This is a genomic window from Marinobacter sediminum, from assembly GCF_023657445.1.
Taxonomy (GTDB): domain Bacteria; phylum Pseudomonadota; class Gammaproteobacteria; order Pseudomonadales; family Oleiphilaceae; genus Marinobacter; species Marinobacter sediminum_A.
The window spans coordinates 3,493,123-3,550,793 of sequence record NZ_JAGTWY010000001.1 but is presented as its reverse complement, the minus strand read 5'-3'; the positions used below and the strand labels follow the sequence as shown (position 1 = coordinate 3,550,793).

Sequence of the window (57,671 nt, the reverse complement as noted above, 5' to 3'; positions counted from 1 at the left end):
TATTGTCAGCATGGGCCTGGTTCCGTTTTCCCTGACCGGCATACAACTGGGGGCGGCACGGCACTGGGTGGTTCGTCCGAAGCTGCCACTGCACCAGACCTCTATCGAGATCCATGGCATTACCCACGCAGATATTGAAAAGGCTCCGGACCTCGAGGAAATTCTTGATCAGGTTTTTGGCTTGCTGAAGGGTCGCGTCGCTGTGGTTCATTACCGAAGCATTGAACGCGGGTTTATGGACGTGGCCCTGAAATGGCGACTGGGCGAAGGCATCCAGTTTCCGGTTCTGGATACCATGGCCATTGAAGCCCACCTCCATCCCGATCGCCAGCCGTCCCAATGGCAGCGGTTACTGGGCAAGCAACCGGTGTCTATCCGCCTGGGTGACAGCCGAACCCGGTACGGTCTTCCCCACTACGCAGGCCACAATGCCCTGATCGACGCCATCGCGACGGCGGAACTGCTGCAGGCCCAGATTCATCATCATTTCAGCCCGCAGACGCCCATCAGGGATCTCTGGCTTTAACTGCCCTGGCCACCGGTTACGTCGTCCAGGTATTCACCGTAGCCACGGGCTTCCATGTCCTCCAGCGGAATGAATTCCATCGCAGCAGAATTCATGCAGTAACGCAGGCCTGCGGGGGCCGGACCATCATCAAACACATGGCCAATATGTGAGTCGGCATAGTGGCTACGAATCTCGGTGCGGCTGATGAAAAACGAACGATCTTTCCGTTCTACAACGGCATCCTCGGTAATGGGCCTGGTAAAGCTGGGCCAGCCGGTGCCGGACTTGTATTTGTCCCGGGAAGAAAACAGGGGTTCGCCGGACACGATATCCACATACAGTCCGGCTTTAGTGTTGTCCCAGTATCGGTTGTTGAACGCAGGCTCGGTTCCGTCTTCCTGGCTTACCTCATATTGCAGGTCGGTCAGGCGCTGTTTCAGGGTCTTTTGATCCGGCTTTACGAAACTCTCGGGATCAAAGCCCTTGCCCATGTTATCCATGGTGCCGTTTTTCATCGCCGCCGGCTGAAACTGGGAAAAGTCCAGCTCATAGTCTTCGCCATAAACCTTCTCAATGAACTGATAGCGCCCCGAATTGAAGGTGTAGAATTTGTAGCGAAGCGGATTCTTCTTGTAATAATCCTGATGGTACTCCTCCGCCGGGTAAAATTTCTTCAGCGGCACTATCTCGATCACCACCGGCTTCTCGTAAACGCCTGAAGCCTGCAATTCAGCCTTGGCTGCTTCCGCCAGACGCTTCTGCTCAGCATTTTGATAGAAGATCGCCGGACGGTACTGTTGGCCCCGGTCCACAAACTGACCGTTGGCGTCGGTCGGGTCCATGATTCGCCACAGGCCCTGTAGCAACCCCTCATAGGTCATCTGGTCCGGATCATAGTAAACCTGCACCGCCTCGGTATGGCCCGTCCTGCCGGACGAGACTTGCTTGTAGCTGGGATTCGGCTCGTCTCCTCCGGCATAGCCGGACACGGCCTCGACCACACCCGGAATCTTTTCGTAACCGGACTCCACGCACCAGAAGCAGCCACCGGCAAAAGTGGCGACCGCCAGGTCGGGATTATCGGGAGCGAATTCGGTGTCCTGTGCACCGTGCTTGTCTGCTCCGGCATAAGCCGCATAAAAGGCACCAGCGGATCCCAGCACCAGCGCAGTAATCATACCCATCATTTTGCGTTTCATGAGACATCTCCTGTGAATGATTTCATGCTTCCAGCGTAACGCCGCGGTTTCACGAAAACGTTCACGGATTATTACGAATCTATAACGGAGAAGATTTATTTCCCAGGCAGCCAGACCTGGAATTCGGCACCCACCGATATTCGATTCAGGACGGAAATGTGTCCCCTTTGCAGTTCCGCCATTCGCTGGGCGATGGCCAGCCCCAGGCCAGCATGGCCTGTGCGGGCAGAATCGGAGGCCTGATAAAAGGGTTCAAACAAATGCTCAATGTCATCCGTATCGATACCTGAACCCGAATCGGCCACGACAATCCGGGCGCCACCCTCACTGCGCTGCACCGCCAGGGTCACCTTGCTGTCCGCCGGTGAGTGGCCAATGGCATTGCTGATCAGGTTATCGAGAATCCTTTCAGTCATGGCGATATCGGCCTTCACCATAACCGCGTCGGCACTGAGGATGTCCAGATTAACGGCTGCCCGTTCCGCCTCGGGCTGATGCTTCTGCACCACGTCGTGGACCAGTTCGGCAATCAGGAACGGCTCCAGGTCCGGCTGCTTCTCCCGCGCTTCCAGCGCCGCCAGCTCAAACAGCTCATCTAACAGCTGTCCCAGGCGATGAGTCTCCGCCAACGCAACCTCCAGGAATCGGGCGCGCTCAGCCGGGTTCAGTTCAGCCTGCTTCAGCTGCAGCGCTTCCAGATAGCCCTGAATCGAAGCCAGGGGCGTTCTTAAATCATGGGAGACCTGCGCCACCAACTGGCGACGCTGATGGTCCTTGTCCTTCAGCAGGTCTAGCTGGGCGGCAATGCGTCGGGCCATCTGGTCAAAGCGCGCAGTCAGGTAATCGATATCGTCGCCCTGGGCCGGAACCCGCTCATTTTCCTCAGAGGCAACCGGGCCGGCATCGCCCGCCTCGAAGCTTTCAACCCGCTCGGTCAGCCGTGAGAGCCGCCGGGTCAGCAACCGGAAGAACACCAGCCCCGCCAGCAGGCCGACAAAGAGACTCACCGCCAGGGCGCCGGCACCCATTTGCAGCAGCCGGTTGCTGTGTACCATGCTCTCCGCCATATCGTATTCCTCCCCGCGCAGTACCACGTAGAGGTAACCGGTAGGGTTCTTTTCGGACGGCACCGGCGTCACCGAGAAGACCTTGCGCCGGTCATGGCTGCGTGGATCATCTCCCGGCAGCGGGTAGGTTTCAGGGTTGGAAAGCAGGGTCTGGATTGGCGCCAGAGAGACACGATTGCGTTTGATCTTGTCCGGATCGGCGGAATAGGAAAGGATGCGCCCCTCCCGGTCGAGCAGGTAAATCTCGATACTGGGATTGATGGCCATATAGAGCTCGAACAGCTCCTTGAGCGCATTACTGTTGAGCCGTCCATCGGTCACCAGGTTGCGGTCAGATACCAGGTGGCTGGCCAGATCCCGGTTGAGTTCCTGGTTGACCGCGGCGGTGTATTCCCGCACCGAATACAGACTGAGCACGGTAAACAGCCCGCCCACGATCACCAGCAGCAGGAACAGGCCCAGCGCCAGCCGGGCATAGAGGGTTCGGAACAGCGACAGTGCCATGGCTCAGTCCATAAACCGGTAGCCCACGCCCCAGACAGTCTGGACATAGCGAGGGTTGGCCGGATCCACCTCGATCTTGTTACGGAGCCGGTTGATGTGGGTGTTGACGGTATGTTCGTAGCCTTCATGATTGTAGCCCCAGACCGAATCCAGTAGCTGGGCCCGGCTAAAGACACGGCCGCGGTGACAGGCAAAGTGCCAGAGCAGGTCGAACTCCCGGGCAGTCAGTTCCACTTCGCGGTCATCCACAAAAACCCGGCGACGAACCGGATCAATCCGCAAACCGTCCACTTCCACCTCGTCGGCCTCGGGCCCCTCTGCCTGACGGGCAGAGAGGGCATCCACCCGGCGAAACAGAGCCTTGATGCGCGCAGCCAGTTCGGCCACGCTGAAGGGTTTGGTCAGGTAATCGTCGGCGCCCATCTCCAGGCCCAGGACCCGGTCCAGCTCGCTACTCTTGGCGGTAAGCATGAGCACGGGGACGTAGCCAGGAACCGACCGGATTTCACGACAAACCGCCAGACCGTCCATACCCGGCAGCATAAGATCCAGGATCACCAGATCAACGCCGCCCTGGCGAAAACGCTCCAGGCCGTCGTCTCCGCGATCAACCAGAACCGCCTGCATACCCAGATCAGCTACCTGCATGCGCACCAGTTCGCCGATGCCGGGGTTGTCTTCAATGATCAGTATGGTTCGCGTCATGAGTTCCTGGCTCTGATCCCCTCTGCGGGCACCATCGACTACATGGTGTCCTTGTCATCCATGGTCTTATCGTCCATCGGCTGGCCTTTCATGTCATCATCTTTCATGTGGTCCATGTCGTCGGACTGCATGGTCTGGTCTTTCATACCGTGCCCCATGTCATCGGCCATGTCATCCTTTTCCATGCCATCATTTGCCATGCTCTGCGCCATGGGCTCATCATCCATCATGCCAGCGTCGTTCTTCATTTCTTCAGCCACCGCCAACGGCGCCATCAGCGCCAGGCCGGCTATTACAAGCATTCGGGTCATGTGTCGCATTGTGATTTCTCCGTCTGATTTTTGGTCTGAGCCGACAGCATGCCGGCCACACCAACAGTCTTGCAGCGGCCACTCACGGTGGAATCACAACACGATAAAGAGTGTATAGCGGAAATATCACAAAACCATCACGCCCAGCCAGGTAATGGCGGGCGTGACTTGAACAGGCGGGGCTGCCGGAGGTTTAACGGTTCTGCGTCAGGAAGCCTGTGAGGCGCTCCCGAACGATGGCTTCAGCATCGGCCATGATGCGGCTGACCAGCTCATCACAGGTCGGGATGTCGTGAATTAATCCGGCGACCATGCCGCAGCTCCAGGCAGCTTCATCCATCTTGCCTTCCTGAAGAACCAGCCGACCCTTCGCACCGGTTACCAGATGCCGGATATCGTCGATGGTTTCCGCCTCGCCCTTTTCTGCTTCAATCCGGATGATTTCCTCCACCGCGGCGTTCTTCATGACCCGCTCAGTATTCCGCAGGTTACGCATGATGAGCCGGGTCTGAAGTTCATCGGCTTCGAGGATTGCCTGTTTCACATTGTCATGAATGGGCGCGTCTTTCGTAGCCAGGAAGCGCGTACCCATGTTCATGCCCTCGGCACCGAGGGCCATGGCAGCTACCAGACTCCGGCCATCGGCCATGCCACCGGAGGCAACAAACGGAATAGTGAGCTCCTCCGCCGCCCGGGGCAGCAGGATGAAATTGGGGATGTCATCTTCACCCGGATGACCACCGCACTCGAAACCGTCCACACTGGCGGCATCGCAGCCAATCTTTTCAGCTTTCAGGGCATGACGAACCGAGGTGCATTTGTGAATCACCTTGATCCCCGCCGCCTTGAGCTGGGGCATATACTGCTCCGGGCTCCGACCTGCGGTTTCCACGGCTTTCACCCCGCCCTCTATAATGGCGTCGATATACTCCGGATAAGGCGGCGTCTGGAACGAGGGCAGGAAGGTGAGATTGACGCCGAAAGGCTGATCAGTCATCTCATGACAGCGGGCAATTTCCCGCGCCAAATCTTCCGGTGTAGGCTGGGTCAGACCGGTAATAATCCCAAGCCCCCCTGCATTGGAAACAGCAGAAGCCAGCTCGGCAAAGCCCACATGGTGCATGCCGCCCTGAATGATCGGGTACCGGATGCCAAATAATTCAGTAATTCTGGTCTTCATAGCGGCTTTCCTTTTTTGTCGTTAGAATGAAATCAAACTCCGGGATGAGGTTTCAGTGACAGCGAAAGCAACAACCAGAGCGACGCCGGCCGATGCGTTCAGACGGGCCAGGCGTATGTGGCTCAAGGGCGAACGCATTCACCTGGCGTCCCTTTCTGATGAACTCAATATCGGTCGTGCAACGCTGTTCCGCTGGGTAGGCAACAAAGACCTCCTGTTGGGCGAGGTGCTCTGGTCACTTTACGAGCCAGTGCGGCTGGAAGCTCTGTCGACCGTGCCGGGGCACGGAGTGGACTTCATTGTTGGCGTCTACCGTCAGATCAACTCCAACATCCTGCACTTTGCCCCCCTGCGCAGGTTCATTCATGAGGATCCCGAATACGCCCTGAAAATCCTGACGTCGTCCCAGTCCACCCTGCACAGTCGCACCGTGGAAGCCAACACCCGCACCCTCCGGGATCAGGCGGCCTCCGGCTACATCAACCCGCCCATGAACATTGATAGCCTGTCCTACTTCATGGTCCGGCTGGCAGAATCCTGTCTGTACAGTGACATTATCGGTGGTCGCGAACCTCGTGAAGAGGAGCTGGAAGATGCCTGCACCGCCGTGCGGATTCTGCTCGGCGGCAAGGCCTGAGTCCGGAGTCTGGCCCCTGCGGCGCGGCACCTTTTCTTCTGGGAAAAATAACTCGCTGCGCTCAGACATCTTTTCCCCGGCAGAAAAGGCACCCCACCCCAGTGGCCGGTCCAACCTGGTTCATCAGAGCTGCAGCGAGCGGACCTCCAGAAACTCTTCCAGACCCCACTTGCCGAATTCCCGTCCGATGCCCGAATAACCGAATCCTCCAAACGGCGCCAGCGGGTTAAACGCCCCGCCATTGACGAATACCTGACCGGTACGCAGTTTACCGGCGACCTTCTTCGCCCTGTCCTGGTCGGCAGACCACACAGCCCCTGAAAGGCCATACGGGGTGCCATTGGCGATCCGGATGGCTTCTTTCTCGTCACTGTAGGGAATGACACTCAGCACCGGCCCGAAGATTTCTTCCTGGGCAATACGGCTGTCCGGCTTGACGTTGCCAAACACGGTCGCTTTGACGAAATAGCCTTTTTCGCAACCCTCGGGTGCGTCCGGACCACCCGCAACCAGGGTGGCGCCCTCTTCGATACCCAGCTTGATGTAATCGACCACCCGGTCACGCTGTTGGGCCGAAGCCAGCGGTCCCAGACGGGTGGTTTCTTCCAGCGGATTGCCCGGTGTCATTTTCGCGACCGCAGCCGCGGCCAGCTCACAGGCTTCATCGTGCTTGTCGGCCGGCACCAGCATGCGGGTCAGTGCGGTACAGGTCTGCCCGGAGTTCAACAGGCAGTTGTTAATCGTGCCCTTTACCGCCGCACCCAGGTCGGCGTCCGGCAGAATAACCGAGGCAGACTTGCCGCCCATTTCCAGGGCAATACGTTTGAAATCATCCGCCGCCGAGTGAGCGATGAGATGGCCGGTACGGGTGGAACCGGTGAAGGACACCATCCGCACATCCGGATGCTTGATCAGCGAATCACCAGCAGTATGGCCGGGGCCACAGACGAGGTTGAAAACGCCCTTGGGCAGATCGGTACCATCGAGTATTTCAGCCAGTATGTAGGCACTCTGGGGCGCAATCTCCGAAGGTTTGAGAACCACGGTGCATCCGGCCGCAATGGCTGGAACAATTTTCAGGATGACCTGATGCAAAGGGTAGTTCCAGGGGGTCACACAGCCGACCACACCCACCGGCGCATACTGCACCTCCGAATTCCCGGACTGCTCGGTAAACGGGAAGTCCGGCAGCATTTTCAGGTAGGTCTTGGTGATCGTTGCCGGCAGCCCTGCCTGAATGCCGGTGGCAAGCTTGATGGGCATGCCCACTTCCCGACAGATGGTCTCGGCAATTTCCCCACCACGCTCTTTCAGCCCGGCATGAAGCTGCTCAAGCACCTTGATGCGTTGCTCCAGTGAACTCTCGGACCAGCTTTCAAAGGCGTCGTCGGCTGCAGCGATGGCCTGTTCCATTTCCTCCCGACCGGAAGCAGGAACCTTTGCAATCACCTCGCCGGTGCCAGCTTCGTGCACATCAATGGTGTCGCCATTCCAGTCGATCCACTGGCCGTTGATGTAGTTCTTGCTAAGAATGTTCATGCTATTGCTCCTGACTCAGTCAAACACAGTCACGCCACAGGCGTTCTTGCCTGCCACCATATCATCGAAGGCCTGACCGGGGCTTAAACCACCTCAAAAAGACCTGCAGCACCCTGGCCACCGCCGATACACATGGTTACCACCACATATTTCGCACCGCGGCGCTTGCCTTCGATCAGCGCATGGCCAGCCAGGCGTGAGCCGGTGACGCCATAGGGATGGCCAACAGAAATAGAGCCGCCGTTCACGTTCAGCTTGTCCATGGGAATACCAAGACGATCGCGACAGTAGACCACCTGGGACGCGAAGGCTTCATTCAGCTCCCACAGATCGATGTCGTCCATTTTCAGGCCGGTACGCTCCAGCAAACGCGGGATGGCGAAGACCGGACCAATGCCCATCTCGTCCGGCTCGCAAGCGGCAACCGCAAAACCACGGAAGATACCCATGGGCTCAATGTTGTTCTTTTCCGCGTAAGTGCTGTTCATCACGGTACACACGGAGGCACCATCAGACAGCTGACTGGCGTTGCCGGCGGTGACAAACTGATCCTCACCACGCACCGGATTCAGGCCCTGAAGACCTTCGAGAGTCGTGTTCGGACGGTTGCATTCGTCACCGTTCAGGGTCACATCCTTCTGGCTTACCTCACCGGTTTCCTTGTCTTTCACCAGCATGGTCGCGTCGAACGGAACGATCTCGTCGTCAAATTTGCCCGCCTGCTGAGCCGCCGCCGTGCGCTGCTGGGAGAGCAAAGCGTACTCATCCTGCGACTCACGGCTGACGCCGTATCGCCGGGCCACGATATCCGCGGTCTCGATCATCGAAAGGTACAGTTCAGGCTTGTTCTTCATCAGCCAGTCATTGGTGGCGTGGAAGCTGTTGAGTTTGTCGTTCTGCACCAGCGAAATGGACTCCACACCACCGGCTACCATGGCCGGAACCTTCTCCGATACCACCCGCTGGGCCGCAATCGCAATGGACTGAAGGCCCGAACTGCAGAACCGGTTAATGGACAGACCTGCGGTGGTCACCGGCAAGCCAGCACGAATAGCCGCAAGGCGCGCCATGTTCTTGCCCTGGGCGCCTTCATGGAAGGTCGCACCGAGGATCACGTCTTCAACAATGTTCGGATCGATACCGGCACGCTCAACCGCATGCTTGATCACATGGCCGGCGATATCCACGCTGTGGGTATTATTCAGAGCACCCCGGTAGGATTTACCAAGGCCTGTCCGGGCCGTGGAAACAATAACTGCATCTGACATAAGACTTACCTCACCATAAAGATTTTCAGCCACCAAAAAACAGGAGTGTGGCCAGAGATATAACTGCGTTGTCTAGCAGGGCCCGGCGCGGGGAGTCTTTTCTGCCGGGCCCCCGCACCCAATCATCAGGCTACCCGGAGCCCACCATCAAACCGGCCCTTGCCAGTACCCTCAGAGCTCGCCGAAGGTCTTGCCCTCTGAAACCAGCCTCTTCAAAAGGGCCGAAGGCTTCCACTGCTCGCTACCGGTATCGTCGTAGTACTTCTCCACGGCATTCAGGATGGTGTCGAGACCGATCTGGTCCGCCCAGAACATGGGACCACCACGGTAAGCGGGGAAGCCATAGCCGTAGATCCAGACAATGTCGATATCCAGGGAACGATCGGCAATGCCCTCTTCCAGAATCTTGGCGCCTTCGTTAATCATCACATACATGCAGCGCTCCAGGATTTCCTGATCGGTAACCGCACGCGAGGTAATGCCCTGTTCCTTGCGGAAGTCTGCAATCAGCTGGTCCACTTCGGGATCCGGAATCGGCTTGCGACTGCCTTCCTCATACTTGTAGACACCCGCCATCGTCTTCTGGCCCAGGCGATTCTGCTCTGCCAGCTTGTCCATCCAGCTTGGCGCTACATCTTCTCCGGCATTCCGGCGCTCTTCACGAATACGGTAGCCAACATCAATACCGGCAAGATCCGACATGGCAAACTGCCCCATCGGGTAACCCAGGTCGGTCAGTACCTTGTCCACCTGCTGCGGAGTCGCACCTTCGTTAACCAGAGACATGGCTTCGGCACCACGCTTGTGCAGCATACGGTTGCCCACAAAGCCGTGGCAGTTGCCAACCAGCACACCGACTTTCCGAATCTTCTTGGCAACCGCCATAACGGTGGCCTTAACTTCGTCAGAGGTTTTGCTGCCACGAACATTTTCCAGCAACTTCATCACGTTAGCCGGACTGAAGAAGTGCATGCCCACTACGTCTTCGGGGCGTTTTGTGGCTGAAGCGATTTCATCGATATCCAGCGTTGAGGTGTTGGAGGCCAGAATGGCACCCGGCTTACACACACTATCAAGCTTGGCGAAGATCTCCTTTTTGATGGCCATGTTCTCGAACACCGCCTCGATTACCAGATCAGCATCCCGGAAATCATCGTAAGTCAGGCTGCCGTTGATCAGCGCCATACGATCTTCCACCTGCTGCTGGGTGATACGACCTTTCTTCGCCGAGTTTTCGTAGTTCTTGCGGATAATGCCGAGCCCCTTGTCCAGGGCTTCCTGTTTCACTTCAACGATAGTGACTGCGATACCGGCATTGGCAAAGTTCATGGCAATGCCGCCGCCCATGGTACCGGCGCCAATGATGCCCACACTGGTGACATCACGGACCGGCGTGTCTTTGGACAGTCCCTTGACCTTCGAGACTTCACGTTCGGCAAAGAAGGAATGGATCAGGCCTCCGCGTTGCGGCGAGTCCATACATTCCATAAACAGTTCGCGCTCACGCTTCATGCCGGCATCAAACGGCAGATTAAACGCAGCCTCGACCGCGTCCACGCATTTGAACGGGGAAAACAGGCCGCGGGCCTTCTTCTCCAGACCGGCACGGAACTGCTCGAATACATCGCTACCCTTATCGGCTTCAATCTTGTCGGTAAGATCCCGCACCCGGCGCACCGGTTTGCCTTCATCAGCAATTTTCCGAGCGAAACCCAGGCCAGCGGCACGAACATCACTGCCCTCTTCGACCACATCCACGATGCCAAGCGCGAGCGCGTCTCTGGCATCGACAAACTCACCGGAGGTAATCATTTCCAGGGCTTTCTGGGCGCCGGTGAGTCGCGGCAGCCGCTGAGTTCCGCCAGCACCGGGCAGCAGGCCAAGCTTCACTTCCGGAAGACCAACTTTCGCACTGCTCAGTGCAACCCGGTAATGACAGCCAAGCGCAGTTTCCAGACCGCCACCAAGCGCGGTGCCGTGAATGGCGGCAACAACGGGCTTGTCACTGTTTTCAAATTCCGCAACAACAGCAGAAAGCCCCGGCTCCTGCATCGGCTTGCCAAATTCGCGAATGTCAGCGCCAGCAATAAAGGTACGGCCTTCGCAAACCAGCAACAGGACTTTGGCGTCCGGGTCCTGCCGGCCTTGCTCGAGCGCAGCCACCAGACCAGAACGAACGGCATGACTGAGGGCGTTGACCGGCGGATAATCCACGGTGATCACGCCAATGTTGTCTTCCCGGTTGTAAGTTACGACCTCAGACATAATTCCTCCTCGCTTTATATGAAATGTAGTTTTAACAAGCGAAACATTGGAACGATTTAATACAAGTTGCTGACAGGTTTCAACCATCAATTAAAGACAGGCATAAAAAAACCGCAGAACGAATTCTGCGGTTTTTTGTACGCAAGCAATTACAGCAAGCGGGGCCTGGGGCTCATCAGACCCCCAGGGATTCAATGTCACTTGCCAGCATCGCCAGCTGGTGGGCGATGGATTCCCGCAGCTTTTCACCAGGCACCAGGTAGGAAGGCGCGGCACAGGTCAGCGCCATGATGGTGCCGTCCTGCAGGTGAATAGGCACGCCCGCAGAATTGATATTACGATCCCAATCGCCCAGGGAAAGGCAGAAGCCGTACTTATCGTAATCTTCCTTGGCACGCTCAAGGCCTTCTTTTTTCTCAGGCCAGCCTTCCGGACCATATTTCACGGCCATGGCATCTTCAATAACCTTACGCCCCTTCTCGGCAATCGCGCAGTAATAGGCGCGACCCGCAGAGGTTGTCGCCATGGGCAGTTTGAGGCCAATATCCATGCGCAGCAGGGAAGCTTCCGGCGGCAGGCGATTCTCCACGTAAATCATGTGCAGACGGTCCCGACAGGTCAGCCCGACGGACATGTTGGTCTGGCGTGCAAACTCGTCCATGTAGGGTTTGGCCAGCTGCCGCACCTTGAGATTGGAGACGTACGCATAACCCAGAGCCAACACACCGGAACTCAGCTGGTACTTTTCGAGCTGGGTGTTGTAGCTGAGATAGCCCAGCTTGGTCAGCGTATAGGTCATCCGTGAGACCGTCGGCTTAGGCAGACCGGTAATCCGGGCAATATCCTGATTACCCAGGATCACCGACCCCTGACTGAAGGCACGGAGGACATCGAGGCCCCGGGAAAGTGCTTCAACAAACTTGCGATCTTTCTCCGGCTTCACCGGTTCGCCGTCACCGGACGCAGCCATCAACTCCGGTGAGGTGGTTTTTGCTTCTGACATATAACGGCGTCCTCCAACAGCATCGCCCAATCCGATGTCCGGGATATAAGTCTCATGAATAGAAAAGATGAGGCATTTTAATCGTTGGTGAAATCAAGTACCACAAAGTCTTTTCAAAAATCGTGCCTGATGTGAAACACTTGACCTTTATGCTTCGAAAAAGCACCCATACCTCAGGACAGCAATCCGGATCTGCGGCTTTGATTCAGCACCCGGTTCTGCTTAGCGAAACATCATAATTAATTATTCATCGCGTTGCGATCCCGGAGGCCCAATGAAGGTCGTTTTTGTTGCTCAGGACCCGAAACCAGAACGCTGGACCGCGCCAATCCAGAAACTACTGCCGGGAGCGGAAGTGCACGCCTGGAATCCGGACGGCACTGCAATCGATGCCGACTACGCTATTGTCTGGCAGCCCCCGGCGGAACTCTTTGAGCGGGAGCAAAAGTTGAAGGCGATCTTTAACCTCGGGGCCGGGATTGACGGGCTTCTGACTGTCCCCAACCTTCCGCCCAACCTGACCATCGTGCGCCTTGAAGACGCTGGCATGTCAGTCCAGATGGCAGAGTACGTCCTGCATCAGCTCGTGGAAGCGAGCCGGGAAATGGAAATTTACCGGGAGCAACAGCGTGCAGGCACATGGAAAATTCACCGCCCGATCAAGCGCACGGACTGGCCCGTGGGCATTATGGGACTCGGCCAGATAGGCAAGCGGGTTGCCCGGACACTGGCAGATCTCGATTACCAGGTCTTCGGGTGGGCGCGTAGCGAACACCAGCTGGACAACATCACCACCTTTGCCGGCCGGCAAAATCTGCCGGATTTCCTGAAGCACACCCGCGTACTGGTGAACACCCTGCCGCTCACGGACGAGACCCGGAATATCATCGACTATGACGTACTTGCTCAGCTGCAGCCTGGCGCTGTCGTCATTAACGTGGGCCGTGGTGAGCATCTGGTGGACGAGGATTTGCTGAAGGCGCTGGATGACGGCCTGGTTGCCAGAGCGTCACTGGACGTCTTCCGTAAGGAGCCACTGCCATCGGACCATCCATTCTGGACCCGCAAAGACATCACCATCACACCGCATATTTCTGCCCGCACTCTGCGGGAGGAGACTCTCGAACAGATTACCGGGAAGATCCGGGATCACGCCAATGGCAGACCAATTACCGGCATTGTTGATACCTCCAGAGGCTATTGAGTCCCGCAAGTCTGCCGGCCCTTACCTCACGGCCGGCAGCAGCACCGCCTCGAACACCAGAAGCGCCAGTAGCAGCGGCACCGCGATCAGAACAAACACCCCATTCCAGCGAAACGCCACTACCCAGCGGGATACCTGGCCGAAACGGGACAGCAGCATGACCGAAGGCCCGAAAGGAGACAGCATCATGGCAAGGGAAAAACCGATCACCAATGCCACTGATATCAGCAATGGGTCCATACCTTCAGCAACCAGCCCGGGCAGTAATCCGGCCTGAATACTGAGGACGGTGATCGGAATAATACCGATCGCGGACAGTAACGGAAGCATCAGCATGCCTGTCGTCGCCAGCATCAGCACACCACCGGTTGAACTGACCAGCCCGCTCAGAACATCCCTCGGAATGATACTGGAAAGTGCCACCCCCAGAATCGCCGAGGCGGCAAAAATCGCCATTTCATTAATCATGCCCGAGACCTGTGAGGCAGTCTCCTCAAGCACGGTGCCCGGTGAACGGTCTTCCCAGCTGATATACAGAAGGGTAACCGCAGGGACAGCCAGCATCGCGGCCGCCGACACTTTCAGGCTGGTCAATGCAACCAGGCCAGCCATAACGGCAAAGACCAACAGCACGAGCAGTACCAGCTTCAGTGTACCCGCCGGCCAGTGCTCCAGCACAAGGCGTTCACTGCTGACCTGACGGAACCGACGGTGTTCCAGCAACCAGCCCACGCCGATCAATAAAACAGCGGCAACAACACCGAACGGAAGCAGCATCGACCAGCTCAACTCTGGCAACTCCCGGGTCAGGATGGCAACGGCCACACTGGTCGGTGCGACCAGGGGCACCAGGGCAAAACCTCTGAGGGCACTGATCAGAACACACCGCAACCATTGCAAACGCGACGAACCGGTCACGCCCCGCGCCCTGAGTGTCTCCGACAAGCTGCCACACAGCAGATTCATCATGCCGAAGCTAAGCACCGACGCAATACCACAGCTGACCAGGGCGTACTTCGGGTACAGCCAGACGGCACGACCACCCAGCAGCACATCATGAATCCGGCGCAGTACCTCAAAACGCCTCACCAGACATTGCATCATGCCCAGGCTGCCAAGAAAGGCCGCATAAAACGCAGCATCTCCCGACGCCTTGACCAACTGAGCCATACTCAGTTGGTCACCAACAGCCAACCAGGCCGTCACCACCAGAGACGCAAGCAGAAGCGCACGGGAATAACCCTGCAGACGACGGCCAGCCAGCAGGAAACAGCCCAGAAACAACACCCCCGCCACTGCACTGAGCGGTTTATTCGAGGCACACATAGCCACCAGTTCGAGCAAAACCGCAACGGGCAGCAACCAGCGCACCACTGCACTCATGGCATTACCGACCCAACGACCATTAACGTTGCTTGCATTTCCAACACACCCGGATTAGTCTTTTTGAGAACTCAATACAAAACTGTATTCCGCTATACGAAACTATAGTAACATTAATAACAAGGCAAGGCCGGCCTGACCATCAGCGATATGGATGTTATCGAGATTAACGAAGTGATTGCCAGGGCATTGCTGCTGTGATTGAACGGGCTAACAACTGATTTTATAACGAGGAGAAACACCATGGCTTCTGCACCCTGGGATGACCTGCTGCAATTAGACAGACAACTGGATGAGACCGAGCGCCAGGTTCGCGACAGCATTCGCAGCTTCTGTGATCAGCGACTGATGCCGGGCATCACCGAGGCCAACCGCCATGAAAAGTTTGACCGCAACCTCTTTAACGAGATGGGCGAACTGGGCATGTTGGGCGCCACCCTGCCAGAGGAATACGGTGGCCCCGGCCTGAACCACGTTTGTTACGGTCTGATCGCCCGTGAAGTGGAGCGGGTAGATTCCGCCTATCGCTCAGCGCTGAGCGTGCAATCGTCGCTGGTGATGCACCCCATCCATGCCTTTGGCCAGGAGGCCCTGAAAAAGCGCATTCTGCCCAAGCTGGCCTCTGGTGAAATGGTCGGCTGCTTTGGCCTGACCGAGCCCAACCACGGCTCTGATCCGGCGGGCATGGAAACCCGCGCCAAGAAAGTTGACGGTGGCTACCTGCTGAGCGGCTCCAAGACCTGGATAACCAACTCTCCGATCGCGGATATCTGCGTGGTCTGGGCCAAGCTGGACGGCAAGGTCAACGGCTTTGTGATTGAGCGTGAGGGCGCCAAGGGGCTGGACACTCCCAAGATTCCGGGCAAGTTCTCCCTGCGTGCATCCGACACCGGCTCCATCTTTATGGATGAGGTATTCGTACCGGACGAAAACAAACTCGAGGTAGAAGGTTTGAAGGGACCGTTCAGCTGTCTCAACAAAGCCCGGTTTGGCATTAGCTGGGGCTCCCTCGGTGCTGCGGAATTCTGCTGGCACGCGGCCCGCAACTACACCCTGGAGCGCAAGCAGTTCGGCAGACCCCTGGCTGCCAACCAGTTGATCCAGAAAAAACTGGTGGACATGCAGACCGAGATCACCCTCGGGCTGCAAGCGGTATTGCAGTTGGGCCGTATGATGGATGACAGCACGGCAACACCGGATGCCATTTCACTGCTCAAGCGAAACAACTGCGGCAAGGCACTGGATATCGCCCGGGTTGCCCGCGACATGCATGGCGGCAACGGCATTGCGGACGAATATCATGTAATCCGGCACGTCATGAACCTGGAGGCCGTGAATACCTACGAAGGCACCCACGATGTTCATGCCCTGATCCTGGGTCGTGGTCAGACCGGCATCGCCGCTTTCAGCTGAACCCTGGGCGCTCCGGGGCTCAATGCCAAAAGGTCTGCACAGAACTGGCAGCCTGGCTCATGACACTCAGCAACGGAATGCTGCAGGAAATCCCGGACGAGCTTTGGCTCACCCTGCCTGAGCCGCCCGGAACAAATGGCAACGTGACGATACAGTCCCTCGACCGCTTCCAGACTTGAACTGTAAGGTCCGAGTTCGGGAATTTCCCGGGTTCGGACCAGCCACTCGCCATTTCGGAAGACCAGCCGCCGTTCGACCTCGAACAGCAGTGTGGCTTGCATAAGCTCCAGCATGACCTCTCCTCCTTTCCAATGGCCCGGCCCGGTCCCCGTCAATGACGGCCCCCGGGCCGAGTCCCTCTCGATAGATGCCTTAGCGAACACCGGCCCTGCGAAGTGCTGAGGGCGTGTACTCCCGTGAACTCCGCTCGGTGCCATACTCGTAGGGTGTGTCCTCCTCATTGGTCATACCCATTACCAGATAGCGATCTGACAGCAGGTCATAGAGGGTTTCGAAGGCGTAGGCGGGGATGTTGGCGTCGTAGATCTGCATGGCATGAGCTTCTGCAACCCGCCACAGGTTGCCCCGGCCATCGTAATGATCCACCAGTGCGATCTGCCAGGTGTCCTCATCCAGGTAGAAATCCCGCACTTCGTACACATGGCGCTCTTCATCCTTGAGGGTCGCCCTGACATGCCAGACCCGGTGCAGTTCGTAACGCGCCAGCTCCTGGTCTATGTGCCCGGGCTTGATGATGTCGTCGTATGACAGCTCGCCACTGGCGAGACGGTACGAGTTATACGGGATGTACATTTCTTTCTTGCCGACCAGCTCCCAGTTGTACCTGTCGGGGGCGCCGTTATAGAGATCCAGGTTGTCCGAGGTGCGCTGGCCGTCTGAGGCGGTACCCGGGCCATCATAAGCAACATTCGGTGCCCGGCGAACCCGACGCTGGCCGGAATTATAAAGCCACGCCCGGCGCGGCTCTTTCACCTGGTTGATGGTCTCGTGCACCAGCAGGACGTTCCCGGCCAGTCGCGAAGGCGCGGTAATCGCCTGCTTGAAATAGAACATCACATTCGGGTCGTCGGCAGGATCGTAGTCCTTCAGTGCAACGCGCTCGGTGAACGACTCGGTGAACTTCACCGGGCTGAAATCACCGTTGGGTTGCGGAGTCACCTGCGCCACGTTGCGTGTAAACGAGCCACCCCGGTAACGGGTAATGTGGTTGAAGATCGCCTCCAGGCCGTTCTCGGGTATCGGGAATGGCGTTGCGGTCTGATAGTTCTTCAGACCGTTGCCACTTTCAACCAGTTCCACCCTGGTGGCATTTTCCATGGTCTGCTGTTGCACCGCTTCCGGATAGGTCGCAGTCCGGCGGGTCTGGTAGACGGGGAGGAAGTAATCATCGTGGGACCTGATCATAGCAACCTGGCCAGGACTCAGATTATCGGCGTACTGTTCCAGATTGCTCTGATCAATGCGGAAAAGCTCCTGATCACCGGAGAACGGATCGACATAACGACCGTCACCCTGATAACCGGCCGGGGCTTCAGCCAGACCGCCGTCCCAGGCCGGAATGGCATCGCCGTTGCCAGCCTTTTCCGCGCCCATCGGGGTCAGGGTGTCGCCCAGTTTGGCCGCTTCTTGCGGCGATACCGCGGCAACCGCAGACCCGGAGGCCAACAAGGCACTGGCCACAGCGCCATACATAAGGTTTCTCATCGTGTTCATGGAGAATCGCTCCTGTCAGGTCAGATGTTCGTTAAAAGGAATAGGAAATGGAGGCGGCGATAAAGTCCCGGTCATTGGTAACGTTGTAATCGCCGCCGAAGTAATTGGTGTAACTGATGTTCGCCTTGTAGGCGTTCTGGTACGTAGCTTCGAGGCCCAGTCCCAAGGACTTGTTGCCTTCTTTAAAGTTGCCACCGGGATCCGGCGCATACCCTTTCACATCGTGGGTCCAGAACAGTTTTGGTCGCAGATTCACGCCCGCCACTGCATCGGGATAGTCCCAGACAAACAGGGTCCGATAGCCCCAGGAGAAAGACGTGGTGAAGCCGTCACCGCGGCAGTTGCTGGCGTTAATGTTGAGGCGCGGATTGTCGTCAGTGCCCTGGCTGCAGTAATCGCCGGTGAAATTTGCGCCATCCAGCGGAACCGGGCCAACACCGTAGATACCGGAGCGGCCGTAACGAGCCTCAGACTTGCCGGGCAATTCGTGAATGTAGGTCGCACCGATCTCGCCAACGATGATGAAGCGGGCTGCGCCCATCACGCGGTCAATAAAGTGAATTGCGGTCGCCTGGGCCTGGGAGACCTTGAAGCGGTCATAACCATCCACAGCGTCGCCTGCATAGTTACCGCCCCTGGCCCGCTCGCGCTGTTCCAGTTTGCTGACCACCTGGCCGTCCGGGCCGCGCTGCTGAAGCCCCCCATAGATCAGCTCAAACGTGTTCCACTGGATCGGCATGTTCGGGCGAAAGCTGTATTCCGCGCCCAGTGAGGTGCCGGTGGGCAGTGTGGTGTTGATACTCATACCTAAAAGGTCGATGCCCTTGGGGTACTCGATGAAATAACTCGGGAAGCGGGAAAATGGCTTGCTCGGGTCGTTGAACTGGTTTGCCTCTGGCGACTCCGGGTTATTAACCACGCCACTGATGTAGGGCAAGCGGCTGTGATAACGGGTGTAAAACAGACCGAGTTCGGCATCCAGGTCGGTCACAAACCAGCGGGCGGCAACGCCGAACTGATCCTTGTCACCGGGTTCCCTGTCACCCAGTCGGGGAGAGACAAATCCCTCGGCCAGCGCCTGGGAGTCCGGGACCTGGCCGGCGAGCAGAACCGGTCCGCAACCATCGGCGGCAACATCGGCCGAAGAGAAGAACGTGCCACAATCATCGATCCGGAATGGCTGCCAGTCGGTTTGGACAAAGGCTTCGATAGTCACTTCCGGCGTAATGCCAACCGAGGTGTACAGCATCTCGACCGGCAGAAGTACGTCCTTCAGTTCCGCACCCGGAGCCCGGAAGGCCGGAACGTCAATCGGATTCACCGCGTTGATGCCGCCAAGAATAAAGGTGCTTTCGCCCCAGTTGGCTACCTGACGACCATAACGAATGGACACCGGGGTATCGCCAAAATACCAGTCGGTGAAAACGTAGGCGTCAAGCAGGTCTGCTCCCGCCGCATTGTCCCTGGCCTCCTCATTCAGCTCACGGCGCTGGCCCACTGGATCCACAGCCCGGGGATTATCCTTGAGCTCGTAGTCATAGTAATAACTGCCGCGCACCAGAGCACCAACGCGGGTCAGGGTGTCACTGTCCGGCGCATAATCCAGGAACAGTTCACTGCGACCGCGAAGGATCTGGGAGTACGGCTCACCCTTCTCAAAATTCAGGTTGCCGTCATCGAAGTTATTAGAGGATGCCCCCGTGTCACTGAATGCAAACTCCTGACCCAGGTTACCCTGTGAGATCAGGTCCTTGTCCTGGTCTTCGAGGCGGTAGGCGATGCCGGCAGTCAGGGTAGTGCTGAATGAGGCATCAATCTCGTAGACGTCGAAGTCAAAAGCCAAAGCCGACGTGGAAAGGCAGGCCAGTTGCAACGCCAGTGCCGGGCGAGCCAGCCTGGACAATGTGGAGTTTCTTGTTGTCATTGCGTTTGCTCCGCAAGTTTTAGGCAAAGCCTCCCCGTGTGGCGAGGCTAACGCCATGATTTACTTAATATCAGAGGGAATTCGGGTGGCACCCCGGTTGCCCGGGATGCCGGATCGGGATCAGATCGGCAGACCACCATCCACGAGACCACCACCGGATTGGTCCCCGCCGCCGTCACCACTTGAACCACTACCATCGCCGGAATCGGTACTGCCCTCGGCCGAGCAGTCGGTACCGGATGCATCCGCATCCTTGACGACGCAGGGATTGTTGACCGTGACCGGATCGTCCCCGGTAAACAGCGTCAACATCTGGAAAACCATTTCGTCGAAGACGGCTCGGGAGGAGAAGCTATCCGCGCTCTTCTGGCCAGCAGAAATCGGGTTGCCGTGGGAGCCTTCCAGATAGCGGGTAATGTAGGGCGAGCCTGCAGCCAACGGAGTGGACTCGGCTGCCATGGCCGCGGCCAATGGATCCGTTCCCGCCAGTGGCATGTTCTCGCCCTGGATCACAAAACCGGTTTCCGGAATTGTGGTTGCCAGCGGTCCGAGCGGGTACAGCAGAGGGTCTGCGGCGTTGGGGACCGTGTCGTCCGTAGGACGGCCAGCGTCATCGGAAACCCCGACAATCTCAGTCAGCAGTATCTGCTCAGAGTCGTATAGGGGTGCGAAGGCGGTGGGATCGGCAGAATCCAGCAAGCCCTGGAAGACATTGAAATAGATGTTTAGCTCGGTCCGGCCCTGAGCCAGAACACCATCGGAGGCTGCATCAAGGCCTGGCAACACACGCGGCGCGATGGACGGTGAGTTCTCCACCAGGCGGGTGAAGCCTCCCCCGGTATTCAGGAAGTTGGACGCCGTAACCGGATGGAGGTCGGTATTACCCGCATCGATTGCCGCATTGTTGACATGGGGGAAGGCGGCGCCTCCCATGCCACTCAGGGAATGGGTCAGGAAGTAGACCCGGTTCGGATCCAGGTTCAGTGTCTGGGGGCAATCCGCGCACGCGTTGATCGCATCCTCAATAGCCTGCAGCGACGCGTTCACATTCAGCAGATCGAGAGCACCCTGGCGCATGTTGTCGCGGGTGTTGGCGTAGTTGGCGAAGTTCAGAAACAGGCTGCCGGATTCCGGCGCTTCCAGCTCCCCGGCAGGCACGGCGTCGAGGTTCGAATCCGCGGCAAAACCGAAATGACGCTCCGTGGCTTCCGCCGAGGCGCCGTCCTGGGACGTGATGGGGTTAAGACCAACGGTGCCCTCACCAAAGATGCCGTGCAGTGGCTGATCGATACCAATGGTCACAAAACAGTCGTGACCGTTGGCGGGGTCCGCGCAAAGCAGCCCGGCTGCCGTCGCCATGGGCAAGATGGCGGAGCGGTCGGTGGTCACGGCATGTTGATAGATGATAACCGGATACCCGTTTACGGGCTGCTGGCCGGCAATGGTCAGGTTATCGGTATCCGGGGCCGCAACGACAAGTGGCACGGTGGTATCAGCGACCTTGCCCGCGAACGGGAACCGGTAAGTGATCCGGTCAGAGGGCGCCGCACTGAGGGAGGCGTCGTCCGAGAAATCGGCCGGCACCCAGCTTTCGCTCTGCAGCCTGGAACCGTCGCCCTCGGCTGGCACGGCCTGAAAATAGGGCAGGGTAATCTCGCCCTCGTAGACATGAATATTCAGGGGCGTACCGGCCACTTCCTGTGCCAGCGCCTCGTTGACATCGCCTCCATCACGCTGGCTGAACACGTTAACCGGGCGAGGCTTGGGCGTATCGACCACCGTCTCGGCGGCAGCGGCCAGAGTCTGGGCCTGGCTATCAACATCCATACTGGCGTCGGTTGCCAGGGCAGTCGCCACCTGAACCATATGCGCGATGCGGCGATCGGCCTCGGCATCCGCAACAACATCGCCATACCGAACGGTGGTTCCATTGCCGTTGGCGTCCATCAGAATGGTTGCCAGATCTTCGTCATACAGGCGGAAACCCGGGTCTGTCAGAGTGGCGTAAAGCGCCGAGTTAAGGCTGGACTCTTCATCGCTTGCGCCCTCACCCAGAGGCTGGTCACTGAGGTTGTAAACGCCACCCACCAGCTTGCCGAGTTCCTGCTGGCGCTGGGCAGTAGCCAACATGGAACGGTAATAGGTAACCGGTGCGGCGTTGGCAAGAATCACATCCTCCACCGCTGTAGTGGTGATCGCGGTGGTGTAAACCACATCGTCAAAGCCGGAGGTGAAACCGGTTGCCTCGGGAAATTCCCTCTTGAAATCAAAGTAATCGGCGGCCAGGTTTCGAGCCGGCAGCATAGCATCCCGGAACGGCTGAAAGCCGGCATTCGACAGTGTCTGTGCCGGGTCGGCGACAGACTGATAGGCCGGTGAGCCAACCAGCGGCTCGCCATTGGCATCAACAAGGTCGTTGGTCAGGGCCAGAACATACTGTGTTTTTGCCGCCAGAGGCGTCAGGGGCAATACCCGGACGAGGTTGTTCAGCCCGCCGTCGATGTCCAGCAGTTCAACCCGGACCTTCTCCGCCAGCAGGTCGCTGAAGATGGCGTCAGCGGCTGTGGTATCACCCTGCTCCCGCAGGCGCAGTGCCTGACGATAACGGGCCGCAGGCGTCAGGCCCGGTGCTTCCGCATCCAGCGGCTGAAGCGCATCACCACCGGCATACTCAACAGGGATCAGGAACACATTCTGATCGGGATTCGGCACTACCTGGCCATCGACTTCGACAAAATCACGGGCATCAAGGGTCTGCTGGTCATCAAGGCTGGCGCTGATCTTGATATCAATGGGCGCCAACACTGAAGCACCGTCCAGGAATCCGATGCCCTGGGTCACCGGATTGGCGGGATCGGTGCCGTTCAGCATGGTGCCATCGTCAACTTCGCTCAGGAAAAACAGGGCATCGCTTGGAATGACGAACTCGGTTTCCAGCGGATCAAACAACGGGTGGGTGCCGCGCTCAATCAGACCACTATTGATCTGATAGTCGGGGCTGGCATTCTTCTGAGTCTGGCTGCTGCTGTCCAGACAGCCTGTCAGACCTACTGCGGCTGCCGATAGGGCAGTGAACAATACGTTGCGAATAAGCATACTCTGTCACCTTTTGGTTTCTTGTAGTTCGGCATGTCCATCGCCTTTAGCTGCCCTCCACGTAGGTCTAATTGCGAAGGTTCCAAAGTCGCAGGGTAATTTTCCAAAAAAATTGGCAGCAGGAATTTAAGCCGCTGATTTATAGACATTATTTTCCGTTCTTTTTTTTACAATCGCGACATACCCGCCGACTGCGTGCGCTGGTAGACTAGAAAATATGATAAAAATCAGAAAAGTCCTGAAGCACTCTCACAGTGCAAGGTGATTATCAGGGGTACTCATTTGGCCTTGCTTCCGTTTCGCCAGTCCAAGTCAAAACGTTTTGAACGCCTGGTCTATCCGCATCTGAGACCACTGCATACCTTTGCCTACCGGTTGACCGGCAGCCAGCACGATGCCGAGGACCTGGTTCAGGATGTGGTGACAAAGCTGTTCCCGAAAGTGGACGAACTGGAGCGTGTTGACGAACTTCGCCCCTGGTTGCACCGGGTTCTGTATCGACAGTTTGTGGACAATGTGCGCAAGCGCCCAGCTGGCCGCGAAACCAGCGCCAGTGCACTGGACCGGCCGGATCAGCAGACCTCATTTCTGGAAACCCTGCCCGGGCCTGAACTTGACCCCATGACCCATACTGACAACCACAGGCGAAGTGCGATCCTGCGTCGGCTGGTCGGCGAACTGCAGCCTGACCAGAGAACCCTGTTGCTACTGCACGACTCCGAGGGCTGGCGCCAGGAGGACATTTCCGAGGTTCTGGATGTGCCGTTAGGCACCATAAAATCCAGACTGCACCGGGTGCGTGCCCTGCTCCGGACAAAATTGCAGGAGGAAATGGAACCTTTTGAAGAGCAACAACGTGGCTGCCAATGAGGTGAATGCAATGAACTGCAGTGAATTCAAAAACAATGTGGATGCCTTGGCGGCCGATGAAATTACTGAGGCCACCCTGAGCCAGATGCGCGGGCACGCCGCATCCTGTGATTCCTGCGCCGAGGCCCTTTCGACAGCGACTTTTATTGCCCGGCAGATTGCCGACGACCGCACTCCCGAACCCGATTTTGATTTTGAGGCCCGGATTCTTGACCAGGCCATGGGCAAGACTCACACCGGCCGGCAGCGTCGCTGGGGCACGCCTGTCTGGGGTAGCGCGGTGGCCGCAGCGCTGGTGATCGGCGTGTTCATTGGCGCCCAGTTCACCCAGACATCGCAAACCGGCACAGAGTTCGCCGGAGAGGCAGAGCCTTTAGCGCTGGAAGCCTCGGACTCAGCCCAACAGACGGTTCGGCTTGCGTTCACGTCAACCGAAGCACTGAAGGACGTGACCCTGACCCTGGAACTGCCACCCAACATGGAGCTGACACCGTTTCCCGGACGACAGCGGGTTAGCTGGAAGGTGAACCTGAAGCCCGGTGACAACCTGCTGGCACTGCCGGTGAACATACTATTCCCGGGTGAGGGTACGCTGGTCGCGCATCTTGGCGAGGGCAAAAAACGCAAAACCTTCCGAACGGATATTGGCAAGCAAACGGAACCATCGTCATGAACCCAAATACCCCCAGACAATGTCGATTTGCCTGGATACTGCTCTCTGGCTTTTGCCTGGCGCCAGCGATGGCGTTGGCGGAAGACGATTACAACGTAACCATGAGAATGGTTGCGGATGAAGAGGCGCTGGACAACGCTTTTGTCCAGGAAATGCAGATACCGGAGTCGGTCAACGACCTGAGTGACACCGAAAGCCCGGACCAACTGGATGCCAATGAGCTATCCAATGAGGCCTGGGATCTCGAAGAAGGTGTGTCCTCGCAGTCCCGCGAGACCCGTGATGCATTCGGCACCGAGCTTCCCGGCGAAGACCTGCTTGAAACACCGATAGCCGGGCAACCGGGTACGGACCTGCCAGGGATTGAACTGCCGGGTACAGAATTACCGACAGATGGTGACCTGCTGAATCCCGACCTGGACGTGCTCAACAACAGCCAGTCCACGCTCGATAACGTAACCAATCAGTAGCCGCGGAAATACTGGAGTGGCTCGAGGAAAAGTGCGTTTGTTCCACCGACTGATCACGATCCTGCTGGTTTGCCTCTGCGTTCAGTTCGCCAACGCGGGTCAGGCCAGCGCTTCGTCATCGCCGAAGCAGAAATTCAGGGCTGGTATCGAAGCCTTCCAGAACAACAACCTGGAGCGCGCCCGTGAGTTACTGGAGGCCGCCGCCGAGAGCATGGAGTCGCGGGCACTTACCTATAACCTCGGTGTCCTCTACTTCAAGATGAAGGACTACAGCAGCGCCAAGGGCATGTTTCAGCAGTTGCTTTCCTCACCCCAACGGGCGCTGGCGTTTTACAACCTTGGGCTGATTGCGCTGGCCCAGGATCAGACCGAAAAAGCTCGTGGGGCATTTCGCGAAGCGGCGCTGGCAAGCCGTGAGGACAACCTGTCCAAGTTGGCCCGAGGCCAGCTTGCCAAGCTGGGTGCGCCACCGGCACCCGACCGATGGCAAGCCCTGCTCTCGCTGTCGGCGGGATACGACGACAACATTGCCCTTTTCCCTGACAGCGTTGCCAGCTCCCTGGGCGGCGCTTTTCTCGAGTCGGTCAACGCACTCTCCGGCTACCCGTTTCGCTCCGGTGACCAGGCCATCAAAACGGATCTGCAACTTTATGGCCGTGAGTATAAAAAGCAGGATGACTTCAACACCCACCTGGTCCGCCTTAACGTTGCCGGCGTCCATTCCCCCGGCAGCTATCGGCTGAGTCTCGGGCTGGGTGGCGACCAGCTCTGGCAGGGCGGGCAGTCTCGGGAACAACGCGCACGCGTCAGTTCCACTTTCCAGAAATCAGATTGCGCCTTCAGCACCGAAAACGCCTACTGTTTCGTCTCTCTCGATGCAGAACAGGTGGCCGCCGCGGACCGTTACCGGGCCTATGACGGCCAGCACTACCGGCTGACCACCCGCTATAAGGCGCGACTGGATTCATGGCGGGCAAGCCTGAAATACCGGCTGGACTATGACGATCGCCGGAATATCGATACCGGCACTGAGTATTTCAGCGTTTCTCCGCTCGGCCAGACCCTGGCAGTGAGAGCCGGATACGCCGTTACCGCCTCCCTGGAACTCGGCACATCTGCCAGTTACCGCTTCAATTATTACCGAACCCCCCATCGACTGGAGGTTCCGGAGGGCCTATGGATTGTCCGCCGGGAAGATAACCGGCTGACTTTCTCGATTGATGGCGAGTACCGGACAAACAACACCGTTTCAGTGCTGCTGCACATGCAGCTGGTTCAAAACAACAGCAATATTGCTCGCTACGACTACAATCGGCGAACGGCCACGCTGGGCGTAGCCGTTCGCCTCTAGCCCTGTCACCCATGGAGGGTATGCCGGGGCAAATCGAACCGGTGACGTCTAAAAATTCCCCTGCACAACGTTTACGATTTCCGAAAACGAAGACGCGCGATGCTCGAGATCAATGGGAATATGCAGTTTCTCGACAAGCTGGCCGGCCGAGATCATGCCACGCAGGTATTGTCGCCTTCGCGGTAACGATCGTCATCCACAACCAGGATGTACTCCTAATGCACGGCCCGGAAAGTACTGACCAGATCACCCACCGTTGCCCGACACAGGTCCTTGTAATGAGTAGCCGGCAGACCGAATTCCCCTGACGGCGAATCCCCGGAAGAATCCAGAAGCGCGAACTGGAATGACGTGGAAAGTGCTGGCACAGCCGCTACCGCCCGAGCACCAGATTCGCAGTGCGGTATCTTATGATCTCTATATTCCGCTGAGCAGTACCCATTTTTGCATTCTCTTCTACCAAAAAATGCGGGGCGCCCAATAGGGCCATAAAGCCACCTTTCGGAAAGTCGGTTCGTACTGGGTGTTTTCTTGTTTCATTTTCGTTGACAGCGACGGAACCGTTGAACGATCATTGAGTAATTCTGCTATGCGGTATATATTTTCGCTGTAACGCAAAACGAGGTTATTTCATGAACATGAACTACACGGCCGAGGAACTTGCCTTCCGTGACGAAGTGCGGGCATTCCTGGATGAGAAGCTGCCGGCGGACATCGCCGCCAAAGTGAAGGGTTTCCGCCGTCTGTCTAAGGAAGACCATCAACGATGGCAAAAAATACTCAGTACTCAGGGCTGGTATGCCAGTCACTGGCCGGAGGAGTATGGCGGCGTGAAGTGGACTCCGGTCCAGAAGCACATCTGGGACGAAGAGTCCTGCCGTTACGGTGTACCCCGCTCCATTCCGTTCGGGGTTAACATGGTAGCGCCGGTTATCATCAAGTTCGGCAATGAGGAACAAAAGCAGCATTACCTGCCACGCATCCTCAGCGGCGAAGACTGGTGGTGCCAGGGTTACTCTGAGCCCGGCGCAGGTTCCGACCTTGCCTCGTTGAAAACCCGTGCCGTGCGTGAGGGCGAGCACTATATCGTTAACGGTCAGAAAACCTGGACCACTCTGGGCCAGCACGCCAACATGATTTTCTGCCTGGTGCGCACCAACACCGAGGTTAAGGCCCAGGAAGGCATCTCCTTCCTGCTGATCGACATGGATACGCCAGGCATTTCCGTAAGACCCATCATCACCCTGGATGGCGAGCACGAAGTGAATGAAGTCTTCTTTGAAGACGTCAAGGTGCCGGTTGAGAACCTGGTGGGCGAAGAAGACAAGGGCTGGACCTACGCCAAGTACCTTCTCACCTATGAGCGTACCGGTCTGGCAGGGGTTGGCTTGTCCAAGGCCGCACTCTCACACCTCAAACAACTGGCGTCCCGTCGCATGAAGAACGGACGTCCGCTGATCGAGGATGCGTCATTCAGCCAGCGCATCGCCAGGGTTGAGATCGACCTGACCGCCGCTGCCATCAGTAACCTGCGCATTATCGCGTCTGTCGAAGGTGGCGGAATGCCCGGTGCCGAAAGCTCCATGCTCAAGGTCAAAGGCACTGAAATCCGCCAGTCGATCAATGATCTGGCTCGGCGCGCCATCGGACCCTATGCGATTCCATTCGTCGAAGAAGAACTGGACCTCGATTACGAGGGCGACTTCCTCTCAGACGAAAACGCGGCACCGTTGTCAGCCCAGTATTTCAACAACCGTAAGCTCTCGATTTTCGGCGGATCCAACGAGATCCAGAAGAACATCGTGTCGAAAATGATTCTCGGGCTTTAAGGAGGCGACCATGGATTTCCGACTGAATGAAGAGCAGCAGATGCTGCAGGACACCGTGGCCCGCCTGGTGCGCGGTGAATACAGTTTTGAAAAGCGCCTGGCATTTAGCGAAACCGAAGCCGGCTTCAGCGAAGACTTCTGGCAACAGCTCAGCGAACTGGGCCTGACCGCCGTTCCCTTCTCTGAGGATCTGGGCGGTTTCGGCGGTGGCGGTGTTGAGGTTCAATCTGTCATGACCGAACTGGGTCGCGGCCTTTGCCTCGAGCCATACCTGCAGTCCGTCATTTTTGGCGGCGGCCTGATCAGCCAGGCTGGCAATGACAGCCAGAAAGAAAAGTGGCTGGGCGGCATCGCCAGCGGCGAGCTGAAAGCCGCGGTAGCACTGCAGGAGCCCCAGAGCTTCTATGACGGTAACGATGTGGAAACGCGTGCCGAAAAATCCGGCGATGGTTACGTTCTCAACGGTCGGAAAGCGGTCGTGATCGGCGGCCACTGCGCCGGCCTGATCATCGTGTCTGCCCGCACCTCCGGGGCCAGCCGCGATGCCGATGGTATCAGCCTGTTTGCCCTGACTCCGGATGCCGCCGGCATCGACCGTCGCACCTACCCAACCATTGACGGCTCAAAAGGCTGCGACATTGCCCTGAATGATGTTCAGGTCAGTGCCGATGCCCTGCTGGGTGAAGAAGGCAAGGCGGCCGATATCATCGAATACCAGACTGGTCGCGCCATAGCCGCGCTCTGTGCCGAGGCGGTTGGGGTAATGGAAGTGGCGAACGACCTGACCCTTGATTACCTCAAGCAGCGCAAGCAGTTTGGCGTACCCATTGGGAAATTCCAGGTGCTGCAACACCGCATGGTGGACATGATGTCGGAGCTGGAGCAGGCCCGATCCATGGCTATTCTGGCCGCCAGCGTGGCCGACGAAGAACAGAGCGATGAACGTCGCCAGGTTCTTGCCGCCGCCAAAAACGTCATCGGCCGCAGTGGACAGTTCATTTCCGAGAACGGCATCCAGTCCCACGGCGGCATTGGCATGACCTGGGAATACAACTTTGCCCACTATGCCAAGCGCCTGATCATGATTAACCATCAGCTGGGCGACGACGATTTCCACCTGGAGCGGTATGCAGCCCTGTTAAAGGCCAGCTAACCCCGTCCGATAGTGAGCCAGGGGCCTCTGTTCAGCCAGAGGTCCTGTTCGGGGGTGGCCTTTTGGCTGCCCCCTTTTTTGTTTCCGGATAGCAGCAAGGTGACCACAAGATGACAACAAGCACCGCAACCACCGAGACAGAAACACTCAGAAAAGCCGAATGGAGAGTCCGCACGGAACTTGCCGCGGCCTATCGCCTGGTTGCCCTGTTCGGCTGGGACGACCTGGTGTTCACCCACCTGTCAGCACGGGTGCCCGGCCCGGAACACCATTTCCTGATCAACCCCTATGGCCTGCTCTTCCATGAAATCACCGCGTCATCACTGGTGAAGGTGGATCGCGACGGCCAGGTGGTGACATCGGGAGGCCTTGGCCGCGTCAATCCCGCCGGCTTCACCATTCACAGTGCCGTGCATATGGGCCGTGAAGACGCCGGGGCAGTGATGCACCTTCATGCTGCTGACGGGGTTGCTGTCTCTGCACACCGGGACGGCCTGCTGCCACTCAGCCAGACCGCCATGCTCTGCCTTGACCATCTGAGCTACCATGACTACGAAGGCGTAGCCCTGAACCTGGACGAGCGTGAACGACTGATCCGCGATCTTGGCAACAAATCCATGATGATGCTGCGCAACCACGGCGTTCTGACCGCCGGGAAAGACGTTCCCGAAACCTTTACCTACCTGTATTTCCTGATGAAAGCCTGTGAGATACAGGTAAAAGCACAGAGCTGCGGCCCCACCTGGATGCCCTCTGAACAGGCCATCCAGACAACAGCGGAACAGTCCCAATCATTGGGGGCGGCCTCCAAACTGACCTGGCCGGCGCTTTTGCGCCTGCTGGACAGCAAGAATCCGGGCTATGGCGTGTAAGGAGAGGAACACGATGATTGAAGTCAAACTCGAGGAACTGGCTGATCACAAAGGCACTCTTGTCAGCCACAGCCCCTGGCTGACCATCACCCAGGACATGATTGAAGCGTTTGCGGACGCCACCGGGGACCACCAGTGGATTCACCTCGATGTCGAACGGGCAAAAAGGGAATCACCCTGGAAAAGTCCGATTGCCCATGGCTATCTGACCGTATCATTGATGTCGAGGCTAAACCCGCAAGCTCTCAAGGTGACCGGCCCCACGGCAACCATTAACTATGGTATGAACAAGTTGCGATTTCCGTCCGCGGTTAAATCCGGGTCGGATATCCGCACCAAAGTAGAATTACTGGATGTGGCTCGGGTGGACGAACAACGAACCCTCGCTACCTACCGGACCACCATCGAGATCAAGGGCGAAGACCGGCCCGCCTGTGTGGCTGAGAACCTTGTCATGTACGTCGCCTGATACGGCATTGCCTGTCTGAATGGTGTTCAGGCGGGCGCCGGGAAGCAGGCAACCTCAACCCGATCTGCAGGCCACGCTCCGAAAAAACATTACAACCCTCCAGCCCCGGTCTATCCTTTAAACGGAATCATAGCCAGCAATGCGCCTTTAAATAAATGCTGTTACAGCCTTTTTCCAGCGTATTTATGTGCTTTATGCACCTTTGTGTATTACGACTTTAGTCTGTAATATCATGATCTTAGCCAACAGGTAGATCACATGAATCTAGGGCAGGCAATCAGGCGTTTGAGGAAACAGCAGGGGATGACCCTGGCCGAGTTAGCGGACCGCTGTGATTCCCATGTCGGCAACCTGTCCCGGATTGAGAGAGGCCTGGCGAGGCCAAGCCTGGAACTGCTGTATCGGCTTGCTGAAGCTCTGGATCTGTCACTGACGGACATTTTCTCAGTGGCCGAGAAAAAGCAACTAGACTCAGAGCAGGTCGCGCTGAATGCTGCCTTCATTTCCCTCCTTGAAGAGGACCGTCAACTCCTGCTCGATTTCGCTGAACTCCTGCAGCGAAGGTCAACCAATCCGATGACGTCTGTCAGCGTAGGACAGGACTCTTTACCGGCCGACAAATCCGGTTCAGGGTCGCCGAAAGACGGCATCGAAAGCACTCCAAAAAGATCCTGAACCCGGTACGTCATATCGGGAAACAAAAGCTGTGCGGCCGCCCGGGCCACCACAGCCTGTTAATGAGAGAGCCCCTTACCTTTTAATTCCTGCCTTCCAGTCTGGCTCGCATCTTCAGGGCAACCAGTACGGTATTCAGGTGAGGAACCCGGACACCATGACGCTGGGCAATGGCCACCACATTGCCTATGACGGCATCTCTCTCGATCGGGCGACCATTGATGTAGTCGAGGGCCATACTGTTCTTGTAGGCTGGCATCTTCCGTGTCCCCTCAATGTTCTGATCAATCAGGGATTCGTCCATGGGATACCCGTCGGCGGCAGCCACGTCCATCACTTCCTGAATCATGGCCCGAATCAGCCCCTCGCCGCCTTCAGTATCCAGAATCGTTTTCGTGTCAGCACCGTTAGCAATCACCGACAACGGGTTGAACGGGGTATTCCACAGGCATTTGCGCCAGCGCTCACCGACCACCGCCTCGGTCAGGCCCACCTTGATTCCGCCCTCGATGAATAGCTCCGATAGAGTCCGGCAATGCTCGTCGATCCCTTTGGGGTAACTGCCCATGACCAGTTTGCCATAGGCCTTGTGCTCAACCACGCCCGACTCCAACCGGCTGGCGGCAATGAAGGCCAGGCAGCTGATGAGGGGATTGTCAGGAAACGCCTCCGCCAGTTCCCGCTCGATGTCCAGACCATTTTCGATCAGTACCAGACGGGTGTTCGGTCCCATCCAGGGCTTAACCAGTTCGGCCCGATTGGCGCCGGGTAACACTTTCACACACAGAAGCAGGTAGTCCGGCATGGTCTCCGGTGTATCGCCGTCGCGGTATACATGATCCGGCTGGTACGACAAATCCCCCAAAGGGCTGTTGATACGGATACCCTTTTCCTTCACCACTTGGTAGTCGGAGCGCAATACTGTGCTTACCGAACAACCAGCTTTCTTGAGAATGGCGCCGTAAAAGCCACCTATAGCGCCAGCGCCAACAATCAGAATGCGGGGTTTCGCATTCATACCATCCGCTCCTTCTCCTTCCACTCTTCTTCCTGGAGCGCGCGCCACATCAGCTTGCCCGTGGGGGACTTGGGCAGGGAGTCCACAAACTCGATAATGGTAGGCACCTTGTAGGCCGCCATCTGCTCTTTACACCAGCCAGTGATGTCCTCTGCCGTGGTATTGCCTTCAGCTTCCGCCGTGAGCACGATACAGGCCTTTACGGTCTCACCCCGTTTGGGGTCCGGGGAGGAAATGACGCACAGCTCGTGGATAGCCGGATGCCGATACATGAGCCCCTCGACTTCGGACGGCCATACCTTGAACCCGGACGCATTAATCATCCGCTTCACACGGTCCACCATGAAGAAGTAGCCGTCTTCGTCGTAATAGCCCAGATCTCCGGTGCGGAAGAACCGCTTGCCATCAATTTCCACGAACGCCGCTTCCGTTTCCGCGGGACGGTTCCAGTAACCTGTAGTGACCTGAGGGCCGAAGGAGACGATCTCGCCGGTTTCTCCGGGCGCTTTTTCTTCCAGGGTTTCCACATCAATAATGCGGCTGTCTACGTCAAACACCGGAATGCCGAGGCACTGGGCCTTGGGCTGTGCGTTCGGATTGATGTGCGTCGCGGCCATGGTTTCCGACAGGCCGTAGCCTTCGACGTAATCCAGACCCGTCATCTTTTTCAGTTTCTCGGCGACTGCGACCGGCATGGCGGCACCGCCACCACCGATCATGTTGAGGCTGCTGAGGTCGTACTTGGAGAGGTCCGGATTGGACAGGAAATCCACCGCCATGGTGACAATATTGGTCCAGCCGGTTACCTCGTAGCGTTCGATGAGCCTGGCCGCCGTGGTGCGATCCCAGCGGGTCATGATGACCGATGTTGCACCAGAGAAGATCGGTCCGTTCATCGACCCTGTCATTCCGGTGACATGGAAGAACGGCAAGGTGGCCAATTGAACACTGTCCGGTGTGGTCAGGTTCCAGAATACCCTGTGTACCGCGGTTGCCATAACAGAACGGTGAGTGTGCATGCACCCCTTGGGCGCACCCGTGGTTCCAGAGCTGTATGGAATCACCGCCAGATCGTCCGGCGTCGCCGTGTGTGGCGAAGGTGAGCAATTTTCTGCCATGGCAGCTTCCCAGGTCACCACACCCGGAACGTCTTTTGACCAGGCCGGCGCGGCGACTTCAGCCGGGAGGTCAAGATCGGTATCCGGTTTTATGTAGGTGCTGTAAGACGCCACTACCACCTGCTCGAGATCTGTTTCTGCCAGTAACGGCACAATGAAGCCGGCAAGCTCCTGACCGGCCAGACACATGGCAGCACCGGTATCGACAATGCAGTGTTCAAGTTCTGCAGCCCGGTTCATCGGATTTACCGGAATCACCACCGCATCAGCGCGCAGGATTGCGTAGTAAGAAATCACATACTGTGCCGAATTCTGCATGTACAGGAGCACCCGGTCACCCTTCTTGACGCCCTTCGCCTGCAGGTAGCCGGCCATGACTTCGACCTCGGCCAGCAGGCGGGAATAGGTCACCGGAGCGTCATAGAAAATGAGGGCGGTATGATCTGGATAGCGTAGGGCCGAGATTTCCAGGTTGGTAAAGACACTGGTCTTCGGCAGAGTCATGGTCTTGGGCAGTTCCTTCGGCCAGACCTTGTAATGGCGTGTGAACATGGTTGTTGTTCTCCCCGGGGTTTAATCAGTTATCCGCACAGGTGGCCAGATCAAATTCGTCGGTGCCCCCTGGCAGGGGGTCTTCGTGTCGTAAGGGTGTAATCGCAATCGCGTGGTCTCGCAGTACGGTCACGTCGGCATCCGGCGCCACAATATGACGGGAGCTGCGCTCAAAACCGAGCCACCAGTAGGGCAGACTGCGGGCATCACGGCCCGCCAGCAGACGGGCACGCTGAATGGAGCCGGTAGACTGGCGGCACCAGCGGGCGAAGGCGATCTCGTCAGCATCACAGGCGGGAAAGTTCACATTCCAGGCGCGTACTTCCCCTGCCTGCCACAGCTTTCGAATCACCCTTTCACCAAACCGTTCGACTGGTGACCACTGGATGCCTTCACGGGAAAGAAAGGCCTGGCTCAGTGCGATTGCCGGAATGTTCATATGCAGGGCGCTGAGCACCGCGCCGACCGTGCCGGAGTACTGCACGGAGTCACTGATGTTGGCGCCGCAATTCACCCCGGACAGCACCAGGTCCGGCGGTGTTTCACCAAACCACTGGGCGAGGGAATAGAGCACGCAGTCTGCGGGGGTGCCGGAAACCGCGTAGCGCTTGTTTCCAGTTTCATACACCCTCAAAGGGTCATGGATAGAGATACTCTGGCCGGCACCGCTTCGGTCGTGCTCGGGCGCAACAATCCAGACCTCTTCCGCCAGGTTGCGGGCGATGTTTTCCAGCACTGCCAAACCGGGGGCATTGATGCCGTCATCGTTGGTGATCAGTATGCGCTGAACGATTGGCTGCCGGGTTGTGCCGCTCAAATCATTCATGACCGCTTTCCTTCACTGGCTATCCTCCATCCCACCTGCGCGAGCAGACTGGCGCGCCTACCCACTTCCAGGGCGTTAGCATTGGCGGCATTGCCATCCAGCGCCCGCTTGTAGACACCCTGCAAAATGGCCGCGAGCCTGAACAGGGAAAATGCCAGATAGACGTGCCAGTCATCGATTCCGTCCCGGCCGGTTTTGGCGCAGTAACGGGCGATGGTCTCCTGCTCATTCGGTATACCCAGCGCTTGCAGGTTTTCACCCTGAAGACCGCGCATTCCTTCCAGGTCCGACGGCAGGTAATAAGGAAGGCAGTAGTAGGCGAGGTCCGCCAGGGGATGCCCAAGCGTGGACAACTCCCAGTCCAGAATCGCAATCACTTCCGGCTTATCCGGCGCCAGCATGAGGTTGCCGAACCGGTAATCACCGTGGGCGATGGCACATTCATCCGTCGATGGCAGATTTTCCGGCAGCCAGGCCATCAATTCGTCCATCCCAGGCATGTCATCGGTCTTGGAAGCCAGGTACTGCTTGGTCCAACGCGAAACCTGACGAGCCACATAGCCTTCGGGACGACCGAAGTCACCGAGACCGATGGCATTTACGTCCACAGAGTGCAACTCAGCCAGGGTGTCGATGGCGGACTGATGAGCAGGTAGCCGCTCACTCCGGTCCAACGCGCGCAGCGCCGCATGGCTGACGATCCGGCCTTCCATGTAGTCCATGACATAAAACGGCGTGCCGATGATCGAATTGTCCTCACACAGCACCCGAACCTTCGGTACTGGCACGGCGGTGTGCTCCGACAAGGCACGCATGACCTTGTATTCACGCTCCACCATGTGGGCGGATGGCAACGTCTTTCCAGGGGGTTTCTTGCGCAGGACGTAGCGGCCGCTGTCGGTGTCCAGCAGGAACGTAGGGTTGGACTGGCCGCCCTGGAACTGCTTTACATCCAGGCGCTTACCAAAACCCGGCATGGCTTGCTGGAGCCAGGTCAGAAGTTTTGCTTCATCGAACTTATGGGCTGGCAGTACGTCCACCAGTTCCGGCGTTATAGTCATGATTGTCTATGCCTTCAATATTGGCTGCTTCAACAAATGGTTTCGCCGCCATCGGCTACGATGACCTGGCCGGTAACATAGGCGCTGGCCCTGGTGGACAGGAAAACCGCCAGGCCGGCGATATCCACCGGGTCGCCGATTCTGCGCAGCGGCGTTTTGTCTTCGGCGCGTTTTACCCGTATCGGATCTTCCCACAGCGCCTTGGCGAAATCGGTCCTGATCAGACCGGGGGCGATGCTATTCACGCGAATGCCTTTCGGGCCCCACTCAACCGCAAGGTTGCGGGCCAAGGCCGCCTCCGCTGCCTTCGACACGCCGTAAGTACCGATGGTGGTGTTGCCTCGAATACCGGCGATGCTGGACAGAAGCACGACTGCGCCCTCGCCTTTCTCCGCCATCCGCGGCAGCACCATGTTGGTGAGCCAGAAGGTGCCTTTGACGTTGGTATCCATGATCTTGTCCCAGGCTTCGTCCGTCATTTCGGAGGTCGGACCGTAGACCGGGTTGGTGGCGGCATTGCACACCAGCACATCAATGGAACCCCAGGCTTCGTTGGTTTTGCTCACCAGATTTTGCAGGTCGTCTTTCTTGCCCACATGACAGGGAATGGCAATCGCCTCGTAACCCTGCGCCTTCAGTTCGTTCGCCACCTGTTCGCAGGCCTCGGCCTTGCGGCTGGAGATCACGACTTTCGCGCCCAGACGGGCCATTTCTTCCGCGATGGAACGGCCAATGCCCTTGGTGGAGCCGGTAATCAGGGCAACCTTGCCAGTCATATCGAAAAGCGGGTTGTTCATCTTTTGATCCTCATGCTCAGAACTGGAGGAACACGTGGACAGGGGCCTGTTTGCGTGTTCCCTCGCCCAATGTCACGGGCCGTGGTTCAAATCAGCGATACTGACGAAGTTCCAGCTTGGCCACGGAATCCAGATGCACCTCATCCGGGCCATCCGCCAGACGCAGGGTGCGAACCTGGGCCCAGGCCGCTGCCAGGAAAGTGTCCTGACTTACCCCGGCGCCGCCGTGTAACTGAATCGCACGATCAATCACTTTCAGCGCCATGCTCGGAGCAATCACCTTGATCATGGCGATTTCCTGACGGGCCACTTTGTTACCCACGGTGTCCATCATGTGGGCCGCTTTCAGCGTCAACAGACGGGCCTGTTCGATTTCAATCCGGCTGCGGGCGATATCCTTGCGAATGGAGTCGAAGCTCGACAGCGGTTTGCCGAAAGCCTCGCGCTCATTGGCGCGTTTGCACATCAACTCCAGCGCGCGCTCGGCAACGCCGATGGTGCGCATGCAGTGGTGGATGCGGCCAGGCCCGAGCCGGCCCTGGGCAATTTCGAAACCACGGCCCTCACCCAGCAGCATATTGCTGGCCGGTACCCGCACGTTCTCATAGTGGATCTCGGCATGGCCGTGAGGCGCGTGGTCGTAGCCGAACACGGTAAGCGGACGGATCATCTTCACGCCCGGGGCGTCCAATGGCACCAGGATCATCGACTGTTGCTGGTGTTTGGGCGCATCCGGATCGGTCTTGCCCATGACGATGGCTATCTTGGTTGTGGTGGTCATGGCACCAGACGACCACCATTTTTTACCATTGATCACGTACTCATCGCCTTCGCGACGGATCTCGCAGGCAATATTGGTCGCATCCGAGGAGGCCACGTCCGGCTCGGTCATGGAGAAGCAGGAGCGGATTTCTCCCGCCAGCAAGGGTTTCAGCCATTGTTCCTGCTGTTCTTTATTACCATAGCGGGCAATGGTTTCCATGTTGCCGGTGTCCGGCGCGGAGCAGTTGAACACCTCCGGCGCCATCTCGGAGCGGCCCATAATTTCGCACAGGTGGGCGTATTCGAAGTTGGTAAGGCCGGCACCGTATTCGCTCTCCGGCAAAAACAGGTTCCACAGGCCCGCGGCTTTTGCCTTGGCCTTCAGCTCTTCAATAATGGGAACCGGAGCCCAGCGATTTTCGGCCTGCTCAATCTGTTCATGATGCTTGTGCTCATTCGGATAAATGTACGCATCCATGAACTCATTCAACTGCACCTGCAGTTCTTTCGCCTTATCAGACAGCTCAAACATGTCCGTTTCCTCTTATTGGTATTGGCATTTAATCAGTGACCGGCCACCCGGCACGATCAGCTTCGTTGTCAGGCTCCATTGAGCATCAGATCGGAACCCCCTCGGGCTTGTCACTGCCGGACCGTATCCGGAACGTACCCTCGGCAATGGCCAGCAAATTGCCCTTGTCATCATGCACCTCACCGGTGCTGTTGAAGATCCGTGTGCCGCCTGCACGCCTGCTTCCGGTTACCCGGATGGTGCCGCTGGAGCATTGCCCGGTAAAGGTAGTGGTCAGCGACAGGGTAATGGCCTTGCGCATGCGCCCAGGGTACGGGCAGTAAGTACCCGCCTGTGCCATCGCAATATCAAGCAGGGAGGTCAGCACGCCACCGTGAATGACCCCGCCAAGATTCAGGTGCCGGGGCTGGAGTTCCAGGTCGATCACCGCTTCGTTCTCTTCCCAGGAAGCCTGGCGATAGCCCAGCAGGCTATGGAAGCCCGGCAGATCTTTCCCGTCGATGAAATCGGTCTCTTTCTGACTCATTACACTTTCATTCCCGGGAGGTTCAGGGAAGCCGTGTTACCGCCATCCACCGGCAGCGCCTGGCCGGTGATGTAACTGGCATCGTCACTGGCGAAAAACAGAATGGCGGCCGCAACCTCTCCGGCATCGCCATAACGTCGTAATTCGCAGCGGGAACCGAGTTTATGGGCTTTCTCGTGGGCACGGGCATAATCGAACACCGCCCGGGTCATACCGGTTTCCACCAGGCCAGGGCATACGGCGTTCACACGGACATTGTCATTTCCCAGGTCGCAGGCGGCCGTCATGGTCAGGTTGATCACGGCCGCCTTGGAAGCACTGTAAGCGTTACCGCCTGCGCCGGACCGGATCCCTGCAACCGAAGCGGTGTTCACGATAGAACCCAGCTTACGTGCCTGCATGTGCGGGGCAACGTGTTTGATAAAAAGCATGGTGCCGATGAGGTTGACCGACAGAACCTTGTCCCATTCCTCCCGGTCATTTCCGGTGACCGGAGGATGACCACTTCCGGTGCTGGCAATGCCGGCGACATTGCACAGGACATCGATCTTGCCGAAGCTGGTCATGGTTTCGTCCACCAGAGCCTTCACCGCTTCTTCATCCGCCACATCGACCCTTCGCCGGAGGCACTCCGAACCTTCTGGCAGCATGTTCTCGGTTTCAATAAGGCCAGCTTCAGAAGTATCTGCCATCACCACACGCGCACCTTCCCGTGCCAGCCGCAATGCCGTGGCACGGCCAATACCGCTGCCTGCTCCGGTCACTATCGCTACCCGATGATCAAAACGGCCCATACCGCGATCCCTCATATTTCGAATTTTGTTTTTTTGTTTGGCGGCATTTACTGCTTCAATAATTTGTCACGCCTTCCGGTTTTGAGTCAATATATTCGAAAGCTAATTTCACTAGATAAAACACAATAGCACCGGAAGGGCAAAAAATGAAAAATGCTGTGAATGCGATGCCAGTCTATGCCCCTGTGGCTCATGACGAGGTCATGGAGGCCATCGGGCACAAAATCCAGGACCATGCCCTGCATCGCGGCTCCCATCCGGCACTGATCAGCGATCATGGCATTGTCAGCTGGCAAACCCTGATGAACCGGGTCAACCGGATTGCCAACCGCCTGAGAGAAGCCGGCCTGCAACAGGGCGATTCCGTCGCAGCCCTGTCAGAAAACAGCGCCGAGTATGTCGCCCTGTATCTGGGGACACTGACCGCAGGGGGCTGCATGGTGCCACTTTCAGGCATGGCCAGCGCAGAGTCCCTGGCGCTGATGCTGAAAGACTGTGAGGCGCAGTTCCTGTTCGTCTCCCGGAAAAACCGGGACCTCCTGATCGCCTTCCGGCCACAGCTTGAACTTCTTCCGGATGAACGCATCATCGCCCTCGGCGAGCAGGGAGAGGGCATTGGCCAGGGCCTGTCGGACTGGCTGGGGCATGGGCCAGGCGATCCACGACCGGCAGAGGTGTCACTGGATGACCCCTTCAACATCATCTACAGCTCAGGAACCACGGGAACTCCGAAAGGCATCCTCCATGACTACCGGTTCCGCCAGCGGCAGATAATGCGCCTGAGCCGGTTCGGGCTGGATGGTGATGCCATTAACCTGGTTTCTACCCCACTGTATTCCAACACCACACTGGTCTCGGTATTACCCACTTTGTTTTACGGCGGCACCCTGGTGATCATGGCGAAGTTCGACGCGCATCGATTCCTTGAACTGGCCGAAAAGCACCGGGTTACCCACGCCATGCTGGTTCCCGTGCAATACCAGCGTGTTCTGGCCGACCCGGATTTTGACCGCTTTGACCTCTCGAGCTTCAAGGTAAAACTGTGCACCAGCGCGCCGTTGCGCGGGGATGTGATCGCTGATGCCATGGCCCGCTGGCCCGGCAACATCCGGGAAGTATATGGCCTGACCGAGGGTGGCATTTCCACCAGCCTCGACTGTGCCGCACATCCCGACAAATGGGACTCTGTCGGGCTACCCACGGAAGGCGCGGAAGTACGGGTTATCGGTGAGAATGGAAAAGAATTGCCCCCGGGAGAAACGGGCGAACTGGTCGGCCGGGCAATTTCCATGATGCGCGGTTACATCAACAGGCCCGAGCAGACCCGGGAAATGCTTTGGACCAGCCCGGAAGGTGACGTCTTCTATCGAAGCGGTGATATGGGCCGTATCGACGAAGAGGGATTTGTTTACATTCTTGATCGCCGCAAAGACATGATTATTTCCGGCGGCTTCAATATCTATGCAGTCGACCTGGAGAAAGTATTGCTAGCCCATCCGGCGGTCGCTGATGCTGCAGTGATCGGTATTCCCAGCGAACACTGGGGGGAAACACCCCTTGGCCTGATTGTTCGCCGGGCCGGGCACGACGAAACCGAATCAGAGATACTGGAATGGGCTAACGGCCAACTGGGCAAAGCCCAGCGCCTGGCGAGCATTGAGCTCCGGGAAGAATTGCCCCGCTCCACCATCGGCAAGGTGTTAAAGCGGGAACTGCGCGGTCCCTATTGGAACAAGGCCGCCCAGTAACCGCCGTTAGCGCCGGGCCAGTCGTTCCAGGGCAGCCCGGCAGTCGTCAGACCGGAGGCGCTCGAAAAACACCGGGCGCTCCCGTTCCAGCGCTTCCTTTACCTGCTCACGCCAGGGCGCACGAATCAGGCGTTTGCTGGCTCGCAAGGCGTCACGGGGCTTTTCCGCCAGACGGCGAGCCAGCGTCATCGCCTGTTCCACGGCATTGCCATCGTCCACCACAGTACTCGCCAGGCCACATTCGCGAGCCTCTTCACCGGTGAGGACCTCGCCAAGTAACAACAGATCCACCGCGCGGCGCATACCAAGATGCAGCGGCATGGTTACGGTTGAAGCAGCCTCTGGCACCAGCCCGAGGTCCACAAACGCGGTTTTGAACTTTGCGTTCCGCGCCGTCACCACCGAATCGCAATGCAACAACATGGTCGTGCCAATGCCGATGGCCAGACCCTCAACGCCCGCAATAACCGGGGTATCGCAGTTCATCAGTGTTTCGATAAACGCCAGTCCCGCCGACGGCTTCGGGTTATCGTCCGTCGCCCGGGCCCGAAAGTCGTCAAGATCGTTTCCTGCCGTGAACACGTTACCCATCCCGGAAATGACGATGGCATTCACCTGCCTGTCCTCATTTGCCCGAACTACCGCGCCGGCGAGACTCTCATACATGTCACGAGTCAGGGCGTTTTTCTTTTCCGGGCGGTTGATAACCAGGTGAACCACACCGTCGGACTGCTGAACATCAATCATTGAGCTATCCTTCTGGGACCATTCTGTTGTTGTCGTCAGAAAACATCCTATTGCAAAAGACCAGTCTTGTGATAGATTCAAAGAATGCTAATTCACTATGCAGTCACCAATTCTGCACAGTGAAACAGTAGAGAAGTGCCACTACAACAATGAACGAGGCCAAGTCATGAATCTCTTCGCCAATGCACGCAAGACCCTGACCGTTTATGCGTCAGCCCTCACCCTGGGAATTTCCGCCGCGCTTTCTGCCGCGCCCGCAGCCGCCCAGGACACCTTCACGTGGAAAGTCCAGTCGCACTGGCCGGGCTCCAGTAGCTCGTATACCGATAGCCTGATGCGACTGCAACGGGTTCTGGACGAGCGCACCGATGGCCGCCTGAAGCTGAAGCTGTACGAGGCCGGCGCACTGTTCAAGTCGAAGGAAATCTTTAACGCCGTCAGCCGCGGCATCCTTGAAATGGGCACCATCTCTCCGGCTTACGCCCAGGACAAGGTTTCCCTCGCAGGTATCGCATCCGGTCTGCCATTCGCCTTCCGCAACGTATGGGAAGCGGCCTACTTCCACAAGAACATGGGCTTTGAGCAAATGCTTCGTGACGAAGCTGCCGAACACGGTGTCTACTGGGCAACCGACAAGGTTTATCCCACCGAGATGGTGGTCAAGGAGCCAATCAAGAGCTGGGAAGACTTCACCAGCCTGAAGATCCGTTCGTCCGGTGCCCTGCAAACGTTTCTGACCGAAGCCGGCGCCGCGGCGTCCTATATCCCGGGCAGCGAGCTATATTCCGCGCTGGACTCCGGCATTGTTGACGGTGCCCACTGGGGAGCTTCCCAGGGTGCTTACAGCATGGGCCTTTACGAAGTGGCCAAGTACCACGTGAAACCGGCCCTGAACATTGCCGGCACTGACGTCATCATTGTCAGCCAGAAAGCCCTCGACAAACTGCCGGAAGACATGCAGAAGACGGTCAAGGATGCGCTGAACGAGCAGTTCTGGATCCGTACCAACGAGTACCAGTACAAAGAGCGCATCACTCTCGCCAAGGCCATCGCCGAAGAGGGCGTGGAAGTCAGCGTTTTGCCGGATGACGTGCAGGCCAAACTGGTGCAAACCGCCCAGAAGATGTGGGACGAGGAAGGAGAGCGCAGCGAAAACGCCAAGAAGGCTCTTGATATGCTGAAGGGCTACCTCGCTGAGCTCGGATACCTCTGAGCACTGCAGTTTAAGTGAGCCACTAAGGCCGGAGCCTCTCGCCTCCGGCCTTTTTATCCCTGCATAAAACCAACGTCCTCCTGGAGAATACCATGAGTGTGCTGACCGCATTCATGAGAGGGGTTACCCGTCTCAATGATTTTGTCGGGCGCTGGATAGCCCTCCTCATTTTTGCCATGTTCGGGTTTCTGTTGCTGGAAGTGGGTTTCCGTTACCTGCTCAACTCACCGACAGTCTGGACGAACGAGCTCACCCAGATGCTGTTCGGGATTTACGCCGTCATGTCGGGTGGCTACATCATGGCGCACCGGGGTCACGTCAATGTCGATCTTCTGCACTCCCATCTGGTGCCCCGCAAGCGCGCTTTCATGGATATCGTCACCTCACTGGTGTTTTTCATTTTCACCCTGGCTCTGCTCTGGTTCGGTATTGATATGGCCAGCGAATCCATATCCAGCTGGGAAACCTCCTACTCAGCATGGAACCCACCGATCTGGCCGGTGAAACTGGCCATTCCCCTGGGCACCGGACTGCTGGTCCTGCAAGGCCTGGTCAAGTTGCTGGAGGACATAGCCATCGCCTTCGACCTCGACTACTACACCCCTGAAGACAACGAGTCCAAAGGAGAGCAGCTGTGAGCATTGAAGTCCTGACCCTGCTGTTCTTTGGCGCGCTGCTGTTTTTCCTGATGCTGGGACTGCCGCTGGCGTTTGTCCTTGGCGGCGTATCCGTGGTTTTTCTCTATTTCACCTGGGGATTCGACTCCTTTTACATGGTTGCCTCGCAAATATGGGGCACCATGGGCAGCTTTACCCTGGTAGCCATTCCACTGTTCGTCTTCATGGCCATGGTGCTCGAGCGAACCGGTGTGGCAAGGGATTTGTACCGGATGATGCATCTTTGGTGCGGCGGCCTTCGGGGCGGACTTGCCCTTGGTACGCTCGGCATCTGTGCAGTGTTCGCCGCGATGGTCGGCATCAGTGGTGCCGCCGTGGTCGCCATGGGCACAATCGCCCTGCCATCAATGCTCGATAGAGGCTACGACAAGAGCATGGCTCTCGGTGTTATTAACACCGGTGGCGGCTGGGGCATCCTGATCCCACCCAGTATCCTGATGATCCTGTACGCCCTCATTACCGGCGTATCTGTCGGCAAGATGTTTGCCGCCGGTATCATGCCCGGGATTCTGTTGATGGTACTCACCGCTATCTACATCCTGGTAAGGTGCCACCTTCAACCGGAACTCGCTCCGGCGCTCCCAAAAGAGGAGCGTGGCACCTGGCCTGAAAAATTACGCGCATTAAGGGCCGTGCTCCTGCCCATTGGGGTAGTGATTATGGTCCTCGGCTCGATCATCGGCGGCATCACCACCCCGACAGAGGCGGCTGCCATGGGTGTTCTGGGCTCCCTGATTTCCGCAGCGGTCTATCGGCAGTTCAAATGGAGCATCCTCAAGGAAGCGGCAATCCGGACCTTCAAGCTCACCGGCATGATCATGTGGATTCTGTTCGCCGCCCACGCCTTCAGCGCTGCCTATCAAAGCATGGGCGCCCAGGAACTTATCGAAAGCCTGATGAACATGATCCCTGGCGGGCCGTGGGGCATCATCATTGCGATGATGGTGATTGTTTTCCTGCTGGCCATGGTGCTGGATCCCGTGGGCATCATGCTGATCACCCTGCCAGTGTTCATACCTATCGTGGAGAGTCTGGGGTTCGACCCGATCTGGTTCGGCATCCTGTTCGTGATCAATATGGAGATTGGTTACATGACCCCGCCGTTCGGCTTCAACCTCTTCTATCTGAAAGGTATTGTGCCGCCAGACATCACCATGAAAGACATCTACAAATCGATTATTCCGTTCGTCATTGTGGAGATTATCGGTATTGGCCTGATCATGGTATTTCCCGAGATCGCCACCTGGCTGCCTGATCTCTTTTTCTAACCGTCACCCTCGGGCAATGACCTGCCGCACACAGGGTGCGGCCATAAAAAAAACCCGGCCTTCACAAGGCCGGGTTTTCTTTTGCTCAACCGGTTACGGACACCTGATCAGGACATCAGGTTATAGACAAAGACAATACTTACCGCAATGGGTGTAACGAAGCGGATCAGATTGAACCAGAGCTGGAAGGCCCCGCCGTCCAGGGCAAGATCCGTTTTCAGGGACTCCTTCGCAACAAACCAGCCGACAAAGACGGCGGTCAAAAGCCCAGACAGTGGCAACATAACGTTGGCCGTGAAGTAATCCAGCAGATCGAAAATGGTTTTACCTTCGAAGCGCGCAAACATGCCCAGCGGCGTCACGTCTGACCAGATGTTCAGGGAAAGAATCGAAGTAATCCCCAGCGCCCAGCAAAGCACGCCAACCATAACGGCGCTGCCGGATCGCTCCAGGCCCGTTTTTTCTTCTACCCACTCAACCACGGGCTCCAGCAGCGAAATGCCCGACGTCCAGGCGGCAAAAAGAAGGAGCACGAAGAAAAGAGTTCCGAACAAACTACCCATAGGCATGTTGCCAAACGCCAGAGGCAGGGTCTGGAAGATCAGGCCGGGACCAGCCCCCGCCTCCAGACCGTTGGCGAACACCACCGGAAAAATGGCGAGGCCCGCCAGCAGGGCAACGACCGTATCCATGAGTGCGACGCTGACAGCCGTGCGGGCGATGGAAACATCCCGCCCGAGATAGGAACCATAGGCCATCATAATAGCCATACCCAGACTAAGTGTGAAAAAGGCATGGCCAAGGGCAATGAGCACACTGTTGATAGACAGGGCCCCGAAATCAGGCGTGAACAGGAAGCTGACCGCTTCACCGAAATGGCCGGTCGTGGTGGCGTAGCCCACTGCAACCAGCAGCAGGATGAACAGCGCCGGCATCAGAATGGTTGCCACACGCTCAAGACCACCTTTAAGGCCACGGGACACCACCATGACTACCAGTGCCATGAAGAGGCTGTGCCAGATCAGCAACTGCACCGGGCTGGCCAACAAGCCGCCAAACAGGTCACCGATGGATTCGGCGGTGCCACCGGTGAAATCACCCGTGGCGGCATGACCAACATAGGAAGCGGCCCAGCCACCAATCACCGAGTAGAACGACAGAATCACAAAGGCCGCAATCATTCCGACAATTGCGGAGATCCGCCAGACCGGTGATTTCAGATTGCGCTCCGCGACCAGTCGCATACTGGTGATGGGGTTATGGCGGCCATTTCGGCCGAGAAAAACTTCCGCCATCATGATGGGAATACCAATCACCGCGATACAGAACAGATAAACGAGAACAAATGCGCCGCCACCGTTTTCACCGGTGACGTAGGGGAACTTCCAGATATTGCCGAGGCCGACAGCGGAACCGGTAGCCGCCAGGATGAATGCCAACCGGGAAGACCAGAGACCACGAGAAGCCGCCGCGCCATTACCCGAAGCCGAGTTGGACTGAGTCATGTGTTCGTCCTGTGATTTTGGCTGAGGAATATTGAAAAAAGCGAAATGCCGGGGCGCCTGCCGCGGCAATTGGGGCGGGATTCTGCCAGCACTGGAGATGTGATGCCAGCACCGGCAACGCAATGGCCGGATAGCCCCGGACGCGTTGCCGCAGGAAGAAAAGCTAACTAGCCGTTTTTGCTGATAAAGCGCGCAACCAGATCTTTCAGACCACGGGACATGGCGCTGAGCTTGTCACTGCTGTGTTTCGCAGAGCTGGCCTGTTCATCCGTGTGATCCGCCAGCTCGGCGATATTGATGACCTGGCGATTAATCTCTTCCGAGACCTGACTCTGTTCCTCAAACGCCGCTGACATGTTGATAAAGCTGTCAGAAATGGTCTGGATGGATGTCACGATATCCCGCAGGGAATTCTCGGCTTCGCGTACCTTATCAAGACCCTGACCAGCCACTGCCTCACCCTCACGAGTGGCCTGAACCGCCGATTCCACCTGTTCCCGGAAATCATTGATGACATCCTGGATACGGACAGTGGACTCACGGGTACGACTCGCCAGAGAACGAACTTCATCGGCGACGACGGCGAAGCCGCGGCCCTGCTCACCAGCCCGCGCCGCTTCGATAGCAGCATTCAGGGCCAGCAGGTTGGTCTGCTCAGCAATCTCTGATATCAGACTGGCTGCCTCGCCAATGCTGTTAGTGGACTCGCCCAGCTTGCTGATGGTCTGGCCTATGCCATTCACCCGACTCACCAGTTGTTCAATCGCCACCAGGGCTTCGGCGCTGCGATCACTGCCAACACCGGCCAGGCGGTTGGCTTCCTCTGCTTCCCGGGCGTTACCAGTCACCGAACCGGCCACTTCCTGGATAGATGCGGTCATTTCAGTAATTGCGGAGGCCGTCTGATCCGTTTCCGCTCGCTGACGGGCAATGGCGGCGGCGCCCTCACTGATATAGCCGGTGGATGCATGAGCCTGTTCATAAAGAAGTTCGGCCTGATCATCAATTCGGGCAAGGGCAGTGCGAACGCGGGCGTCCTCGCTGATCAGCATCATGGACACCTGTGACAACAGGCCACGCTCGTCGCTGTAGGTTCGGGCCACAATGGGGTCACGGAAGGCATCGGGCCGGAGATCCAGCAGTTTTCTCAGCCGGTTGGAGATCGAACCGAATACCAGCGAGAAGCCAAGTAGCTGACCAACCACCACCAGTGTTACGGCGAGCCACGGCTGCTCAAGCCCAAGCGCAGCCAGGCTGAACGCCAGAGAGATCCCAAATGGCCAGCCGGACCGAAACATGGACAACGCCCGGTTGCGGAGTGGCGACGATAACCTGCCCGACGAAATCTTGCCATAAAGCCTCTCGGCACGGGCAACCTGCTCCCGGGTCGGCTCTACTCTTACCGATTCGTAGCCTACCATCTGGCCATTCTCACGGATCGGCGTCACATAAGCGCTGACCCAGTAATAATCGCCGTTTTTAGCCCGGTTCTTAACCACGCCCATCCAGGCCTTGCCTGCCTTGAGATAATCCCACATGTCCTTGAACACAGCCTGGGGCATGTCCGGATGGCGGATCAGGTTATGCGCCTGTCCCACGAGCTCATCACTGGCAAAACCACTGATCTCAACGAACTCGTCATTACAGTAGGTAATCACACCCTTGGGATCGGTGGTGGAGATCAGCCGTCCCCCCTTGCGCATTTTCACTTCGCGCTGGGTTACCGGGAGATTTTTGCGCATAGACTTGTCTGCTCTTGAGTTCGGGCCGGGAACGGAATTATCGGGCTGCAATCATAACGTTTGGCAAATACCTTTGGCATTGGTCAAACGTAAGACTGCGTTCGGAATTGTATCGGCGGCAGAGCCCGAAACCTTAGCCAATGTAATTACTTATACAGCCCCCACCAGGCGGGCACGGGGATGGAAGCGGGCATTGACCCAGAGCGAAAAGGCAATCACGCCGCCACCGATAACCAGGCGCAGCAGATCCGCATCCCGGTTCCAGATCAACAGATTCACCAGCAGACCGGCAGGCACCAGAGCATTATTCATGATGGCGAGGGTACCTGCATCCACACGACAGGCTCCCCGGTTCCACAGGAACAGGCCCAGCCCGGAGGCTGCGAGTCCAAGCCATGTCAGAATGCCCCACTGCAGGGATGTGCTAGGCATTCTGTCAGCATTGCCGAAGATCAGGAACGACGGCACAGCGATGATCAGTGCGCCAAAGAAGAAGTAACCGAAGGTGCGAAATGCCGGAATCCCGACCGTATAACGTTGCATGACGTGTTTATAGCCCACCTGCCCGGCAGCAAAGGTGAAGTTCGCCACCTGGAGCAACAGGAAACCGGTAATGAAATCTTCACTCAGGCCATCGTAGCGGATAATGCCGGCGCCAACCGTGGCGATACCAGCGGCCACCAGTGCAACCGGAGAAAAGCGCCGGAACAGGGCGTCATCAATCAGGGTGACATAAAGCGGAGTAAAGATGGTAAACAGGAGGACTTCCGGCACCGTCAGATAACTGAACGAACGGTACAGGCACAAATAGGTGATGCCGAACTGCAACATGCCCGTGACAAGAATTCCAAGCTTCATACCAGAGGGCACACCACGCCAACGGGTGAACGGCAGGAACACCAGGGCACCCAGAAGAACCCGGGTAAGCACCGCGAAGTCGCTGTCCACCTGTCCGGCCAGAAACTCGCCGATCAGGCTGAAGGAAAAGGCCCAGAGAACTGTAACAAAAACCAGTAGTGCCATCGTGACCGCCATCTGTCTGAATCAAGCCGCGTACTTTAACGGTTTTCAGCAGAACTTGCAGCGTCATAAACGCGCACAAAGCCCAATGCCCTGATCCCGTTCAATCGGGTACCATGCGTTTCCTGTCTGCCTGGCAGGGTCAAAAAGACAGTCATTTAAGGACAACCAGACGCGGATCACCCCCACCTATGGACGAATCCCATCAGCCCTTGCCGGAAGCACGTCAGCCACTGGTCATACGGACACTGACCGAATGGCGTACCCTCGCAATTCTGGGCGGCCCCATTCTCATTGCCCAGGTAGCACAGATGGCCAACGGTGTTATTGACACGGTGATGGCCGGCCATGCAAGTGCCGAGGACCTGGCCGCCGTCGGCATTGGCAGTAGCTTGTGGATGCCCCTGTTTCTGTTTTTCATGGGCATGCTGGGGGCATTACAACCGATTATTTCGGGTTATAACGGTGCCCGCACCCTGGAGAAAATCATGCCTGCCACCTGGCAGGGTCTGTATCTGGCAGGTGCCGGATCCGTCATCATGATTCTGCTACTCACCCACGTTCATCCGGTCCTCGCCCTTTTGAATCTCGAGGCCAACACCGCACGCATTACCCAGGGCTACCTGGATGCCTTTGCCTGGGGCGTGCCCGCACTGTTGCTAATGACAGCCCTGCGGGGCCTGACCGATGGCTTGGGACATACCCGGGTGATCATGGTGTTTTCCGTTATGAGCACGTTGATTAACCTGCCGCTCAACTACATCTTTATCTACGGAAAACTGGGGTTACCTGCACTGGGCGGTGTCGGTTGTGGCTGGGCCACATCACTGTCCAACGGCGTTGCTGCCATTGCCCTGCTGGTGTACCTCAATCGCAGCCGCGTCTACCGCAAGTTCCACCTGCTTGCCGACCGCGCAAAACCGGATCTTGCTGGCCTTGCCTACATCCTGAAAATTGGTGTGCCAATCGGTTTTACCATTTTTGTGGAAGCCAGCCTGTTTTCAGTGATCGCTCTCTTTTTGGCACCACTCGGGCCGGTTGTCGTCGCCGGTCACCAGATCGCCCTGAATGTTGTCTCGCTCCTGTTCATGCTGCCCTTGAGTATCGGCATGGCCCTGACCTTGCGGGTAAGCTTTCTGATGGGCGCAGGGGCGGCGCATACCGCGGCGCTTATTTCCCGAAGTTCGCTTATCCTGGCTGCCGGGACCGCACTGGTATTCGCCCTGTTGCTGTGGAGCTTTTCCGGTGGGATTGCCGCCCTGTATACCAGTGAGGAGGATGTGCAGGCTGTTACTGTGCGCCTGCTTGCGTTTGCTGCGGCATTCCAGATTGCGGATGTTATTCAGGTCACCTGCATCAGTGCCCTGAGGGGCTACAAAGACACCCGGATTCCGATGTTTATCATGCTGTTTTCATTCTGGGGATTGGGACTACCGATGGGTTATGTACTGACGTTTACCGATGCATTGAAGCCAGCCATGGGGGCAGCAGGATTTTGGGTCGGGCTGACCTGCGGTCTCACGTCTGCAAGCATTCTTCTGGGCTGGCGACTGTTTCGCTACGCGCCGGCGCCAGATCAATGAACACGCAGATTTCAGACCTTATTTGCAGACCATCGTGTCAAATCAGGTAAAACAAACATTTGATTTCCAACCGATATAGAGTGAACACCGCTTCGGAGTTACACTCGCAGCATAATAAACCTGTGACCAGGACATCTGACGTTGAGTAACCTTATTCGAATCGCACCCGGTGCCCTTGAACTGGGCAGCCCTTTACCATGGAACGTCTACGACGCCGACGGTAACGTGCTGTTACGCCAAGGTTATGTGATTCAGACCAATTCACAGCTGGAGCAACTATTCGAACGGGGGCGCTTCAAACCCCGCAAGATTGAGCGACCCCAGGAAGAAATTGTCGAGGATAACGGGGAACGAAATCCGTTTGCGGATTATCCGGACCTGCTGCAGGAACTCGAAGCCACCCTGAATGCGATCACCAGTACCGACCCCTCTGCCCAGAAGCGGCTACTGGGCCTCGCCCGGATGATAGAACGAAACTGCATCGAATCCCCGGATGCCAGTCTGGCTCTGGTACATCTTTATGCCCTGGGCCCGACCATTCACGAACAGATTCTGTTCTACGCAATTCTCTGCCAGTTCATCGCCAGGCAGTTCGGTCTGGAAGAGAAACGCATCAGCGTGCTGACCGCCGCTGCACTGACTGCCAATCTCGCGCTTGCCCCGATCGCAGATCAGTTGAACGCTTCGAATAAGGTACTGAGCCCGGAACAACGAAGCGTGATTCGTAAACATCCGGAGCGGAGCATCCAGGCCCTGAGGGCCGCCGGAATTGACAACAAGCTGATGCTAAAGATCATTGCCCAGCATCACGAGCAGGCGGATGGCAGCGGTTATCCGGACGGGTTGAGTGGCACGGACATCCGGCCCGAGGCAGAAATACTGGCCCTGTCGGAACGCTATGTCGCCATGATAACCAGACGGGCTTATCGAAATCGCATGAATGTGACCGATGCACGACGGATGATCGCTACCCTGGCAGATGGCAAGTACAGGCCCGCAATTCCCAAGGCCTTGTTACAGGTACTTGGAGAGTATCCACCAGGAACTCTGGTCCGGCTGGACAACAACGAAGTGGCGGTGATAACCCACCGGCCAGTTCGTGCCCGCGGCCCCTTCGCGAGAGCGATAATTGGCCCAAGGGGCAACCGTTATAGCGGAACATTCGAACGGGACTGCAGCCTGCTGGAGTTCAACATCCGGGCTCTCGAAGAGCCCGAAGTCATGCCCGCCATGGACTTCAGCCTGACCTGGGGTTTTCATTCCTGACCGGTTACAACCACACTACCGCAGCCCCAGCGCCTCCGCATGGTGGTTCAGGTGGTCGTCGATAAACGATGCAATAAAGAAATAACTGTGATCATAACCGCGGTGCATCCGGAGATTGATGTGATGGTGGAACTTCTCACAGGCATCCGCCAATGCGTCGGGATTGAGCTGGCTGTCCAGGAACTCATCGGCTGTGCCTTGATCCACCAACAGCGGCAGTCGCTCACGCGCTGTCGGAATCAGTAGTGTCGCATCCCACTCTGCCCAGGCACTGGTATCTTCACCCAGATAGCCCTTGAAAGCCTTCTGCCCCCACGGGCACTCCGTCGGGTTGGCAATCGGCGCAAACGCAGACACCGAGGCATAACGGCCGGGATTCTTTAGCGCACAGATGAGCGCCCCGTGGCCGCCCATGGAATGACCACTGATAGAACGCTTGTCCGTCACCGGAAGTTCGCTCTCAACCAGCTGGGGCAGTTCTTTCACCACATAATCGTACATTCGATAGTGGGGCGCCCATGGCTGTTGAATGGCATTTACATAGAAGCCAGCCCCGGTTCCAAAATCGTAACTGTCATCCTCGCCCGGCAAATCAAGACCACGCGGGCTGGTGTCCGGACACACTATTGCCATACCCAGCCTGGCCGCAAGCTTATGGGCTCCAGCCTTCTGCATGAAGTTTTGATCCGTACAGGTAAGACCCGACAACCAGTAAAGCGTCGGCACCTTCTGCAAATTCTGGCCAACGGCCAACGGCGGCAGGTAGACCGCGAACTCCATGTCACACTCCAGCGTCGCCGAATGATGACGATAACGACGGTGTTCGCCCCCGAAACTCACGTTCGTGGATAAGAGTTCCATAGTCTCCTCAGTTCGGAACAGGTGAAATCAGTCCTCGGCGTTTGCGTATCTGGGCAGCTCAACCCCGCAACCCACCCGCGCCAGTTCGGACAGAATAGCCGCACGTGTCACGATGCCGATCAGTTTGCCGTGGTCGACCACAGGGTACACTTTCGGTTTTCCTGCGCCGAGGTTTTGCGCCAGATCTACCACCGACAGCTCCGGAGAGATGGTAACCGGCTCGCGGAACATAACATCGTCCACAATAGGGTCACCCTCGCAGTGGTAACTGCTGACCAGCAAAGCATGGATGCAGTCCTGCTCGGAAACAAAGCCGAGCACATGGCGGTGGTCATCAACGACTGGCAAGCCGGACACGTGATTTTGCAAGAGCGTTTTGACGACACTGGTCAATGGTGTACCGCACCGAATCGGCTCGATATGGTTCCACATGACATCAGAGGCTTTCACTGAACGCATGGGCAGAATCCTTCTCCGTTGGTTGCTATTTTAACGCTCCGGAAACGGAGCCTCTTTCCCTAAACATAGGCAATGCATAAGAGAAAGGAAAATGAAAAAACGGGTCTTTACTCTGGCCGTGACCCACATCAGTTTTGCCATCCTCGAAGCCCCACGTACCCTACTCACGTGCCCGGCAGCCATGCAAGCAATGGTTTACAGGAAAAAACTATTTCTTAAAATCAGCCGGTTACACCTCAAAAGGGCAAAACTGACAGCTTCGGGAGACCCCCATGGACGCCGTTTCAACCTTAATCAGCCAAATCAATTCACTGGTGTGGGGGCCTCCCATGCTGGTTCTCATCCTGGGGGTCGGACTGTTCCTGAGCCTCGGGCTTAAACTGATGCCGGTACTGCAGCTTGGCTCGGGGTTCCGGTTAATGTGGCAGGGCCGAAAGTCCACCGGCGCCGACTCTGACGGCGAGATTCCGCCGTTCCAGGCGCTCATGACCTCCCTGTCTGCAACGGTAGGAACCGGAAACATTGCCGGGGTCGCGACAGCGGTTTTCCTTGGCGGGCCAGGCGCGCTGTTCTGGATGTGGCTGACGGCACTGGTGGGTATGGCTACCAAGTACTCCGAAGCGGTGCTTGCGGTTCGCTTCCGGGAGGTGGATGAACGTGGAGAACATGTGGGTGGCCCCATGTATTACATCCGCAATGGCCTTGGCAGAAAATGGGCCTGGCTGGGTGGGATGTTCGCGGTTTTCGCGGCGATCGCCAGTTTCGGTATCGGCAACACGGTACAGGCCAATTCGGTAGCCGATGTCATCGAAGCGAGTTTCGGCCTGCCTCACTGGCTCACCGGAATCATACTGATGGCCCTGGTAGGCGCTGTGTTAATTGGTGGTATCCGTCGGATCGGCCAGGTTGCCAGCGCTCTGGTGCCGCTTATGGCCATTTCCTACCTGCTGGCCGGGCTTCTGGTTCTGGCCATCAATGCCGCAGAAATCCCCGCCGCCCTGACCATGGTAGTTGAGCACGCATTCAGCCCGGTCGCCGCCAAGGGTGGCTTTGCCGGTGCGGCAGTCTGGGCTGCCATCCGCTTCGGTATCGCGCGTGGTATTTTCTCCAACGAGGCCGGCCTCGGCTCCGCTCCCATTGCCCATGCCGCGGCCCAAACCAGAAGCCCGATTAACCAGGGCATGGTGGCCATGCTGGGCACCTTCATCGACACCATCATCATCTGCACGATCACCGGCCTGGTGATCATCACCTCCGGCACCTGGACCGCAGGGATTTCCGGTGCGGAACTGACCTCAATGGCCTTCGCTGAAGCGCTGCCGGGGGTGGGTAATTATCTGGTTACCATTGCCCTGGCAGTCTTCGCCTTTACAACCATCCTCGGCTGGTCCTTTTATGGCGAGCGTTGCATCGAGTTCCTGTTTGGCGTGAAAGCGATCCTGCCGTACAGGATCGCCTGGATCATCGCAATTCCTGTTGGCGCCACCCTGAATCTTGGATTTGTCTGGCTGGTCGCAGACACATTGAACGCCATGATGGCACTGCCCAATCTGATCGCTCTGCTGTTGCTGAGCCCGGTGGTTTTCAGGCTGACCAGAGAGCATTTCGCAAAACAGCAGGCCTCTGACTGAAACCAGGCCCTTGTATTCCGCACAAACACGACCCACGTTTGTGATATAGACTCAGAGAAATAAACCGGCAAACGATCATGCCGGTGATACAGGAATTTTCGGAGCATCACCAAAAGGAGGAAACACTATGAGTTTACGTCTGGGAGATACCGCACCGGATTTCGAACAGGACTCCAGTGAAGGCAACATATCGTTTCACGACTGGCTGGGCGACAGCTGGGGTGTACTATTCTCGCACCCGGCAGACTTTACCCCGGTATGCACAACAGAGCTGGGCCTGACCGCCAAGCTCAAGGACGAATTCGCCAAGCGCAATGTTAAAGCCATCGCGCTGAGCGTGGACCCGGTGGCTTCCCATAAGGAATGGATCAGGGACATTGAGGAGACCCAGGGCTGCTCAGTCAACTTTCCGATCATTGCCGATGAGGACCGGAAAGTCTCTGAACTCTATGACATGATTCATCCCAACGCCGACAGCAGCCTGACGGTTCGTTCCCTGTTCGTGATCGACCCGAACAAGAAGGTCCGCCTGATCATCACCTATCCGGCCAGCACCGGCCGAAACTTCAATGAGGTGATTCGGGTTATCGACTCCCTGCAGATGACCGACGAGCACAAAGTCGCTACTCCGGGTAACTGGGAACGTGGTGGTGACGTGGTTATCGTGCCATCTCTCCAGGATGAGGAAGAGATCAAGCAGCGCTTCCCGCAAGGCTACAAGAAGGTGAAGTCCTATCTGCGCATGACTCCGGACCCCAAATCCAACTGGAGCGGTGACTGATCACCCCAATCAGTCCGAAAACTGAAAAGGCCGGGCAGCGAAACTGCCCGGCCTTTTTTATCATGTCCTGTCACAGCGGCGCGGGGGCCGCAATCAATCAGAATGCCGGAACGACGGCACCCTCATAATTTTTCAGGATGAACTCCTTCACAGCCTCGGAATTCAGCGCCGCCGAAAGCTTCTGCATGGCCTCGCTGTCCTTGTTGTCCGGGCGGGCAACCAGAATGTTCACGTAGGGAGAATCAGGGCCTTCGATCACCAGCGCATCTTCAGTCGGGTTCAGGCCCGCTTCCAGCGCGTAGTTGGTATTGATGAGCGCCATGTCTACCTGATTCAGAATCCTTGGCAGGGTAGCTGCCTCCAGCTCCTTGAAATCCAGATCTTTCGGGTTTTCAGCGATATCACGGGGCGTCGCAGTGATCTTGCTGGCATCCTCAAGCTTGATCAGGCCTTCCTTCTGAAGCAGCAGCAGGGCGCGGCCACCGTTGGTCGGATCGTTCGGGATGGCGACAACAGCACCCTCTTCCAGTTCGTCAAGGGAATCAATCTTGCTCGAATAGGCGCCAAACGGTTCCACGTGAACACCGGTTACGGTCACCAGGTTGGTGCCACGACCGGCATTAAATTCATCCAGATACGGCTTGTGCTGAAAAAAGTTGGCGTCCATGCGCTTCTGGTCCACCTGAATGTTCGGCTGGATATAATCCGTGAATACCTTCACGTCCAGCTCCACACCCTGCTCGGCCAGCTGCGGCTTCACAAATTCCAGAATTTCCGCATGGGGCACCGGGGTCGCGGCAACGGACAGCTCTTCGGCCGATACAGCGCCAGAGAAAGTGGCGGCGGCGGCCAACGCCGCGAATGTTTTCTTCAGATTCATAAATCGGTTCTCCTGTTAGAACACCAATGAGCATATTGGCTTGCCCGAAAACTTCGGGCCCGCCATGGGCCTGCATCGAGACAAGCCTATTTGCGGCTGAAATACAGAACGAGACGGTCACCGACCATCTGCAAGACCTGTACAAATATGACCAGTAACGCCACGGTAATTACCATGACGTCGGTCTGGAATCGTTGATAACCGAAGCGGATGGCCAGGTCACCGAGACCGCCGCCACCGATCACGCCGGACATGGCCGCGTAGGACACCAGGGTAATGGCGGTAACCGTAATGCCGGCGATAATGCCTGGCAGGGCTTCAGGTAACAAAGCCCCGAAGATAATCTGCTTAACACTGGCTCCCATGGCCTGGGTCGCCTCGATGATGCCCCGATCCACTTCCCGCAGGGAGGTCTCCACCAGGCGCGCGAAGAAGGGCGCACCGCCAGCGACCAGGGGAGGAATCGCACCGGCCACACCGAGAGACGTCCCGATCAACATCACGGTGAACGGAATCATCACGATCAGCAGAATGATAAAGGGAACCGAACGTAACACGTTCACCACGAACGAGAGCACCGCGTACGCTACCGGCTGTTCCAGCAACTGACGCTTGCCGAAAAGGAACAGCAGGACGCCGACAGGCAACCCGATCAGCACGCTGAACAGCAGGGACATACCCACCATCACCAGCGTATCCCAGCTGGCCCAGCCGATCTCCGACCAGTCCACGTTACTCAACAAACCGTCCATCAGGGCTTCCATCAGCGCAGCACCTCCACATGAACGTCCGCCGCCTCAAGCGCCTTCATGGCAACATCAAGGTCACCTCCCACCAGCGACAGGGTAAGCTGGCCGTAGGGCGTATCCTTGATGTGGTCAATCCGACCGGAAAGAATACTGAAATCAACCCCGGACTGGCGGGCCACGCTGCCCAGCAATGGCTTATAGGTAGCCTCGCCCTTGAACGTCAGGCGCATGATACGGCCATCCGCCTTGTGAA

53 protein-coding genes (2 of these 53 only partly in view) are annotated in these 57,671 nt (G+C 57.4%); 21 read left to right on the top strand and 32 right to left on the bottom strand.

The genetic code is table 11. The features are described 5' to 3' along the window. Nucleotides 1-526: the 3' portion of a 3'-5' exonuclease gene (locus tag KFJ24_RS16600; protein WP_250832227.1), read on the top strand. 200 nt of this gene lie to the left of the window's left edge; the window shows 526 of its 726 coding nt (coding positions 201-726); its start codon lies off the left edge, out of view; its stop codon occupies nt 524-526. On the opposite strand, the gene msrA is transcribed toward KFJ24_RS16600, so the two are convergent. From msrA to KFJ24_RS16575, 5 genes are all read right to left on the bottom strand, one after another. After that, nucleotides 523-1,707, bottom strand: coding sequence for a peptide-methionine (S)-S-oxide reductase MsrA (gene msrA, locus KFJ24_RS16595; protein WP_250832226.1), 1,185 nt, complete (start codon nt 1,705-1,707; stop codon nt 523-525). The genes KFJ24_RS16600 and msrA overlap by 4 nt on opposite strands. Before the next feature lie 95 nt (nt 1,708-1,802). Then, nucleotides 1,803-3,278, bottom strand: a complete 1,476-nt coding sequence (locus KFJ24_RS16590; RefSeq protein ID WP_250832224.1) for a sensor histidine kinase — start codon at nt 3,276-3,278, stop codon at nt 1,803-1,805. 3 nt (nt 3,279-3,281) lie between these two features. After that, nucleotides 3,282-3,983 (bottom strand): response regulator transcription factor, encoded by a 702-nt coding sequence (locus KFJ24_RS16585; protein WP_250832222.1) that lies wholly within the window; start codon nt 3,981-3,983, stop codon nt 3,282-3,284. Nucleotides 3,984-4,021: 38 nt separating this feature from the next. Beyond that, nucleotides 4,022-4,303 carry a hypothetical protein gene (locus KFJ24_RS16580; protein WP_250832220.1) on the bottom strand — a complete coding sequence of 94 codons (282 nt, stop codon included), beginning with the start codon at nt 4,301-4,303 and terminating at the stop codon, nt 4,022-4,024. A gap of 184 nt (nt 4,304-4,487) precedes the next feature. Further along, nucleotides 4,488-5,474 (bottom strand): NAD(P)H-dependent flavin oxidoreductase, encoded by a 987-nt coding sequence (locus KFJ24_RS16575; protein ID WP_250832218.1) that lies wholly within the window; start codon nt 5,472-5,474, stop codon nt 4,488-4,490. A 55-nt stretch (nt 5,475-5,529) separates the two neighbouring features. Here KFJ24_RS16575 and KFJ24_RS16570 point away from each other — a divergent pair, with 55 nt between their 5' ends. Then, on the top strand, nt 5,530-6,111 hold the full coding sequence (locus KFJ24_RS16570) for a QsdR family transcriptional regulator (RefSeq protein WP_250832217.1): 582 nt from the start codon (nt 5,530-5,532) through the stop codon (nt 6,109-6,111). Between the two features lie 123 nt (nt 6,112-6,234). Here KFJ24_RS16570 and KFJ24_RS16565 read toward each other — a convergent pair whose 3' ends face one another. From KFJ24_RS16565 to KFJ24_RS16550, 4 genes are all read right to left on the bottom strand, one after another. Continuing rightward, on the bottom strand, nt 6,235-7,650 hold the full coding sequence (locus KFJ24_RS16565; protein ID WP_250832216.1) for an aldehyde dehydrogenase family protein: 1,416 nt from the start codon (nt 7,648-7,650) through the stop codon (nt 6,235-6,237). A gap of 83 nt (nt 7,651-7,733) precedes the next feature. Continuing rightward, entirely contained in the window at nt 7,734-8,918 is a 1,185-nt protein-coding gene (locus KFJ24_RS16560) for an acetyl-CoA C-acyltransferase (RefSeq protein ID WP_250832215.1), read from the bottom strand. Nucleotides 8,919-9,089: 171 nt separating this feature from the next. Beyond that, on the bottom strand, nt 9,090-11,183 hold the full coding sequence (locus tag KFJ24_RS16555; RefSeq protein WP_250832214.1) for a 3-hydroxyacyl-CoA dehydrogenase NAD-binding domain-containing protein: 2,094 nt from the start codon (nt 11,181-11,183) through the stop codon (nt 9,090-9,092). A gap of 175 nt (nt 11,184-11,358) precedes the next feature. Beyond that, the gene (locus KFJ24_RS16550; RefSeq protein WP_250832686.1) at nt 11,359-12,153 is read right to left on the bottom strand and encodes an IclR family transcriptional regulator; all 795 of its coding nucleotides are present in this window, start codon (nt 12,151-12,153) and stop codon (nt 11,359-11,361) included. Nucleotides 12,154-12,460: 307 nt separating this feature from the next. Between KFJ24_RS16550 and KFJ24_RS16545 the strand changes: the two genes are divergently transcribed. Further along, nucleotides 12,461-13,390 (top strand): 2-hydroxyacid dehydrogenase, encoded by a 930-nt coding sequence (locus KFJ24_RS16545; RefSeq protein WP_250832213.1) that lies wholly within the window; start codon nt 12,461-12,463, stop codon nt 13,388-13,390. A gap of 21 nt (nt 13,391-13,411) precedes the next feature. Here the strand turns inward: KFJ24_RS16545 and KFJ24_RS16540 are convergent, their stop codons facing one another. Then, nucleotides 13,412-14,773: a hypothetical protein gene (locus KFJ24_RS16540; RefSeq protein ID WP_250832212.1), complete on the bottom strand. Its 1,362-nt coding sequence runs from the start codon at nt 14,771-14,773 to the stop codon at nt 13,412-13,414. 243 nt (nt 14,774-15,016) lie between these two features. Between KFJ24_RS16540 and KFJ24_RS16535 the strand changes: the two genes are divergently transcribed. Beyond that, on the top strand, nt 15,017-16,186 hold the full coding sequence (locus tag KFJ24_RS16535) for an acyl-CoA dehydrogenase (protein ID WP_250832210.1): 1,170 nt from the start codon (nt 15,017-15,019) through the stop codon (nt 16,184-16,186). Here the strand turns inward: KFJ24_RS16535 and KFJ24_RS16530 are convergent. From KFJ24_RS16530 to KFJ24_RS16515, 4 genes are all read right to left on the bottom strand, one after another. Further along, nucleotides 16,159-16,479 (bottom strand): hypothetical protein, encoded by a 321-nt coding sequence (locus tag KFJ24_RS16530; RefSeq protein ID WP_250832208.1) that lies wholly within the window; start codon nt 16,477-16,479, stop codon nt 16,159-16,161. The genes KFJ24_RS16535 and KFJ24_RS16530 overlap by 28 nt on opposite strands. Nucleotides 16,480-16,558: 79 nt before the next feature. Further along, nucleotides 16,559-17,911 carry a DUF1329 domain-containing protein gene (locus KFJ24_RS16525; RefSeq protein ID WP_434968041.1) on the bottom strand — a complete coding sequence of 451 codons (1,353 nt, stop codon included), beginning with the start codon at nt 17,909-17,911 and terminating at the stop codon, nt 16,559-16,561. 40 nt (nt 17,912-17,951) lie between these two features. Then, on the bottom strand, nt 17,952-19,844 hold the full coding sequence (locus KFJ24_RS16520) for a DUF1302 domain-containing protein (RefSeq protein ID WP_250832204.1): 1,893 nt from the start codon (nt 19,842-19,844) through the stop codon (nt 17,952-17,954). Between the two features lie 120 nt (nt 19,845-19,964). Then, nucleotides 19,965-22,940: a hypothetical protein gene (locus KFJ24_RS16515; protein ID WP_250832202.1), complete on the bottom strand. Its 2,976-nt coding sequence runs from the start codon at nt 22,938-22,940 to the stop codon at nt 19,965-19,967. A gap of 282 nt (nt 22,941-23,222) precedes the next feature. Here KFJ24_RS16515 and KFJ24_RS16510 point away from each other — a divergent pair, with 282 nt between their 5' ends. The 4 genes from KFJ24_RS16510 to KFJ24_RS16495 are packed head-to-tail and all read left to right on the top strand — an operon-like array spanning nt 23,223 to nt 26,304. After that, nucleotides 23,223-23,810, top strand: a complete 588-nt coding sequence (locus KFJ24_RS16510) for an RNA polymerase sigma factor (RefSeq protein WP_250832201.1) — start codon at nt 23,223-23,225, stop codon at nt 23,808-23,810. Then, a complete protein-coding gene (locus KFJ24_RS16505) occupies nt 23,782-24,483 on the top strand; it encodes an anti-sigma factor (RefSeq protein ID WP_250832199.1) in 702 nt (233 codons plus the stop codon). The genes KFJ24_RS16510 and KFJ24_RS16505 overlap by 29 nt, the downstream gene beginning before the upstream one ends. Further along, nucleotides 24,480-24,953: a hypothetical protein gene (locus tag KFJ24_RS16500; RefSeq protein WP_250832197.1), complete on the top strand. Its 474-nt coding sequence runs from the start codon at nt 24,480-24,482 to the stop codon at nt 24,951-24,953. The genes KFJ24_RS16505 and KFJ24_RS16500 overlap by 4 nt, the downstream gene beginning before the upstream one ends. Nucleotides 24,954-24,969: 16 nt before the next feature. Continuing rightward, on the top strand, nt 24,970-26,304 hold the full coding sequence (locus KFJ24_RS16495) for a tetratricopeptide repeat protein (protein WP_250832196.1): 1,335 nt from the start codon (nt 24,970-24,972) through the stop codon (nt 26,302-26,304). A gap of 215 nt (nt 26,305-26,519) precedes the next feature. Here KFJ24_RS16495 and KFJ24_RS16490 read toward each other — a convergent pair whose 3' ends face one another. After that, the gene (locus KFJ24_RS16490; protein ID WP_250832194.1) at nt 26,520-26,672 is read right to left on the bottom strand and encodes a hypothetical protein; all 153 of its coding nucleotides are present in this window, start codon (nt 26,670-26,672) and stop codon (nt 26,520-26,522) included. Between the two features lie 264 nt (nt 26,673-26,936). Between KFJ24_RS16490 and KFJ24_RS16485 the strand changes: the two genes are divergently transcribed. The 5 genes from KFJ24_RS16485 to KFJ24_RS16465 all read left to right on the top strand — a co-directional run bounded on the left by KFJ24_RS16485 (nt 26,937) and on the right by KFJ24_RS16465 (nt 31,302). Beyond that, nucleotides 26,937-28,133, top strand: coding sequence for an acyl-CoA dehydrogenase family protein (locus KFJ24_RS16485; RefSeq protein WP_250832193.1), 1,197 nt, complete (start codon nt 26,937-26,939; stop codon nt 28,131-28,133). 10 nt (nt 28,134-28,143) lie between these two features. Further along, nucleotides 28,144-29,286, top strand: coding sequence for an acyl-CoA dehydrogenase family protein (locus KFJ24_RS16480; RefSeq protein ID WP_250832191.1), 1,143 nt, complete (start codon nt 28,144-28,146; stop codon nt 29,284-29,286). A 110-nt stretch (nt 29,287-29,396) separates the two neighbouring features. Continuing rightward, the gene (locus KFJ24_RS16475) at nt 29,397-30,158 is read left to right on the top strand and encodes a class II aldolase/adducin family protein (RefSeq protein ID WP_250832190.1); all 762 of its coding nucleotides are present in this window, start codon (nt 29,397-29,399) and stop codon (nt 30,156-30,158) included. Nucleotides 30,159-30,171: 13 nt separating this feature from the next. After that, a complete protein-coding gene (locus KFJ24_RS16470; protein WP_250832189.1) occupies nt 30,172-30,627 on the top strand; it encodes a MaoC family dehydratase in 456 nt (151 codons plus the stop codon). 258 nt (nt 30,628-30,885) lie between these two features. Then, nucleotides 30,886-31,302, top strand: a complete 417-nt coding sequence (locus KFJ24_RS16465) for a helix-turn-helix domain-containing protein (protein WP_284709202.1) — start codon at nt 30,886-30,888, stop codon at nt 31,300-31,302. Nucleotides 31,303-31,384: 82 nt separating this feature from the next. Here KFJ24_RS16465 and KFJ24_RS16460 read toward each other — a convergent pair whose 3' ends face one another. The 8 genes from KFJ24_RS16460 to KFJ24_RS16425 all read right to left on the bottom strand — a co-directional run bounded on the left by KFJ24_RS16460 (nt 31,385) and on the right by KFJ24_RS16425 (nt 39,288). Then, complete coding sequence (locus KFJ24_RS16460; protein WP_250832187.1) at nt 31,385-32,320, bottom strand: ketopantoate reductase family protein; 936 nt, start codon at nt 32,318-32,320, stop codon at nt 31,385-31,387. Further along, nucleotides 32,317-33,990 carry a long-chain fatty acid--CoA ligase gene (locus tag KFJ24_RS16455; protein WP_250832185.1) on the bottom strand — a complete coding sequence of 558 codons (1,674 nt, stop codon included), beginning with the start codon at nt 33,988-33,990 and terminating at the stop codon, nt 32,317-32,319. Before KFJ24_RS16455 ends, KFJ24_RS16460 begins: the two co-directional genes overlap by 4 nt. Before the next feature lie 25 nt (nt 33,991-34,015). Then, nucleotides 34,016-34,816: a 5'/3'-nucleotidase SurE gene (gene surE / locus KFJ24_RS16450; RefSeq protein ID WP_250832184.1), complete on the bottom strand. Its 801-nt coding sequence runs from the start codon at nt 34,814-34,816 to the stop codon at nt 34,016-34,018. Further along, complete coding sequence (locus KFJ24_RS16445) at nt 34,813-35,877, bottom strand: phosphotransferase (protein ID WP_250832183.1); 1,065 nt, start codon at nt 35,875-35,877, stop codon at nt 34,813-34,815. The genes surE and KFJ24_RS16445 overlap by 4 nt, the downstream gene beginning before the upstream one ends. A gap of 29 nt (nt 35,878-35,906) precedes the next feature. Further along, complete coding sequence (locus tag KFJ24_RS16440; protein ID WP_250832181.1) at nt 35,907-36,674, bottom strand: SDR family NAD(P)-dependent oxidoreductase; 768 nt, start codon at nt 36,672-36,674, stop codon at nt 35,907-35,909. A gap of 91 nt (nt 36,675-36,765) precedes the next feature. Then, a complete protein-coding gene (locus KFJ24_RS16435; RefSeq protein ID WP_250832179.1) occupies nt 36,766-37,968 on the bottom strand; it encodes an acyl-CoA dehydrogenase family protein in 1,203 nt (400 codons plus the stop codon). 85 nt (nt 37,969-38,053) lie between these two features. Next, a complete protein-coding gene (locus KFJ24_RS16430) occupies nt 38,054-38,494 on the bottom strand; it encodes a PaaI family thioesterase (RefSeq protein WP_250832178.1) in 441 nt (146 codons plus the stop codon). After that, on the bottom strand, nt 38,494-39,288 hold the full coding sequence (locus KFJ24_RS16425) for an SDR family NAD(P)-dependent oxidoreductase (protein WP_250832177.1): 795 nt from the start codon (nt 39,286-39,288) through the stop codon (nt 38,494-38,496). Before KFJ24_RS16425 ends, KFJ24_RS16430 begins: the two co-directional genes overlap by 1 nt. 146 nt (nt 39,289-39,434) lie before the next feature. On the opposite strand from KFJ24_RS16425, the gene KFJ24_RS16420 reads away from it, so the two are divergent. Continuing rightward, a complete protein-coding gene (locus KFJ24_RS16420) occupies nt 39,435-41,036 on the top strand; it encodes a class I adenylate-forming enzyme family protein (protein ID WP_250832176.1) in 1,602 nt (533 codons plus the stop codon). A 6-nt stretch (nt 41,037-41,042) separates the two neighbouring features. On the opposite strand, the gene KFJ24_RS16415 is transcribed toward KFJ24_RS16420, so the two are convergent. After that, nucleotides 41,043-41,783, bottom strand: coding sequence for an enoyl-CoA hydratase/isomerase family protein (locus KFJ24_RS16415; RefSeq protein WP_250832175.1), 741 nt, complete (start codon nt 41,781-41,783; stop codon nt 41,043-41,045). A gap of 166 nt (nt 41,784-41,949) precedes the next feature. Here KFJ24_RS16415 and dctP point away from each other — a divergent pair, with 166 nt between their 5' ends. The 3 genes from dctP (at nt 41,950) to KFJ24_RS16400 (ending at nt 44,941) form a co-directional block, all read left to right on the top strand. Next, nucleotides 41,950-42,996 (top strand): TRAP transporter substrate-binding protein DctP, encoded by a 1,047-nt coding sequence (gene dctP / locus KFJ24_RS16410; RefSeq protein ID WP_250832685.1) that lies wholly within the window; start codon nt 41,950-41,952, stop codon nt 42,994-42,996. 92 nt (nt 42,997-43,088) lie between these two features. Beyond that, nucleotides 43,089-43,634 (top strand): TRAP transporter small permease subunit, encoded by a 546-nt coding sequence (locus tag KFJ24_RS16405; protein ID WP_250832174.1) that lies wholly within the window; start codon nt 43,089-43,091, stop codon nt 43,632-43,634. Next, nucleotides 43,631-44,941, top strand: a complete 1,311-nt coding sequence (locus KFJ24_RS16400; RefSeq protein WP_250832173.1) for a TRAP transporter large permease — start codon at nt 43,631-43,633, stop codon at nt 44,939-44,941. Before KFJ24_RS16405 ends, KFJ24_RS16400 begins: the two co-directional genes overlap by 4 nt. Nucleotides 44,942-45,048: 107 nt before the next feature. Here the strand turns inward: KFJ24_RS16400 and KFJ24_RS16395 are convergent, their stop codons facing one another. From KFJ24_RS16395 to KFJ24_RS16385, 3 genes are all read right to left on the bottom strand, one after another. After that, nucleotides 45,049-46,446, bottom strand: a complete 1,398-nt coding sequence (locus tag KFJ24_RS16395) for a sodium-dependent transporter (RefSeq protein ID WP_250832172.1) — start codon at nt 46,444-46,446, stop codon at nt 45,049-45,051. A 167-nt stretch (nt 46,447-46,613) separates the two neighbouring features. Then, a complete protein-coding gene (locus KFJ24_RS16390) occupies nt 46,614-48,188 on the bottom strand; it encodes a methyl-accepting chemotaxis protein (protein ID WP_250832171.1) in 1,575 nt (524 codons plus the stop codon). Between the two features lie 150 nt (nt 48,189-48,338). Further along, nucleotides 48,339-49,211 carry a carboxylate/amino acid/amine transporter gene (locus KFJ24_RS16385; protein WP_250832170.1) on the bottom strand — a complete coding sequence of 291 codons (873 nt, stop codon included), beginning with the start codon at nt 49,209-49,211 and terminating at the stop codon, nt 48,339-48,341. Between the two features lie 188 nt (nt 49,212-49,399). Here KFJ24_RS16385 and KFJ24_RS16380 point away from each other — a divergent pair, with 188 nt between their 5' ends. Beyond that, complete coding sequence (locus KFJ24_RS16380) at nt 49,400-50,791, top strand: MATE family efflux transporter (RefSeq protein ID WP_250832169.1); 1,392 nt, start codon at nt 49,400-49,402, stop codon at nt 50,789-50,791. A gap of 141 nt (nt 50,792-50,932) precedes the next feature. Next, nucleotides 50,933-52,057, top strand: coding sequence for an HD-GYP domain-containing protein (locus tag KFJ24_RS16375; protein ID WP_250832168.1), 1,125 nt, complete (start codon nt 50,933-50,935; stop codon nt 52,055-52,057). 15 nt (nt 52,058-52,072) lie between these two features. Here the strand turns inward: KFJ24_RS16375 and fghA are convergent, their stop codons facing one another. Both fghA and KFJ24_RS16365 read right to left on the bottom strand, forming a co-directional pair. Next, on the bottom strand, nt 52,073-52,918 hold the full coding sequence (fghA, locus tag KFJ24_RS16370; protein WP_250832167.1) for an S-formylglutathione hydrolase: 846 nt from the start codon (nt 52,916-52,918) through the stop codon (nt 52,073-52,075). A 27-nt stretch (nt 52,919-52,945) separates the two neighbouring features. After that, nucleotides 52,946-53,377: a CBS domain-containing protein gene (locus tag KFJ24_RS16365; RefSeq protein ID WP_250832166.1), complete on the bottom strand. Its 432-nt coding sequence runs from the start codon at nt 53,375-53,377 to the stop codon at nt 52,946-52,948. 272 nt (nt 53,378-53,649) lie between these two features. Between KFJ24_RS16365 and KFJ24_RS16360 the strand changes: the two genes are divergently transcribed. Continuing rightward, a complete protein-coding gene (locus KFJ24_RS16360) occupies nt 53,650-55,008 on the top strand; it encodes an alanine/glycine:cation symporter family protein (protein ID WP_250832165.1) in 1,359 nt (452 codons plus the stop codon). A 127-nt stretch (nt 55,009-55,135) separates the two neighbouring features. After that, entirely contained in the window at nt 55,136-55,789 is a 654-nt protein-coding gene (locus KFJ24_RS16355) for a peroxiredoxin (protein WP_250832164.1), read from the top strand. Between the two features lie 97 nt (nt 55,790-55,886). Here the strand turns inward: KFJ24_RS16355 and KFJ24_RS16350 are convergent, their stop codons facing one another. From KFJ24_RS16350 to KFJ24_RS16340, 3 genes are all read right to left on the bottom strand, one after another. After that, nucleotides 55,887-56,669, bottom strand: coding sequence for a MetQ/NlpA family ABC transporter substrate-binding protein (locus KFJ24_RS16350; RefSeq protein WP_250832163.1), 783 nt, complete (start codon nt 56,667-56,669; stop codon nt 55,887-55,889). A gap of 86 nt (nt 56,670-56,755) precedes the next feature. Further along, on the bottom strand, nt 56,756-57,433 hold the full coding sequence (locus KFJ24_RS16345) for a methionine ABC transporter permease (RefSeq protein WP_219476441.1): 678 nt from the start codon (nt 57,431-57,433) through the stop codon (nt 56,756-56,758). Beyond that, on the bottom strand, nt 57,433-57,671 hold the end of the coding sequence (locus KFJ24_RS16340) for a methionine ABC transporter ATP-binding protein (RefSeq protein WP_250832162.1). 769 nt of this gene lie beyond the right edge of the window; 239 of the gene's 1,008 nt are visible here — the last part of the coding sequence; the start codon falls outside the window, past its right edge — the gene reads right to left on this strand; the stop codon is at nt 57,433-57,435. The genes KFJ24_RS16345 and KFJ24_RS16340 overlap by 1 nt, the downstream gene beginning before the upstream one ends.

Excerpts from the sequence above, each read along its gene's own strand:
- msrA (WP_250832226.1), bottom strand. The coding sequence starts at position 1,707 with ATGAAACGCAAAATGATGGGTATGATTACTGCGCTGGTGCTGGGATCC.
- KFJ24_RS16590 (WP_250832224.1), bottom strand. The coding sequence starts at position 3,278 with ATGGCACTGTCGCTGTTCCGAACCCTCTATGCCCGGCTGGCGCTGGGC.
- KFJ24_RS16585 (WP_250832222.1), bottom strand. The coding sequence starts at position 3,983 with ATGACGCGAACCATACTGATCATTGAAGACAACCCCGGCATCGGCGAA.
- KFJ24_RS16580 (WP_250832220.1), bottom strand. The coding sequence starts at position 4,303 with ATGCGACACATGACCCGAATGCTTGTAATAGCCGGCCTGGCGCTGATG.
- KFJ24_RS16575 (WP_250832218.1), bottom strand. The coding sequence starts at position 5,474 with ATGAAGACCAGAATTACTGAATTATTTGGCATCCGGTACCCGATCATT.
- KFJ24_RS16565 (WP_250832216.1), bottom strand. The coding sequence starts at position 7,650 with ATGAACATTCTTAGCAAGAACTACATCAACGGCCAGTGGATCGACTGG.
- KFJ24_RS16560 (WP_250832215.1), bottom strand. The coding sequence starts at position 8,918 with ATGTCAGATGCAGTTATTGTTTCCACGGCCCGGACAGGCCTTGGTAAA.
- KFJ24_RS16555 (WP_250832214.1), bottom strand. The coding sequence starts at position 11,183 with ATGTCTGAGGTCGTAACTTACAACCGGGAAGACAACATTGGCGTGATC.
- KFJ24_RS16550 (WP_250832686.1), bottom strand. The coding sequence starts at position 12,153 with ATGGCTGCGTCCGGTGACGGCGAACCGGTGAAGCCGGAGAAAGATCGC.
- KFJ24_RS16545 (WP_250832213.1), top strand. The coding sequence starts at position 12,461 with ATGAAGGTCGTTTTTGTTGCTCAGGACCCGAAACCAGAACGCTGGACC.
- KFJ24_RS16540 (WP_250832212.1), bottom strand. The coding sequence starts at position 14,773 with ATGAGTGCAGTGGTGCGCTGGTTGCTGCCCGTTGCGGTTTTGCTCGAA.
- KFJ24_RS16535 (WP_250832210.1), top strand. The coding sequence starts at position 15,017 with ATGGCTTCTGCACCCTGGGATGACCTGCTGCAATTAGACAGACAACTG.
- KFJ24_RS16530 (WP_250832208.1), bottom strand. The coding sequence starts at position 16,479 with ATGCTGGAGCTTATGCAAGCCACACTGCTGTTCGAGGTCGAACGGCGG.
- KFJ24_RS16525 (WP_434968041.1), bottom strand. The coding sequence starts at position 17,911 with ATGAGAAACCTTATGTATGGCGCTGTGGCCAGTGCCTTGTTGGCCTCC.
- KFJ24_RS16520 (WP_250832204.1), bottom strand. The coding sequence starts at position 19,844 with ATGACAACAAGAAACTCCACATTGTCCAGGCTGGCTCGCCCGGCACTG.
- KFJ24_RS16515 (WP_250832202.1), bottom strand. The coding sequence starts at position 22,940 with ATGCTTATTCGCAACGTATTGTTCACTGCCCTATCGGCAGCCGCAGTA.
- KFJ24_RS16500 (WP_250832197.1), top strand. The coding sequence starts at position 24,480 with ATGAACCCAAATACCCCCAGACAATGTCGATTTGCCTGGATACTGCTC.
- KFJ24_RS16485 (WP_250832193.1), top strand. The coding sequence starts at position 26,937 with ATGAACATGAACTACACGGCCGAGGAACTTGCCTTCCGTGACGAAGTG.
- KFJ24_RS16480 (WP_250832191.1), top strand. The coding sequence starts at position 28,144 with ATGGATTTCCGACTGAATGAAGAGCAGCAGATGCTGCAGGACACCGTG.
- KFJ24_RS16475 (WP_250832190.1), top strand. The coding sequence starts at position 29,397 with ATGACAACAAGCACCGCAACCACCGAGACAGAAACACTCAGAAAAGCC.
- KFJ24_RS16470 (WP_250832189.1), top strand. The coding sequence starts at position 30,172 with ATGATTGAAGTCAAACTCGAGGAACTGGCTGATCACAAAGGCACTCTT.
- KFJ24_RS16465 (WP_284709202.1), top strand. The coding sequence starts at position 30,886 with ATGAATCTAGGGCAGGCAATCAGGCGTTTGAGGAAACAGCAGGGGATG.
- KFJ24_RS16460 (WP_250832187.1), bottom strand. The coding sequence starts at position 32,320 with ATGAATGCGAAACCCCGCATTCTGATTGTTGGCGCTGGCGCTATAGGT.
- KFJ24_RS16455 (WP_250832185.1), bottom strand. The coding sequence starts at position 33,990 with ATGTTCACACGCCATTACAAGGTCTGGCCGAAGGAACTGCCCAAGACC.
- surE (WP_250832184.1), bottom strand. The coding sequence starts at position 34,816 with ATGAATGATTTGAGCGGCACAACCCGGCAGCCAATCGTTCAGCGCATA.
- KFJ24_RS16445 (WP_250832183.1), bottom strand. The coding sequence starts at position 35,877 with ATGACTATAACGCCGGAACTGGTGGACGTACTGCCAGCCCATAAGTTC.
- KFJ24_RS16440 (WP_250832181.1), bottom strand. The coding sequence starts at position 36,674 with ATGAACAACCCGCTTTTCGATATGACTGGCAAGGTTGCCCTGATTACC.
- KFJ24_RS16435 (WP_250832179.1), bottom strand. The coding sequence starts at position 37,968 with ATGTTTGAGCTGTCTGATAAGGCGAAAGAACTGCAGGTGCAGTTGAAT.
- KFJ24_RS16430 (WP_250832178.1), bottom strand. The coding sequence starts at position 38,494 with ATGAGTCAGAAAGAGACCGATTTCATCGACGGGAAAGATCTGCCGGGC.
- KFJ24_RS16425 (WP_250832177.1), bottom strand. The coding sequence starts at position 39,288 with ATGGGCCGTTTTGATCATCGGGTAGCGATAGTGACCGGAGCAGGCAGC.
- KFJ24_RS16420 (WP_250832176.1), top strand. The coding sequence starts at position 39,435 with ATGAAAAATGCTGTGAATGCGATGCCAGTCTATGCCCCTGTGGCTCAT.
- KFJ24_RS16415 (WP_250832175.1), bottom strand. The coding sequence starts at position 41,783 with ATGATTGATGTTCAGCAGTCCGACGGTGTGGTTCACCTGGTTATCAAC.
- dctP (WP_250832685.1), top strand. The coding sequence starts at position 41,950 with ATGAATCTCTTCGCCAATGCACGCAAGACCCTGACCGTTTATGCGTCA.
- KFJ24_RS16405 (WP_250832174.1), top strand. The coding sequence starts at position 43,089 with ATGAGTGTGCTGACCGCATTCATGAGAGGGGTTACCCGTCTCAATGAT.
- KFJ24_RS16395 (WP_250832172.1), bottom strand. The coding sequence starts at position 46,446 with ATGACTCAGTCCAACTCGGCTTCGGGTAATGGCGCGGCGGCTTCTCGT.
- KFJ24_RS16390 (WP_250832171.1), bottom strand. The coding sequence starts at position 48,188 with ATGCGCAAAAATCTCCCGGTAACCCAGCGCGAAGTGAAAATGCGCAAG.
- KFJ24_RS16385 (WP_250832170.1), bottom strand. The coding sequence starts at position 49,211 with ATGGCACTACTGGTTTTTGTTACAGTTCTCTGGGCCTTTTCCTTCAGC.
- KFJ24_RS16380 (WP_250832169.1), top strand. The coding sequence starts at position 49,400 with ATGGACGAATCCCATCAGCCCTTGCCGGAAGCACGTCAGCCACTGGTC.
- fghA (WP_250832167.1), bottom strand. The coding sequence starts at position 52,918 with ATGGAACTCTTATCCACGAACGTGAGTTTCGGGGGCGAACACCGTCGT.
- KFJ24_RS16365 (WP_250832166.1), bottom strand. The coding sequence starts at position 53,377 with ATGCGTTCAGTGAAAGCCTCTGATGTCATGTGGAACCATATCGAGCCG.
- KFJ24_RS16360 (WP_250832165.1), top strand. The coding sequence starts at position 53,650 with ATGGACGCCGTTTCAACCTTAATCAGCCAAATCAATTCACTGGTGTGG.
- KFJ24_RS16355 (WP_250832164.1), top strand. The coding sequence starts at position 55,136 with ATGAGTTTACGTCTGGGAGATACCGCACCGGATTTCGAACAGGACTCC.
- KFJ24_RS16350 (WP_250832163.1), bottom strand. The coding sequence starts at position 56,669 with ATGAATCTGAAGAAAACATTCGCGGCGTTGGCCGCCGCCGCCACTTTC.
- KFJ24_RS16345 (WP_219476441.1), bottom strand. The coding sequence starts at position 57,433 with ATGGAAGCCCTGATGGACGGTTTGTTGAGTAACGTGGACTGGTCGGAG.